A 57671-nucleotide genomic window follows, 5' to 3' on the forward strand; every position below is an offset into this window, starting at 1 on the left:
GGCGGTATTAGTTCTTTGAACACTCAGCAAACTGCTGTATCTCATCAAAGTTTGCACGAAATCAAAGCAACTGGCTTCTTTCCTACCACTCTTGAAAAATAGTAACTAATTACACAGGGCAGAACTCAATAAAGCAGATTGCTTTATTGAACACAGATAGAACACACATTAAACACATTACACATTAAGGAGAAAACATCATGTCTGACAACATTCAACCCGTAGAATTATCTGCTGAAGAATTGGACAACGTAGCTGGTGGTGCTTTTAGCTATGTCGATGCTGACAACTACAACGCAATTGATCAGCAAGCGGGTGCAACTGTTCTCGGCGCTAATGGTGGTATTAGTTCTTTGAACACTCAGCAAACTGCTGTATCTCATCAAAGTTTGCACGAAATCAAAGCAACTGGTGTCATTCCTCCCACTCTTGAAAGTTACTAACCAGAACTTAATAAAGCGTTCTGCTTGATAAACAATACACATCATAAATTAAGGACAAAACATCATGTCTGATAACATTAAGCCCGTAGAATTATCTTCTGAAGAACTAGATAACGTTGCTGGTGGTGCTTTTAGCTTTGTCGATGCTCACAACTTCAACTTTTCGGATAAGCAAAGTAGTGCAGTGATTATCGGTGCTGATGGCGGCATTGCATCCTTCAACAGTCAGGAAACTACTATATCTAAACAAGATTTGCACGAAATCAAATTCACTGGAGAAGAATTTCCTAGCGGAATTCCTAGTAATTTATTTCTAGGCTCATAATCAACACCATAAGGAGAAGGACAACGATCATGGAAAATGTGCAGCCTAATGAAATACTGGAACTATCCAATCAAGAACTTGATTATATTGCCGGTGGCGCAACTAGCGATGTCTTTGGAACAAACGCAAATGCCATAGATTCTCAGTTTGGTTTTGTGGAAATTCCTAAAGAAGGCGGCATTAAGAGCGTTACCTTTCAAGTGAGCGTTTTCTCTGAGCAAGACCTTAGAGAGTTTAAGGAAGCGGGTATTTCTAGCCCTGAAGCTTGAGCTGGATTTCTCAGTTTGACGAATTTCGGGAGCAGGAGGGGTTGTTAACCATGAGCCTAGCAGCCAATCGGTTAACTCCCTCCGCCTTATTTAACTTTAACACGTGGGGTCAAGGAGCTTCTATGTCAGGTGACGAAATTACTCCGAATGATGAAGCGATCGAACTATCAGATGAAGAGTTAGACGATGTAGCTGGTGGTTTTAATTTGCAGTTTACATCTACACGATTTCACAGATCGACAAGGGGATTTAGCCAACAAATATCACGAGGACGAGGGTTTCACTCAAAACGGTCGGCTTTTCATGCAGAGACAACAGACTCTTCTGTGTTCCACCTCTCCATCACCGACGCGACAACAGAGGATCTAAAGGTTCTTGGTGAATTGTTTGGAGATATATCTGCGATCGAAGGTTCTACATAAACGGAGTTTCTCAAATCAATCAATTGCAGTTGAGCAAAACTTGTCCAACTGCTTTCTGAAATTATTCTTGTGTGATTAATAATTTCACTTTCATAAACTTAGGTCAATTTATTAATAAATGAAATGACAAGGAAAAAATGGCAATGGAAAACAAAAAGCAAAATGAATCACAAGAGCTATCGCCTCAAGAACTCGCAAATATTTCGGGTGGTATTGCCGTAGGTGAGCATTATCCAGGTGAGTATCCTACGGACGAGAAATATAACAATCTGTCTGAAGCGATCGCAAACAAGCTTGAGAATATAAAGCTTCCTTATTGGAATGACAATAAACCAATAAGCGTTGAGCCGAATGAAGGTCGCGGTGATTGATGCTAAAAACCTGTAGCAACTCATCAACCTAGTTAATCGCGCAATGGGGAGTTGAACAATTCAAAATTCAAAATTGCGGAAAGTCTAAGTTAAGGCTTTTCTATATCTGAACCATAAATTAAATTACGAATTACGAATTACCCCTCTCCATTTCTCTCCCGTCAGCAGAACACAAGGAAGTTAAATTATGACAGAAGTTCTACTTAAGGAACTGACAAATAGCGATATTGACTGGATCTTGGCAACGGGTCAAAGAGAAGAAATTACTGCTGGTACGACCCTCATCCGCCAGGGAACACCTGTTGATGCCCTCTACATTCTGCTTGATGGTGCATTAAGCGTTTCTGTCGCTCAGGCTGACGATAATCCTATTGGTCGGGCATTTGCCGCCCTTGAAGGTGGCGAACTATCAGGACGAGAGGTTGCACTGCTGGCAAATGGTGAAGTTGTAGGAGAAATGCCATTTTTAGCCTCCTACCAGTCTTCCACTACAGTCAAAGCTGCTAGAAAGTCCCTTGTGTTGATGATTCCTCAGCAGCAGTTGATTCAAAAATTGCAAGAAGATGTCACATTTGCTGCTCATTTTTATCGAGCGATCGCAGTTCTACTTGCTCACCGCTTAGAACAGATGATCGGTCAAATTGGCCAAAGCACAGTCGTGCTTTTTCAGCCCCAAATTCGAGAAATCTTATTTACATTTGCAGAATTAAATGATAGCGATATTGGTTGGATGATTGTTGCAGGCAATGCTATGAGACTTCCTGCGGGAACGGTGTTGTTTCAAGCCGGAAGACCCGTTGACGCTCTCTATATTTTATTAGATGGCAAGATGGTGGCTTCCATTGCTGAAGATACAAGCAATCCTCTCACCCGCGCCTTTTCAACTTTAGAACAGACAGATCATATTGAACGGGAGTTTGCTCAATTATCACGGGGTGACATAGTTGGCGAAACGCCCTTTGTCGAAGCCAGTCCACCCGCGATGACAATTCGGGCGGTTGAGGATGCGACTGTGTTATCGATTCCCAGATGGCGACTTTCTGCCAAATTGCTACACGATGTGGGTTTTGCTGCCCGATTTTATCGAGTCTTAGCGATTTTGTTAGCAGATAAACAGCAAGGAATTATCAATAGTCTGGGTTACGGCAGGATTAACTATAGCTCAGGTAAATCTTTAGATGAACGCTTGACTTATGAAGATGAACTGAGTTCGAGCTTTTTGGCTCAAGTGACATTGGCGGGGACTCGATTTGATTGGATGCTGAAGCAGATTCGCGGGAATTGAACTGGGGACTGGGGACTGGTGACTAGGGATTGGGGATTGGGTATTAGGAAAAATTTACTCTTTATCTCTATCTCTAATCTCTATCTCTGTTGTCTTTAGCTTTTAATTTTAAAGTATCCAATTCCCAATTCCCCATTCCCAATTCCCAATTCCCTAATATACAAATTTCTACAACTTGAATGGAGTCAGTATGGTAACGACCAACAAAAGCAATCTATTCCGCAAAGAAGCACTCGATCGTTTATCCTCCCCGGAGCGGCTCGATCAACTCATGCAGGTGGTTCAACCAAAGAAGTGGATTCCGTTAACTGCGATGGGATCTCTAATTGCTGTTGGACTTGTTTGGAGTGTTTTTGGTCGCATTCCCATTACTGTAGCTGGACAAGGCGTAGTGGTTTTTCCTAGCAAAGTTGTTGGATTCCAGTCTCCTAGTTCCGGCCAGATTCTCATGCTTTTTGTTCGTACAGGCGATGAGGTGAAGAAAGGACAGGTGCTAGCGACAATCGACCAAACTGAACTTCAAGATAAGTTGAAACTTGCACGAGTCAAGCTTGCTCAACTTCAGGAACAAGACCAAAATGCAAATACACTTCAACTTCAGCGAACGGTTTTAGATAAGGGTGCAATTGGGCAACAACGTCAAGCACTCCTGCAAACTCTCAAGACAACCCAATCACTAACGCCAATTCTCAGAAGTAAAGGTCTGGAGTCGATTCGGCAAGAGCGTCAGAACTTACAGGAACAGTTGCAGACAACGCGAGATTTGATGCCCACGTTCAAAGAACGATTTGACATTCGCCAAAAGTTACGCGAAGAAGGAGCCGTTTCGAGTGATACCGTTCTTCAGGCGCAACAGGAATTTCTCAACAGTAAAACCAAAATCAATGAAATCGAATCGCAACTCAAACAACTTAATGTAAAAGAAGCGGATGCAGAACGAGAATTCTTAGCAAATATCAACTCAACTAAAGAACTGCAAGCACAGTTAGCAGTATTAGATAGTAAGTTTGCTGGGCAAGCAGAACAAGATTTAGCTATTTCTACTAATCGCAGAAAAGAAATTCAAGACACCCAGCGAGCGATCGCAGAATTAAAATTAGAAATCAAAGCAAACAGCCAGGTAACTAGCAATTTCAATGGACGAATTCTCGAACTTTCTGCTGTTCCTGGACAAACCCTGGAAAAGGGCGCTCGCATTGGCACAATCGAAGCTAGAGACTCTGGGAATAAGTTAGTTGGGGTGGCATTCTTCCCAGTCAGCGAAGGCAAAAAGATTCAAAAAGGTATGGAGTTGCAAGTCACTCCTTCGACCGTTAAACGAGAACGCTTTGGTGGTATTATCGGGAAAGTCACAAGTATTTCTGCATTTCCGGTTAGTAAGGAAAGCGCATCAAGTGTTGTCGGTGGTCTTGAAGTTTTACAAGGGTTAACCACAGAAGGCGCACAAATCCAAGTTTTTGCGGAACTTGAGCCAGATCCTTCGACTAAAAGCCGTTTTCGGTGGTCATCCTCTAAAGGGCCAAATAGCCAAATTACACCGGGAACCACGACCTCAGTGCGCGTGAAAGTGGATGAACAATCCCCGATTTCCTTTGTGTTTCCGATTCTGCGATCGTGGAGTGGAATGTATTGATTATGCGGCAAATTCAATCACAAATTGGGCTTAAATTTAAAAAATTTCAACGACTCATCAGCCGTCCCGATCGCCGTCGTCGGACTCCCACCCTCTTACAAATGGAGGCAGTGGAATGCGGTGCAGCCGCACTGGGAATTATTTTAGGATACTACGATCGCATTGTGCCGCTTGCAGAACTGCGTCAAGCTTGTGGTGTTTCACGGGATGGCAGTAAAGCATCTAATATTCTCAATGCGGCTCGCAGCTACGGATTGCAGGCAAAAGGCTTTAAGGTCGATTTGGCTGGGTTACGCAAACTGCAATGTCCTTATATTGTCTTTTGGAATTTCAACCATTTTCTAATCGTCGAAGGATTTGCCAAAGACAAAGTTTATCTTAACGATCCTGCCACCGGGCCCCGCACAGTTTCACTCCCAGAATTTGATCAGTCTTTTACCGGGGTAGTACTAGTTGGTGAACCGAGTGCAGAGTTCCAGCCAGGAGGACGGAAACCGAGCCTGACATTATCTTTATGGGATCGATTGCAGAGTTCTCTGGGAGCGTTGATTTATTGTGTGATCGCCGGCTTGCTGTTAGTGATTCCTGGATTAGCCATCCCTGCGTTCTCCCAAGCCTTTGTTGATAATGTCTTGATTGAAGGCAGAAGTGATTGGTTGCGGCCATTAATTTTAGGGATGATCCTCACAGCCATATTAAATGGTTTTCTCACATTGCTTCAGCTGCAATTTCTGCGACGCATGAAAATTAAGCTGGCTGTGGGGATGTCTAGCCGATTTTTGTGGCATATTCTACGGCTACCAGTGAGTTTTTACGATCAGCGATTTGCTGGAGAAATTAGCAGCCGTGTTCGCCTCAACGATAGCTTGGCAAATCTGCTTTCAGGAAGATTAGCGACGACAGTAATCTCAGCCTTCACCGTTGTCTTTTATGCCGCAGTCATGTTGCAATATGATGTCGTTCTCACTGCGATCGGCATTGCCTTTGTAATCGTGAATGTCAGCGTGTGGCGATGGGTTTCACGGCAGCGCGTCGATGCCAACTTGCGATTAATGCAAGAACAAGGCAAAGTCAATGGGGTAGCGATTTCTGGACTGCAAAGTATGGAAACGCTCAAAGCATCGGGGCTAGAGTCAGAATTCTTTTCGCGCTGGGCAGGTTATTACGCTAAAGCAATTAATGCCCGCCAAGAAATGGATACGACTAATCAAAACCTGGGTGTGTTGCCGTCATTTCTCACCTCCATTACATCCATGCTTTTGCTAGCGGTGGGAGGGCTACGGGTAATGGATGGCGTACTCAGTATTGGGATGCTCATTGCCTTTCAAGCCTTGATGCAAAGATTTCTAGAGCCTGTAAATAATCTGGTGAGTTTAGCGGGTGAACTCCAGGAAATGGAAGGCAATTTAGGTCGGTTAGATGATGTGTTACGCAATCCGATTGACCCTGCTGTAGAGCGAGACTTTAGTATATCGCCAACTCAACTACCTGCCGCAAACGTTCGGCTTCAGGGTTATGTTGAACTTCGTAACATCACCTTTGGCTATAACCGCTCTGCACCTCCCTTAATCGAAAATTTCAGTCTTTCACTTAAACCCGGTCAACGAGTTGCTTTAGTGGGTGGTAGTGGTTCGGGTAAGTCAACCGTTGCCAAGCTGGTGTGTGGATTATACGAACAGTGGGCGGGAGAGATTTTATTTGATGGTAAACCCAGAAAACATATTCCGCGATCGATTCTCACTAATTCAATTGCCCTAGTTGAGCAAGATATTTCGCTATTTGCGGGCACTGTGCGCGACAATCTTACGCTTTGGGATTCGACTGTGCCTTTTAGTAACTTGGTTCGTGCTTGTAAAGATGCTGCTATTCAGGATGTAGTGCTTTCCATGCCTGGAGGCTACAACGCTGACCTCGCAGAAGGGGCATCTAATTTGAGTGGTGGGCAGCGACAAAGATTAGAAATTGCCCGCACTTTAGTGAATAATCCGGCAATTTTGGTGATGGATGAAGCGACCAGTGCGCTCGATTCCGAGGCAGAAAAAACGATCGATCAGAGACTCCGGGAGCGTGGCTGTACTTGTGTAATTGTGGCGCATCGGTTAAGCACAATTCGCGATTGTGACGAAATTATTGTCTTCGATCGCGGCAAGGTGGTGCAACGCGGTAGCCATGAGGAATTGCAGAAAGTTGAAGGTAAGTATTTGCAGTTGATTCGCAGTGAAGGGGAAGCGGCTCAGGAGGAGTGATTGCAATTAAAAATTAAAAATTAAAAATTAAAAATTGCGGAAAGCTCAGAGTTAAATCTGTTGTTTTCATTTTAGAGAGTTGGTGTTGATTAATATTTGTCTGAAATTTTTAGCCTATCTCGGATGAGGCAAGAGGTAAGTATACACGTTAAATGCCAAAAATTATTAGATTTTATATTAATTTTATGGAGCAGGAATATATATGTTAGATCAAATTCGCAGCGCTACCCTGCCGGGAGAGTACTATCACTTCAAAGGCAATGAGCCAATTATTCTCAATGACCCGAAGACGATTTGGATCGTAAAATCGGGTTCATTGGCGGTGTTTGCGATTCCGGTGAAAGAGGGAATTGCTGAGGGAAGTCGCCGCTATTTATTTACCACCCGAACTAAACAGGCAATGTTTGGCATCATTAGTGATTCTCAGCCGATACCCTATCAACTTCTGGCGGTGTCGATTGAAGAAACGGAACTTATGAAAGTTTCAAGGAAAGATTTTCGGGAATTTATTGCCGATCGCAATGGCGAAGCCGTAACTTTAATAGAGGGATGGATTGAGCAACTAGGATTGGCGCTGTCTTCTATTACTCCACCTGGACTGCCGTTTCAAGAAGAAGGGGTTCGCTATTTCTCACTCAGCAATGGTCAGATTTTCCAACCACAGCGAGAGCTGGTATCCTGGGTACAAATTCAGCGTGGTTACGCAGTTTGGATGGGGTTTGAGCAACTGTTAGTTATGCCTCAATCAGGATTGTTGCCCTTGAGTGCAGATATGTGGTTTCAAGCTGAAGATACAACCGAGCTAGAAATTCTAACTACGTCTGAGATTGAGGATGGGAATACTCTGTTGAGGGGGATTTTCCAAATTCAAGTCTACTTTCTTCAGAGCCTTTTTCTTCTGGAACAGGAGGAAAAAGCGGTAGAATTAAACCGATTTCAAGAACGACAACACCTCAACGATCGCGTGATGAAGGAGACGCTGGGCGAGTTGTCCTCGTTGCTGCAATCTCCGCAAATTGGCGCTTCTGCTCAAATTGAAGCCAATGATTTTGACCAAGCTTTGCTCATCGCTGCGGGTGCTGTGGGGCGGACTTTGGGTGTGACGATTCGACCGCCAGCCAAGTCTGAAGACCTAAAACGAGTTCAAGATCCGCTACAAGCGATCGCTCGGGCTTCTCGTTTGCGAACCCGAACGATCAGTTTGCAAGGTCAATGGTGGAAGAAGGATTGCGGTGCGATGTTGGCTTACACGCTAGAAGATAACAATCCTGTGGCGCTGTTGCCTGTGTCTGATACGCGCTATGAAATTTTTGATCCAATTAAGCGATCGCGCACTCCGGTTAATGCTAAAACTGCGATTAAACTGGCGCTAACGGGATATACCTTCTATCGCCCATTACCTGATAAAGTTCTCACCACCATCGATTTACTGAAATTTGCTCTCCAAGGACACTACAAGGAATTGTTGATTGTCTTGGCTGCGGGTATGGCGACAAGTTTATTAGGAATGATCGTCCCCCAAGCTATGGCCATCTTGATTGATAGTGCCATTCCTGATGCCAATCGCGGCTTATTAGTGCAAATTGCCTTAGCGCTGCTAGCAACTGCATTTGGTAGCACCTTGTTTCAACTTGCTCAAGGCTTTGCAATCATGCGCGTGGAAACCTTTGCCGATGCTTCCACCCAAGCAGCAGTCTGGGATCGGTTATTGAATCTAAAAGCATCATTCTTCCGTCAGTACTCAACTGGAGACTTGAATTCACGGGTCAGCGCCATTAGCCAAATCCGCCAAAAGCTTAGTAGCACGGTTCTTAGAAGTATTTTCACCAGTTTGTTTGCGTTTTTGAATTTAGGACTGCTTTTTTACTACAACGGTTCACTAGCGTTAATTGCCACTCTTGTTGCTTTTGTCAACATTACTATTACTCTAGTTTCGGGAATTTACACTCTGCGGAAGGTTCGTCCCTTACTAGAGTTACAAGGGCAACTCTCAGGGGTAATGGTGCAGTTAATCAACGGCGTTAGCAAATTGCGAGTTGCAGGAGCAGAAGCCCGCGCCTTTGCTTTTTGGGGAAAACAGTATAGTCAGCAAATCAAATGGATGCTGAGTACCCAAGGCATTGAAGATGCTCTGGCTGTGATTAATAAAATATTGCCTGTATTGACTACAGCAATCCTTTTCTGGTTCGCCAGCAGTTTACTTCAGCAAGCCAATTCCCCAGAAGGTGGTTTATCTACAGGTGTATTTTTAGCATTTAATGCGGCATTTGGCACATTTATCGGTGGAGCTACCAGTCTCAGCGGCACGATTATAGATGTCTTACAAGTGGTTCCTTTGTGGGAACGAGCGCAGCCGATTCTGGAATCCAAACCGGAAGTTGACTCGGAAAAAACCGATCCAGGTCGGCTTTCTGGACGATTGGTTGTGGATCATGTGATTTTCCGGTATCGAGATGACGGGCCTTTGACATTGGATGATGTTAGCATTCATGCGGAAGCTGGGGAATTTATCGCTTTTGTCGGAGCTTCGGGGAGTGGAAAATCAACCCTGTTCCGATTATTACTGGGGTTTGATGTCCCGGAATCTGGCACGATTTATTACGACGGACAAGATTTAACCGGGTTAGATATTCATGCAGTGCGTCGGCAACTAGGAGTTGTGATGCAAAATAGCCGATTGACATCTGCATCGATCTTTGAGAATATCGCCAGTGGAGCGATGATCTCGATGGATGAAGCTTGGGAAGCCGCACGGATGGCTGGCTTTGCTGAAGATGTCGAATCGATGCCAATGGGAATGCACACGGTAATTAGTGAAGGAGGAACTAATATTTCTGGAGGGCAACGCCAGCGATTATTGATTGCCCGATCGCTAGTATTAAAACCCAAAATCTTGTTATTTGATGAAGCCACCAGTGCCTTAGATAACCGCACCCAAGCGATCGTCAGTCAAAGTTTAGAGCGTTTGAAGGTGACACGAATTGCGATCGCTCATCGTCTGAGTACCATTCGCAACGCCGATCGCATCTATGTGTTCGAGAATGGTCGTGTAGTCCAAGAAGGCAGTTTTGATCAACTCGCCAATCAACCAGGATTGTTTGCCCAACTGATGGCGCGACAAAAGCTTTAAAATCACAAATGAAGGAGATGTATACTATGTCACCTACTTTTTGTAAAATTATTCAGATAAATTGCAGCCTCGTTGTTTCGCTACTGATGTTGAATGGGTGGGGTGTTTCGATCGCCGGAACTATGGAGCCTGCCCAACGCATAGCGGATGTAGCTCCGATCCCTGATAGTATAAAAGTCCCAAATGGTGAGCAACTTCTTCTAAAAGCATTTGCCAAGGGTTCACAAATCTATATCTGCAAACCGAAATCAGAATCCCCTGAGCAGTATGAGTGGACGCTTAAGGCTCCCGATGCCGTGTTGCTGAATGAGCAAGGGCAAGATTTGGGCAAGCATTATGCAGGCCCGACTTGGGAAGCCAAAGACGGTAGCAAAGTTGTGGGGAAATTGAAATCTAAGGTAAATGCACCACAAGACGATGCCATTCCCTGGCTATTATTAGAGGCGCAATCTCATGAAGGAAATGGTATCTTCCGCCAAGTAAATTGGATTCAACGGATCAATACAGTTGGTGGAAAAGCCCCTGTTCAAGGGTGTGATAAATCATCCGAAAATCGAGAAATTAGTGTGAATTACACGGCTGATTATCTATTTTATAAGATTAAGCAATAAATATTAATAAACAAGAGAAAAATCCCCTTGTTGAGATGTTTTATATAAGAATTTTGGACTAGCCCTTTCAAGGTGACTCGTAAAATCTCTTTTTTCCTGTGCCTCTGCGGTTTAAAAGTATTTTTTCTAACCACAGAGACGCAGAGAACACAGAGTCAAGAGATTGAAGAGGAATTTTTTGACCAAAATTTTTACCCACTTTCAAAGGGCTATTCCTAGAATTGTTTTATCGCCCTCTGGTTTATTCTGGTAGTTTCCCGGCTAGTTTCTTTTCTTGATTGAGAACAGAATTTGCATAGATTGCCAGTTGCGATCGATTTTTGAGATTGAGGCGGTTTAAAATACTCGTTACATGAGTTTTTACCGTTCCTTCGGTAATATAAAGTTGTTGGGCAATTTCGCGGTTCGTTGCACCAACACCAATCAAACATAAAACCTCTTGTTCTCGTGCGGTAATTTCCGATGGCTTTGATGAAGCGGAATTTTGGTTAGCTGAAGCTGCTTCCGTAACCAATAATTTATCAAATAACCCCGGCCCAAATTGAGTATAGCCAGAATGCCCAAAGCGAATTGCATCTGCTAGCTCACTTGAAGGCATATCTTTTAGCAAATATCCTTTTGCGCCTGCACGCATTGCCCCTGTTAGATAAGAATCATCATCAAATGTACTCAAGACGAGAACTTTGATATTAGGAAAGTTTTGCATAATCAGTTTTGTTGCAGTTCGTCCATCCATTTCGGGCATCCGAATATCCATTAGCACCACATCGGGCTGAAGTTCTGCAACAAGCTCTAGAGCAACTTTACCATTCTCAGCATCACCGACCACTTCCAAATCAGGTTCCTGTTCTAGCATTGCTTTCAGTCCCTGACGAATGAGGCTCTGATCGTCAACGATTAACAGGCGAATAGGAGAGGATTTATCATTTTTCATGGTAATTATCTCTTTCTGGTTTTGATGAACGATCAATAGATATCTCCAAAAATTAATGAAGGATTACCTGAAACCCTTGTAGAAACGTTACAACATTTAACAATTTGGCATTGGGCATGGGCAATGCGTTTGCTCTCAGCAGGCAGCAAACTTATCACCCATGACAGCAACGCTGCAAAACAACTGCTCACATCCAACGCGCGACGCAACTCACCTTTTTTGGCTTTTGCTTCCTGATACCATTCTTTTAATCGTTGACGGACTGTATTTGCCTTTTCTGAGTTCAACTTAGCAATGAATTTTGACACTTTGCTCAAGCTACTTGATTTCGTCATCACCATGCCAAAACTCCATGTTGCCAGTCCTACCACTTGCGGTATCGACAGATTTAGCATTTTCTCTGACACTATTCTTGTCCACTGTTTGAGGTACTCATTTTTTAGCATTTGAGCCTCTGTTTCACTCTTTGAGTCTGCTTTTATTTTCTGACTTTGTGAATGAATACTCACACTCTTGTAAAAAACCTACACTTGTCAGCCCTAACCCCCCTTAAAAAGGCTACGGTGTACACACAAGTCAGATCAAGTTTTAGTTTTATCCCAATACGCTTGGGATAAACCAGAAAGCCCTCATGTAGAGACGCTATAAATCGCCGTCCTGAGAGAGAATGTACTCCTCAATTATTCCTTGACAGACTACTATTTCCTACTTATGTGTACACCGTAGCTTAAAAGGGGAGAAACAGAATCAAAGTCCCCCTTTTTAAGAGGGATTTAGGGGATCTAAAACTATTTGATACCGACAAGAAGACTTTTCAAACATCCTCTAAGAAACTTTGATATCTTGCAGTTTTGCCACCATTTCTGCACGCGCCGAAACCTTCAATTTACGAAACATCCTCTTCAAAGCTTGTTTGACAGAATTTTGCGTAATCCAAAGTTTTTCCCCAATTTCTGAGTTTGTTAACCCCTGCGCTACTAACTCGGCAATTTCTAACTCACGCGCTGTTAGAGGACTTACTAAAAGGGAATTGGATATTTGTGGTTTTGTCGTCCGTAGAGTCGCCATTTTTGCTGATAAATGGATGCATAATGCACTCAGATCAGCCAGATCGTTGCCATTAAAAGCAGGATTTCCCTTATCACGAGCCAAGTTAAGTGTTCCTACAAGACGACCATCGCAAACAATTGGCCCAGTCATTACGTGTTCGTGATCGGAACGCGAGCAAAAATGCTTCCAGTCTCCTGGTGATAATAATAACTGCTCATGGGCGGGAGCGTGACGCTCAACCACGTAGCGCCCGACTGGATTGCTTTCTAAGCATACTGCTGGAATACCCTGAACATCGATTTGGGCTGTTGGCCGATCATCTAGGAGATAAATACCCCAATTTTGCACACCAAAATGCTCACCAATTTTATCCGTGAGAGCTAGCCTTAATTCTTGCTCATTTCGGACATTGGCGATCGCATGAAATATGGCGTGGAGAGAATTAACCATAAGCATAAGTGTACCCAGTTGGGGACTATCCAAGCCTCAACAATTACTTCTATGCTAATACCAACGAAACTAAAACGCTAATTTACAGTAGCGACTAGGAGAAGCACATGACAGTTACACAACTCTCTGCTCAGGAACTTTTCCGGGCTGCTTATGAGAACCGCTATACTTGGGACAAGAATTTCCCCGGTTATACCGCAAATATTACCTATAAGCAAGATGATAAAGTATTTACAGGCAAGGTTATCATCACTGCCAATCTCAAAGCCGAAGTTTTGGGTGTAGATGACGAACCAGCCCAGAAAGCAATTCATGGTCAAGCGTGGGAGATAGCAATTCACCGCGTCCGCCGCAGCTTTGAAGACACTCACAGCGCCAATACCTTTAGCTATGGCAAAACTGACGAAACTGGTGCGGTTGAGCTTTTAATGGGTGGTAAGGCTGAGGGCGATAAATACAAAGTCCGCAATAATGAAGTGTGTCATGTTCACCGTCTCATCCACGGTACTTTCGTGACAATTGACACCTTCAGCAGCCACGACACCGGAGAAGGCTACTTGTCCCACCGCTATGACTCTGTTTACCATGACCCCAAAACTGGGGAACAAAAGGGCGGTAGAAGCGAATTTGTCGATGAATATGAAAAAGTTGGTGATTATTTTATCCTAAATCGTCGGGAGATTCGTACCGAGACAGCAGGAGAAACATCTATTCAGGAATTTATCTTCTCTGACATCAAATTGTTAGAACCTGTGGCTGCTTAATCTCTATTTTGTAGTTAAAAAATTAGCGATCGCTTCTTCTTAGTTTAAGGATGCGATCGCTTTTTTTTACATTCTGATTGATGAATATGAGGTTTTAAAAAGAGAGCTTGATATGAAGAATATCGATAGCTGAGTTAACATTGGGCTAAAGGGCGATCCGCTTTACTTAATAAACCTGTAGTGTTTAGAGGTTTTTTTGGTAATATTCCTCTATCGTACCTACAGCTTTTAATAATGGCGAATCTAACGGCTCAATCCAATCAGCCACTTCACGGGCCAGCCCAAGGGTTGAGATTCCTCCTGATGCTTCAAGTTTACCAAGCAGCGTCTTACTTTTAATAGATTCTAGGGCACCGATCAGATTGTTTAAACGCTCTGAATGTTTAAATTCTGGTTGTTTATCTCTACGAATCTGTTCGGCAATCTCAAGAGCTTTATCGAGCAATTTGATGAATTCTTCTGTCTTGTTTTCCATGATTTTTACGGACAACTAAAATCTTTTTCGATGATATTTTGTCCCTCAGACCACTTAATGTTTGGATCTCTTGTATCTTTAATAAAAGTCTGTTGACCACCGCCAGGATAGCATTGAGTGGGGGTTTGAGGGGCAACAATGCCTTGATAAACTGTCGTTCCTGCCGGCAAAGTAACTGGTTGAATCATAGTCGCTTTATTGCCCCATGATTGATTGAGAGCTAAATTCCTAATTACTTCTACATTTGTTTCGTATTTATCAGTTGTTAAATACCTACCATATCTATTCTCGCTGCTACTATAGTAACGATAAAAAGTCTTAGGCTCCTCTAGTTTGACTTCTTCACATTTAGAATTTAGGAAGGTAACGGCAATGTCAGATGGCAAAGGACATGAAGAACTAACTTCTTGGGCAAGGACTCGTGGTGAATTGAATACAGTCCGTGGGAATGAACTAACTGAAAAACTGAGAATGCTTAAACCAATACCTATGGAAACAGACTTAAATTTCATACAAACTCTTCCTCCCAAGGTTTTATTGAAATATATAAAAAATGGCAAATTAAGCTTTGTTTCAGTGTAGTGGGTTTGTTAGACCCCTAAAGATAACGATGCCTGCGGCTGTCTGCGCCAACGCTTTTGTGAGCAATGCAATGGTCTTAAATTCAGGTGTGGAATCGGAAAATGCCACGTCTTTTATATTCTCAGGCTTAAAGCAAGGATGCAAGGACAGTTAAGACAGTTAAGTAAACACTTCAAAATTTGAGACGATACCTATGGCAACCCCTTCAAGTGTACACATAGAATTCCTTGAATTACTTGTTGCACAGCTTCTTTACTCAAGCTGCCATCTACCCGCACAATTCTTGAAGGATAAGATGCTGCTAACTCTGCGTATCCTTGCTGAACGCGTCGATGAAAAGCGATTGTTTCTTGTTCAATGCGGTCTAATCCGGCTCCATCTCCCCGTTTGCGGGCTAGTCCAACTTCGACATCGATATCTAGCCAAATAGTTAAGTCACTCTCTAGGCCAGCAGTGGCAATATAGTTAAGCTGATTGATTAAACTCATATTCAAACCGCGACCATATCCTTGGTAGGCAATGGTAGAGTCAGTGTAGCGATCGCATAAAATATATTTCCCTGCTGCGAGATTTGGTTTAAGTTCTTGTTCCACGTGTTGCGATCGGTCAGCAGCATACAATAAAAGTTCTGTCACTTCTGCAACTGGTTTATCCTCTGCCTTCTCTAGTAGTAAGCGGCGAAGATGTAAGCCTAACTCTGTTCCCCCTGGTTCACGAGTTACCACCACAGAAACACCCAAACTTTCCAACCACTGAGAACAAAGCTGCATTTGGCTGGTTTTGCCGCAGCCTTCCACCCCTTCAAATACAATTAATTTGCCACCCATGCTTTTTAAAGTTCGCTGCAATAAACTTGTTCGCTGACGTTTGATCAAGAATAGCGTGAAGTGTTACAGGCGGGTGAGACGCTTACCCCACAATTCACCAGTCTCTAAATACACAAAAACAAGTTTTTGGCAATTTGGCAGATCAACTATTTTTGATACTGATATTTTTGGGATTGTGCAACGAATGTAACAGAAGTTGCCATAACCAGGTGGTCGAGATTTTTAAGTTACTTCTGTAATTCCTTAAAGACATCAATTACAGCTAGTTATTTCAACTGGTATGTCAAAGTGTCGGTGCATAATTAATTCGTACAGGAAATCAAGTATGTCAGGCGTAATTAAACGTCGTCAATTTATTCGAGCAACACTGGCAGCAACTGCAAGCATAGGCGTGTCTAAAATTGCTTCTGCAACCTATCGTGGTGAAGAATGTGTAGAAGCGCTAGTGATTGGTAGTGGTTTTGGTGGAGCAGTTGCAGCATTGCGCCTTGGGGAAGCTGGAATTAAAACCATAGTATTGGAGCGAGGACGACGATGGCCAATCACCGCCGCAGGTAATACTTTCTCCACATATCAGAATCCAGATGGTCGGTCTACTTGGTTAAGTCCGAAAACAGTTATATTCAACCAAGTTCCAATTGATATTTATACTGGTGTCCTCGATGTTAAGGTAGGCGATGGCATTATTGCTTATCGTGGAGCAGGGGTGGGAGGCGGTTCGCTAGTTTACAATGCTGTCAGTTATCAGCCAACTAAAGAACTTTTTTATCAAGTTTTTCCACGCAGCATCAAATATGAGGAACTGGATAAAGTTTACTATCCAAAGGTGCGTTCCATCCTCAAACCATCTCCCATACCGGATGATATTCTAAAAACCGACTACTATTTAGCCAGCCGTATTTTATTAGAGCAAGCAGCCAAAGCTGGTTTAAAAGCCCGCAAACTTGATGTCGCTGTTGATTGGGATATCGTTCGCCAAGAAATTGCGGCTAAGAAGGTTCCTTCGGCGATCGCAGGTCAAGTTTCCTACGGTCTTAATAGTGGTGCCAAAAATAGCTTAGATCGGAATTATCTGAGCAGGGCAGAAGCTACTAAAAAGGTGGAAATCCGACCCCTACACGTAGTCAACACGATCGAAGAATACCATGCTGGGCGTTACCGTGTTACCTGCAATCAAATCGATGAGCGGGGAGTTGTGCTGGCTAAAAAATCCTTTATCTGTCGTTATCTGTTTTTAGCAGCCGGCTCCATTGGCACTACTGAATTGCTTTTACGTGCCAAGCACAATGGGACATTGAGCCGCCTGAACAATCAAGTCGGAAAATTGTGGGGAACTAACGGTGATGCGGTGAGTGCGATCGTTACCTCTGGTCAAACTAATGCCACACTGGGCGGGCCAGCATCGGTAGTAATTGAAGACTTGGACAATCCCATCGCTCCATTAGTCATCGAGCAACTTCCTTTTCCGATAGTTCCACAAGGTGTGTTAGCTCGTCTAAGCCTCGCAATCACTAAGCCAGAGGGCTATCTGACTTACAATACTTCTACGCAATCAGCTAATCTGTTCTGGCCGAAAGACTCAGCCAATAATCAGAAAATTACCCAAGCTAATCAGTATACTTACCAAAGGCTAAATCAAGCTAATGGTACTACTTTTGGCGCACCGCTTGACTTTAGCGCGACAGCGCATCCTCTTGGTGGTGCAACTATGGGTGCTGTATGCAACACTTATGGTAAAGTCCACGGCTATTCTAATTTATTTGTTGTTGATGGTTCTCTGATTCCTGGTTCAACTGCCTGCACTAATCCATCGCTAACCATCGCGGCTTTAGCGGAGCGGTGCATGGATCGCTTTCTCAATAAGAAGCTTCCTGAAAGCATGGAGTGGGAATAAAGATAGGTTACTCTAAGCTAGACCTGGAACATCAAATTATGGTGTAAAGAAATGCTGGTGTTGTGAATATGTTATGATTTCGAGCAAAAAGTCTTTGTTCACAACATTTAGAAGATGGGAACTCTAGCTAATAAGTTTAATTACAGTATCCCACCCAACACAGCCAATGATGTCCCATCCTGCTCATCCCACTTTGGGCCAATCTTCTTACCCTGGCTTGACTAGAAGCTTAAGTGCTGTTGAAAGTTGGGGCTTCGGTTTAACAGCTCATATTTCCTGGACAGCATTGGTTCCAGCAATTCATGCTGCTCTCGGCCCCCAAGCTATTTTTGTCTGGATACCTGCGGTGATTTTCGGAATGCTGCTCAACTACCAGGTAAAACGCTTGGGTATGCATTTTATAAATGTGGCTGGAGGAACGCCTAACTATGCTACTAAGTTGCTGCAAAACTATCCAGGAATAGCTTGCTATGCAGCAATTGGATACCTCCTCAACTGGGTTTCCTATCTGTCAGTTAATACCATCGTCCTCAAAGATTTGATTAAGGTAAATTTGGAGGCGCTGGGTATTGCCTGTCCAGAAATACTTTTAGATATTGGCTTTACACTGTTGCCGTTTATAGTCGCGTTTAGTGGGACTCGTGCCCTAAGTATTTTACATTTATTTTTTGTAATTCCGGCCTTTGGATTGCTAATTATCTTCTGTGTACAGGGTCTTGGCTGGTTAGCTTTCTCTGGTGATAGTCCTGGCTTTTTTCCTAGCAATTGGTCATCTCTGGGTTTTGTCGATTGGGCAAAGTGGTTCTTTTTCGTCACTTATGCCACCTACAGTTGTGAAACGGCTTCTTCTTTTGTCGCCGATAGCCGCCAACCCACCCAGACGCTACGCTTTCTAGATGTTGCAGCATGGATGATGCCACCAATCTTTTTGGGGGGATCTTGGGTAATAATGCGGTTAGCAACCAATCCAAGCCTCAAAGACAATGCTTTTATGAATCTTGTGGCGGCTTCCCAACCTTTCTGGGGAAAATCAGCAGCTATAAGTGTTTCCTTTTTGCTAGTAGCTGCTTGTCTTTTAGGTTCGGCAACGGTTGTTTCTAATTGTCCTCGGATTTTGTATCAGTTGGCTTTAGACAAACACATCTCACCTGTATTTTCCGTTGTTTCACGTCGGGGTGTGTTTGCGCCAGCACTAACATTAACACTGGTGTTGTGCCTGATTTATTTGATTTGGGGAGATGTCGCGCGAATCGTAGCCGTTGGTAATGTTGGCTGGTTTGTCTCCTTTATGTTATTGCATTTGGGGCTTTGGCTGCGGCGCGATCGCTCGGAAGTTTTTTTCCCTCGCATATCTCTGGTGATTCTGCTGTTAGAAGTTGTGGTGCTAGTGGTGGGCGGACTTGCCTGGGGTTGGCTCAACTTGCTAATTGGGCTATTATTTCCCATTGGGGTTATGGGAATAGATGCAGTTATTCGCCGGGTGAAATTCCCTCCATTTCATCCCAGTTGGTGGATGCGGCGATATCGCACACGCTCTCAGGTGATTATTAAGGACTCGGTAGTTCTCCAGGTGATCATCCTGATTTTTTTACTATGCAGCGCAGTGGCTGTTGGCTGGTTGTTTGGTGAAAAACTTAATAAAGCGACAAGTGCGGGGGGTGAAAACCTATTTGTGGTGCTGCTGATGACGGTGGCATTTGTGGGAGTAGCGATCGCTTGTTGGACAAGTTTACCGCAAGTGGTTGCGATCGCAGAAGCCCGTGAAGCTGCCGAACACCTATTTACTGTTGCCCAAGATGGTATTTTAGTTGTGGACGATCGAGGTATTATCCAGCAGGCGAATCCAGCCACTGAATCTTTCTTTGGTGTCAACCCATCTGAGTTAGAGGGAAATCACCTCAACAAATGGCTAACTGCATTAGTCTACTATCCAGACGAATGGACAAAACGCAGCGAACAAACCTTACTCCGCAATGGCAAAAACAAAATCCTAGAAGTTTCCATCTCAGACAGGCCGCATCAGGATTTTCAAGAGTATGTCGTCATTCTCCACGACATTACCCAGCGCAAACAAGCAGAGCAAATATTGCGATATTCAGAAGCACAATTACGCCAAGAGGCAAATCATTTAGCATCTCAACTCGTGCATAGTGAAAAAATGTCCAGTTTGGGGCAGTTGGTAGCAGGTGTAGCGCATGAAATCAACAACCCAATCAATTTTATTTATGGCAATGTCAGCTATGCCAATCAATATATCCAAGATTTATTGAGACTACTGCAATTATATCAGCAAAACTATCCTAATCCAGTAACGGAAATTCAAAAAGAAACAGAAGCCATCGACCTAGATTTCTTGATGGCAGACTTGCCAAAGTTGTTAACTTCTATGACCGTTGGTGCCCAAAGAATCACAGAAATTGTCCTATCTCTGCGAAACTTTTCTCGGTTAAATGAAACAGAGATGAAAGCTGTGAATATTCATGAGGGTATAGATAATACATTGCTCATTCTCGAACATCGACTTAATGCTAAATCTAACTCTCTAAAAATTGACATTATCAAAGAATATGGTGATCTGCCATTAGTAGAGTGTTATGCTGGACAACTGAATCAGGTATTTATGAATATTATAGCAAATGCGATCGATGCTTTAGAAGAAGCAGTAGAGAATGGTGAGTGGGGAGTAAATAAAGCAGCACTATCTACACCCCAAATTAAAATTCATACTCAACTCACTAATGAAAATCAGGTAGTTATTAGCATTGCTGATAATGGTACAGGCATTCCAGAAAACATCCAAAAACACTTATTTGAACCATTCTTTACCACTAAACCAGTTGGCAAAGGCACAGGATTAGGCTTATCTATTAGTTACCAGATTATCACCCAAAAACATCTGGGACAATTACAATGTACTTCTACTCCTGGACAGGGTACAGAATTTGTAGTTGTAATTCCGCTAAATCAGCAAGCTACCTAATTGTCAACATAAATAGAAATTAGTTCGACACCCATCGGATCATCTAAGTTAGGAATTAGACTATCATTTTGAAAAAAGGGTGATAGATAATTATGGTGTGTTCAAACTGTCAACAGGTTATACAACAGCTAAATATTAATATTGACCTTTTCTTTCAGAAATTAGAGACAGCTTCAAACAAAAGACAAATCAGTGAACTTGACAAGGAAATCATTTGTCAATCTCTATTGGGACATTCTCGACAAGATATAGCTAAAATCTTCAATTTATCTGACCAACAAATTAGAGACAGACTGAGTAATAATATTTATCCCAGAATAGCAGAACTAATGCAAATTGACCAAGAGCAGATAGCTGGTAAGTGGGTTAAGCTTCTTAATTTATTACTTCATCCCAATAACGGATATAAATTGCAGACTGCTCCTCAATTAAACAATGATAACTTTCAAGGTAGTTTTGGCAGACAAATTTTTCTTTCTCCCCCAAATCAAGATATTGTTGAGTTACAGATTCAAGGTAATAAATTTTATCAACAAGGACTTTATTATCAAGCATTAAAGTGCCTCATTTGGGCTTGGAAAAAAGAAAAAGAAGTTTATGGTCAAGGTAATCCAGAAGTCCTGATTTATATCAATAACTGTTTAATCGAATACAAGCAATCTTTTTTACAAGAGAAAAAAATTAATATTTATACTTTGGCTGTAGTTGTGCCATTTTATCATAATCAAGGTCATGTTGCGGCTGAAATTTTACGAGGAATCGCTCAAATTCAACTCCAAGTAAATCTTCAAAGCTTTGAGAGAATTTCGCTAGAAAAGGATATAGATTTAGATGAAATAAAACCAGAAAAATTTTTTACTCTAAATAATACAGATAATTGGATAGCTTTGAGGATTTTAATTGTCAATGATCCTAATAATTTATATGCGCCATATAGCCAAACAGCAGAGAATTTAGCAAATTTAGCGCCACAATTAAACTTAATTTCTATCATTGGTCACTATTCAAGTGAAATGACTAAAAAGGCACTACAGTTATATTCTCAAAATGGACTAATTTTAGTAAATTCTAGTAGTACCTCTAATGAACTTTCTCATTTATCTGGAGGTGAAAGTTTATCCTTTTTTAGACTGACTACTCAAGATAGCATAAATGCCACACAATTAGCCCATTATTTGACAGAAATATTATCTGGTAAAACTCATCAAAAAGTAGCTATTATCTATAACAAAAATAGTAGCTATAGCACTTCATACAGAAATACTATTAAGAAATCTCTAGAGCAATATAGTGAACAACTTACTTTCTTAAAAGAATGCAGTTATATCAGCGAAAACTATTATCAGATTCAAGCTTATCTAGAAGATATTAAACAGAATGATGTTGATATTATTATCATAATCCCTGATGGAGGAATTGAACCTAATTCTCTTGATAATGCTGGATTGATTAGTAGATTAAAAATCAATAACTGTTTAATAGCTGGTTCAGCAACTTTTTACCATGAAAATGTTCTTCATTGGATTCATGAGCAAAGTCAGTATAATTTGGTGAATCAAAATGAGTGTCAAACAATAGCTTGTGTTCCTTGGCATTGGCAAAGTGAGACAAATGGGTGCAATAGCAAAAATCAACTAGGGCAAAAATTTTGTCAATTAGGCACTCAATTATGGGGAGAAGAAAACTTAACATGGCGTAGTGCAACAGCTTTCGATTCAGTATTAATCATTCTGAGAATGTTAGAGCAATTTCATATTATAGATAGCCAATCTTTATTGATACAGATGAACAAATATTTCAAAGAAGACAAAAAACAAGTGAAAGGAGTTACAGGAATTATCCAATTTGAAAAAAATGGCGATCGCATCAATCCTCCAGCAGAAATAGTAGCTGTAAAATGGAATAAAAAACAGCATAAATGGCAGTGGACAATCTAAGATTCTACATCTGTAGAAAAATATTCCACACCTGAAGTAGAAAGACTTTATAACCTATTGTTATGCTTCCTGTATAGCGTTGAGTAAACATAATTATGTTAAAGGTTTTTGCCGATCGCGGTGGTACATTCACAGATATTGTTGCCGTTACTAATAATCAGGCAATTATAGACAGACTATCAAGGTATCCTGAACGTTTTTTAATTGTTTCCCTACCTAAAGGCCAATGGATTATAGTTTATAAACTTCTTTCAGAAAATCCCGAACAATATCAAGATGCAGCCATCCAAGGTATACGGGATATTATGGGTATTTCCAGCAACGAACCCATTCCTACTGAAGCGATAGAAGTGGTAAAAATGGGGACAACAGTAGCAACAAATGCACTTTTAGAACGGAAAGGAGACAGAGTTGTTCTTCTCATTACCAAAGGGTTTAAAGATGCACTGCGTATTGCCTACCAAAACCGTCCTAACATCTTTGCTCGTCATATCGTTTTACCAACCATGCTTTATGAGCAGGTGATTGAGATTAACGAACGTTATGATGCTCATGGAAATGAATTAATCTCGATAAATATTGAACAAGCCAAAAACGAATTACAAGTAGTTTACAACACAGGAATTCAGAGTTGTGCTATTGTTTTTATGCACAGCGATCGCTATCCTGAACACGAACAACAAATCGCCCAAATCGCGCAAGAAATCGGCTTTACACAAATATCTGTATCTCATCAAGTTAGTCCGTTAATGAAATTAGTCAGCCGAGGAGATACAACAGTAGTCGATGCTTATTTAACTCCGATTCTACGTCGCTATGTCAACCAGATAGCGAGTCAGTTACCTGGAGTAAAATTGATGTTTATGAAATCTGACGGCGGTTTAGTTGCAGCCGAACAATTTCAAGGCAAAGATAGTATTTTGAGTGGCCCGGCTGGTGGTATTGTCGGTGCAGTACAAAGTAGTAAAAGAGCAGGTTTTGAGTTAGTTATTACCTTTGACATGGGAGGGACAAGTACAGATGTCGCCCACTTTAAAGGAGAGTATGAACGACAACTAGATTCAGAAATTGCTGGGGCGCGGATGCGAGTTCCCGTATTAGCAATTAATACCATTGCGGCTGGAGGCGGTTCAATTCTCTATTTTGATGGTTCTAGTTATCGTGTCGGCCCTCAATCTGCTGGTTCAAATCCAGGCCCTGCTTGTTACCGACGCGGCGGGCCATTAACGGTTACTGATGCTAATGTGATGTTAGGCAAAATCCACCCACAATATTTTCCCTCGGTTTTTGGAATTGATGGGAATTTACCTTTAGATAAAGATACTGTCATTCAGCAATTTACCCAATTAGCCCAAAATATTCAAAGCGCGACATTAAATCATTGTACTCCCGAACAGGTAGCGGCTGGATTTATTGCGATCGCAGTAGAAAATATGGCAAACGCAATTAAAAAAATCAGTCTACAACGAGGTTATGATGTCACCCAATATGTGCTTTGTTGTTTTGGCGGCGCAGGCGGGCAAGTTGCTTGTTTAATTGCCGATACCTTGGGAATGAAAAAGATATTTCTTCACCCTTATGCTGGTGTTCTCTCCGCCTATGGAATGGGATTAGCAGATGTCAGAGCGATTAGAGAAGGAGGAGTAGAACAGCCTTTAACTCAAACATTAATTCCTAAATTACACCAGTTAATGCAATATTTAGAAACTCAAGCTAACAATGAAATAAATGAAGCTAATGTTCAAACAGAAATCGTCCGAAAAGTTAACTTAAAATATGAAGGAACTAATTCTACTTTAAGCGTTAACTTTGCCGATGATGTGGTATTGATGCGGCAAAAATTTGAGAATGAACATAAATCACGTTATGGTTTCATTCAATTAGAGAAAACTTTAATTGTTGAATCCGTCTCAGTAGAAGTAATTCAGAAAATGGATACTCCTGAAGAATCCTTAATTACTCGTACACGTTCTCTATTTGAAGCCCCCGAAGCAGTTGAGATAGTAAGGATGTTTACTGCTGATAAATGGCATGATACGCCTGTTTACCGACGAGAAGATTTACAACCAGAAGATAGTATTAATGGGCCTGCGATTATCGTAGAAAAAATTAGCACAATTGTAGTGGAACCTAATTGGCAAGCAATATTAACTGAATATAATCATCTAATTTTACAGCGCCTATAAACTGCTTATACAGCAAGTATTTGTGGTGTCCAGGTTAAAAAACAGCGATTACTTTTCTGCTCCGTAACTTTTGCACCTAGCCTATCATAAAAACTAAGTCCGCGATTGTTGCGAACATCAGCATTCCAAGCAAGATGGGTACAGTCATTGTCCTTTGCAACTTGAGCTAAATAACTCATTAACGCGGCTCCTGCTCCCTGACTTCTCATATCTTCGTCCACATACAAATCATCAAGCCAGATACTCGGTTGCCCTACAAAAGATGAGTATCTGAATCCATATAAAGCAAACCCAACCACACGCTCTGAGGTTTCTGCAAATAAAATGTAAGAGAAAGGTACTGTTCCAAAAATTGTTTTACGTATTTTCTCCTCAGTCACTTGAAGTACACCAGAGTAAGCACCAATGTTTCTATCAAACTCAGACTTTTTTTGGATAAAGGAAAAAATTAGTAATACGTCATCAGGTGTAGCAGGATGAATCTTCATTAAACTACTTTAATCACTTTAGTAGATAATCTTAGTAAATAATAGGAGTCAAATATGTACACAACAACTAAACCCGATCCCATCCGTTTAGAAATATTCAAGAATCTCTATCAATTTATCGCCGAACAAATGGGGATTGTTTTACAAAACACAGCAACATCTGTAAATATCAAAGAAAGGCTAGATTTTTCCTGTGCTATTTTTGACTCATCGGGATTATTAGTGGCAAATGCCCCCCATATTCCTGTACATTTAGGTTCTATGAGTGAAAGTGTCCGAAGTTTAATTAACGATAAAGGCGGCACCCTAAAACCAGGAAATGTCTATCTATCTAATAACCCCTATAACGGCGGAACCCACCTTCCTGATGTCACTGCAATTACTCCTGTTTTTCTAGAGAATTGTGAAAATACTTCATTCGCCACTCCCCTATTTTTTGTTGCTTCTCGTGGGCATCAAGCAGATATCGGTGGAATTACCCCCGGTTCAATGCCTCCTCACAGCACCACAGTAGAAGAAGAAGGAATTCTTTTTGATAATTTTCTGTTGGTTGAAGATGGCAGTTTCCGAGAAGCCGCAGTAAGACAGCATCTTTCAAATCATATTTATCCTGCTCGTAACCCTGACCAAAATATTGCTGATTTTAAGGCACAAATTGCTGCAAATGAACGAGGAGGACAAGAACTTTATAAAATGGTTTTACAATATGGAATTGAAACTGTTCAAGCTTATATGAAGTTTGTGCAAGCTAATGCTGAAGAATCAGTCAGAAAGGCTATCAACCTTCTCAAAGATGGCTCATTTAGTTATGAGATGGATAATGGGGCAACAATTAAAGTAAAAGTGACAATTCATCAAGAAAGCCGTAGTGCTACTATTGATTTTACTGGAACTTCTGAGCAACTAAATAGTAATTTCAATGCTCCGAAAGCTGTAACTCAAGCAGCAGTGTTGTATGTCTTTCGGACTCTGGTTGATGATAATATTCCTCTGAATGCCGGGTGTCTTAACCCTCTAGAAATTATTATCCCAGTCGGCTGTATGCTGAATCCAACCTATCCAGCAGCAGTGGTAGCGGGTAATGTAGAAACTTCTCAAACAATTGTTGATGCTTTATATGGCGCTTTGGGTGTGATGGCTGCTTCTCAAGGAACGATGAATAATTTTACTTTTGGTAATGAGCAATATCAATATTATGAAACTATTTGCGGCGGCTCTGGAGCAGGAATTGATTTTGATGGAACTGATGGGGTTCATTCTCACATGACTAACTCTCGCTTGACCGATCCAGAAGTTTTAGAAACCCGCTATCCTGTTCTTTTAGAAAGCTTTAGCCTCCGTCCTGATAGCGGTGGTAAAGGAAAATATTCAGGTGGTAATGGAGTTGTCCGCCACATCCGTTTTTTAGAACCCATGACAGCTAATATTCTTTCTGGACATCGAGTTATTCCTCCTTTTGGATTAAATGGTGGACAAGCCGGAATTGTTGGACGCAACTGGATACAACGTCAAAATGGAATTGAAGAAAATTTAGACAGTACAGCAACAGTAGAGATGAAACCTGGAGATGTTTTTGTGATAGAAACTCCTGGGGGAGGCGGCTTTGGTAAAGTCTCCTAGTAGTCTGTCCCATTAATTTTGAGGGATAAGAGAACGAACCGCAAAGGACGCAAAGGACGCAAAGGACGCAAAGTATAAGATTGATTGGCAAAAGATTTTATCTGTAATAACATTTATCAATCCAAATTCGCATTTCTTCTTCAGAACCAAAACAGGCAGAGCGTCCTGTCATCGGATCGTAGGCGTGCCAAGAAGAAATATGACCACGCCAGTCTGATTCGTGCCACACTTGGAGGTCAGATCCACTAGCCATCCAAATGACAAAATGTTGCCAATATTTTTGTAAATTTAACAAAACATTAAATTTATTCATAGTGAAAGCACCTAATAAACAGTGAACTATTACTTTTACTTTCACGTAATACTTTTCAACTGAGAAGGTACAGTTTTGGACAATTTGATCTAGTACAGTTAAGGCGCATTACAACTGGTATAGTAAAAAAAACCTCAACTGTACTAGGTAAAGTTGGTAAAAATAGTTTATATTGCCAGTATTGATGATTATTTAGTCATTGACGAGTGCGCCAAAATGAACATTTTATTAGAACGGCAATCATCTAAACCGATTTATTTACAGATACACAATCGCATCAGTCATCTGATTAAATCTGGCGCACTCAAAAGTGGCGATCGCCTCCCTTCTATTCGCTCTCTGGCAGAAAGTTTACAAGTTAATAAACTCACGGTTATTGAAGCATATAACGTTTTAGAAGCAGATGGGATTGTTTCTGCTCGTCAAGGTTCAGGATATTTTGTCAGTAGCATTCCTCTTAAAAGCACTAACCTAGAATCTAAATTTGCTCCAGCCCAAAATGTCATAATTACAAAACCAGGAAAGTGTTCTTTTTATGATATGTACACTCCACTGGTGCAAGCACAAACACAGCCAGGAATAATTAATTTTGGCTACGGTTATCCTCGTCCACCAAAAGATATTAACCTCATTGCCAGACGAGCATTAAGACAAGACGATGCTGAGATTTTCTTTCCCCATGAGATGCCTCAAGGACAACTAACTCTGTGCAAACAAATTGCTCAGATGTTAGTACATCAAGGATTAGAGGTTTTTCCAGAAGATTTAATTATTACTAATGGCTCTCAGCAAGGGTTGTCATTAGCGATGAATTATTATGTACAACCTGGTGATTGGGTGATTGTGGAAGCTCCCACTTATTATGGTGCAATTTCTATCTTAGAAAACTTAGGAGCCAAGATTATTGGTATTCCCATGACTGCGGAGGGAATGAATTTAGATTTATTAGAGCAATATCTCCGCAGCCACCGCCCGAAATTAATTTATACAATTAGTACTTTTCACAATCCAACAGGATTGACGACAACACAAAATCATCGTCAACAATTACTAGCATTAGCAGAAAAATATGAGTGCCATATTTTGGAAGATAATGCTTATGAAGGAATAAATTTTGATGCTGTGCCAGCACCTATTAAAGCTTTAGATAAAAATAATTTGGTCACTTATTTAAGCACCTTTTCTAAAACTTTAATGCCTGGTTTACGAGTGGGCTATATGGTAGTTACAGGTAAGCATTATCAAGCAATTATTGAGCGGAAGTTGCTCCATGACTTGCACACATCCAGTATTTCGCAAACAATAGTTAGCGAATATCTCGCTTCAGGACATTACCGCCGTCACCTCAGCCGACTTCGCACAGATAATCTGCAAAGTCGTAATATAATGCTGCAAGCTTTAGAGCGTTATTTCCCTGAAGAAATCCGGTGGACAGTTCCCACGGGAGGATTATTTCTCTGGGTACAGTTACCAGATGATATTCCGATTGGGACAATTCGTAACGAAGCTTTTGCAGAAAATGTCTACCTGGCGTGCGGTTCGGCATTTTTCCCCGATAAACAGGGTTATCCGGCGATGCGTCTAACTTTTTGTCTCTCGCCAGAGGAAATTGAACAAGGTATTTCGATTGTGGGTAAGTTGCTGAAAAAGTATATTTCTAGAGGATGCGTAGATACAGAGCAGCTTGTTGTCAAACACCGTATATCTAATTATCAACCTCTTGTTTACAGTTCATAGGTTACGCATGGATAATTCTTGTCTATTCTGGAGCAGCATTCAATACGGTTCGGTTAAAGGGGAAAGGGGAAAGGGACTCATGTTTTGAATACATCCTTTCCTCTTTAACCCTTAACCTTTACCCAGACCACAAGAAAAGTAAAAAATGCTTATCCGAACTGTATTGGAGCAGCATCAATTAACTTCGGCAACAGATGAATAAATGCCTGAAGACGTACTTTCCGTAATTTAAGCGATCGCTATCAGCATAATTCCTTTCATCCCTTCGCCATTGAAGCCGGAAACGCTTATTTGTTAAGATTTCCAGTGCGACAACATTAAAACAGGGCAACTTATCATCACCATGCCAACATCTACAATTGACGATAAAGACGCAGCAGCAATCCAAGCCGCCAGAGTTGGGGTTGCAATATGCGATCGCACCGCCTGGGGACGGATCAAAGTATCTGGCGACGATCGCCTCAATTTCTTACACAACCAAAGTACTAACAATTTCCAAATACTCAAGCCAGGACAAGGTTGTGATACGGTTTTCGTCACTTCTACAGCGAGAACAATTGATTTAGCAACCGCCTACGTTAGAGAAGATGCGGTAATCCTGCTAGTTTCACCTAACCGCCGCCAATATCTCATGGAATGGCTGGATAAATATATTTTCTATGCCGACAAGGTGGAATTATCTGATATCACAGAATACACCAACACCTTTAGCCTCATTGGCCCAGGAAGCGACGCTGTTTTAGAAAAATTGGGTATTGGCGAACTCATTGGGCAACCTTACGGTAATCACCAAGTATACACGATCGCTCCGGCTGAGGGAGTACGGATTGCTGTGGGTAGTGGGTTAGCGGCTCCCGGATACACCTTAACTTTCCCTTATACTGACAAAGTAACGGTATGGAACAAATTGTTAGAAGCTGGGGCGGTAGAGATGAGCGATCGCGCCTGGGATGCTTTGCGAATCTTACAAGGCCGCCCCGCCCCAGATGCTGAACTCACAGATGATTACAATCCTCTGGAAGTTGGTTTGTGGCAAACAATTTCTTTTACTAAAGGTTGCTATATTGGGCAAGAAACCATTGCTCGGTTAAATACATATAAAGGTGTAAAACAACACCTTTTGGGTATCCGCCTCAGTGCCCCTGCGTCAGTTGGAAGTGCGATCGCAGTGGGAGACGAAAAGGTCGGCAAACTTACCAGTTACACAGAAACGGCTGATGGTTATTTTGGACTAGGTTATATTCGCACCAAAGCTGGTGGCGTAGGCTTAAAAGTTAAAGTGGGAGAAACTGAGGGTGAAGTCATAGAAATCCCCTTTGTTTCTCACGAGTACCCATAAGTAATTCAAGTCAAAATATCTTCTTCTTTATTTCTAGCGCCGTAACAAAATTCATCTACCCAAGAAGCTAAACTACGGGCATTAGTGGTTGGTAAATTCACTTTGCTTTTAACATTTTGTGGTTGAATATTCGCTTGTTTGCCGTTACTTTTAACCTCAGTAGTAATTGCTAGCGATCGCACTGGTTTACCATTACTGTTAATCTCAGTGGTAATTGCCAGCAATGCCCCTACAGGGATTCGGACAGATGGCGCGTTGCTTTTAACCTCAGTAGCTAATGCTACGGATGGCATAGTTTTGGCTTTGCTGTTAACCTCACTGGTCATTCCTGAAGGGAGGCGTTCAAGGGGTGATGTCTGACGAGAAGTTGCAAAGTCGCTACGTAGTGGTTGATATTCGCTTAGGAAACCAGAATTTGGCATTTTAACCGGAGTATCTGGAGCGATTTTAGTAGCAAATGCAACAGCTAACTCAGGTTTGCGTGTGCGAACTACCTCAGCAGTAGCCGTAAAGGATGGCACAAGTGCATCAGTCCGTGACAAGTTGGAGTCTAGAGTCTTGGCAAGAGAACTAGGCACAATTTTGCTGGCAGTTACAGCCGATGACAGATGTTTATCCTCAAAATGCTTCTCATCTGGCGACTCGCTTTCAACTTGGCTTGTAGTCAGAGAATGCTCTGATTTTATTAAACGTAACTCTTCATCAGGATTAAAGTTAAGACCTAAAGCGGCAACTATTTTATCTGGATCGTTATTCAGATCCAGCATAAAAGCAAGTATTTCATCAAACTGGGGTTCTAAAACAGACAGTGTTGCCAAAATAAAACCGGACAAAGGACGGCGCAGACCATCGTAAGTGCCCCAAATTCGCATTTTGACTAGCCAGGTAATATTTTGCTCGTAGTAAATCAGCCAGTTTTGTTTTAAGGATTGACGCAGCTGTTGGATATTCATTGGATGCCTCGCTTCAGTCAACAAGATTACAGACCCTGATATTGAAAATTTAGCTTTCTTTCTGGGGATGAAACCGATAATAGAGCATCTGTTTGACTCTTTGACCACCTAGCAAATGATTTTCTATCAGTAGAGATACTTCATGGGGTTTAACGCCGCTATACCAGACCATATCGGGTAATACTAGCACCATTGGCCCATTGCCACATTGCCCCAAACAGCTGCTAGCCGTTATCGTTACATCAGGAATCGGCAAAGCTGTAAAAGCTGCAAAAACCTTGGCTGCACCTTGCTTTTTGCAGGTGCGATTTTGACAAACCCGCACACATTTAGAAGAAGAGGGTTGGTCTATTGTCGGGAAGTTTGATGGTTGAGTTGTCATTTGTCCTTTGTCCTACCCTACGGGAAGCCGCTGGCGCGTCTATGTCATTAGTCATTCGTCCTTTGTCAGTTGTCCTTTGCTAATGACCAATAACTAATGACCAATGACCAATGACCAATGACTAATGACCAATGACTAATGACTAATGACTAATCTATTGAAAGTCCTTTTGAAGCTAGCCATTCAGGGTTGAATATCCGCGACTGATACCGGGAACCACTATCACACAAGATGGTGACAATGGTATGTCCTGGCCCCAACTGCTTCGCTAGAGCAACAGCTGCGCCAACATTAATCCCCGTTGAGCCGCCCATTAACAGCCCATCTTTCCTCAGCAGTTGGTAAACTACTCGTAAAGCTTCTTTGTCATCAATTTGGATGGCATCATCAGCAGGTGCGCCTTCCATATTGGCTGTGACACGACCATTTCCGATACCTTCGGTGATGGAATTTCCTTCTATATTGATTTCGCCGGTTTTGATATAGCTATAAAGTGCGCTACCCAGTGGATCGGCAACAACGCATTTAACTGCTGGATTTTTTTCTTTTAAGTACAATGCTACACCAGCATAAGTACCGCCAGTACCAGTTGAAGCTGTCCATGCATCTATTTTACCATCTGTCTGTTTCCAAATTTCCGGCCCTGTGGTTTCGTAGTGGGCGTGGCGATTGGCTAGGTTATCAAACTGATTCGCCCAAATAGCATTTTCCAACTCAGCAGCGACTCTGCCAGATAGCTTGACGTAGTTATTTGGGTCTTTGTAGGGTACGGCAGGAACGCGACGGACTTCTGCGCCTAATGCGATCAGTGCGTCTATTTTTTCTTGTGATTGGGTATCGGGAATAATAATTAGGCATTTGTAGCCTTTGGCGTTGCAAATATGCGCCAGTCCAATGCCAGTATTACCAGCAGTTCCTTCTACAACTGTGCCACCAGGTTTGAGTAAACCTTTTTTTTCTGCATCTTCGATGATGTAAAGTGCGGCGCGGTCTTTGACGGAACCGCCAGGATTGAGAAATTCAGCTTTTGCAAGGATTTCACACCCTGTTTCTTCACTGAAGCTGTTTAAGCGAATCAGGGGTGTGTTGCCAACAGCGCCGACGAAGCCATTTTTAATATCCATTTTGACTATACCTGTGTGAGTATCTATAAAAATTTTGGCTTATAGCGATCGCATTTCCCCACTCGGCAATCCAATAATAATCATAGTTACCTAAGCGATCGCATCTGGCAGTGTGATATTTAGGGATTGCATAAACTGATTATATTGTCAGCAATTAATTTAAGATTAACGCGATCGCATTTATCCACTGAGCAACCCAACAAAAATCATACTGTGCAACAATAGCTGTAGCTTAGTCGGAGTAAAAACTATGGACTGGCAACAGTACATTCATTCAGATCCTAAAATTCTGCTGGGTAAACCGACTGTCAAAGGAACTCGTTTATCTGTAGAGTTCTTATTGGGTTTGTTTGCTGCGGGATGGACAAAACAACAAGTGCTAGAAACTATCCGACTCTTAGCTTAGAGGCATTAAGAGCGGTATTTGTTTTTACAGCAGAGTGATTCGAGAAACGCTGTTGCCTGTACGCGGCTCACAGTGGGAAAATCTTCTAGAAAGTCGTCAAGGCGTTCGCGAAGCGTATGCGAAGCACTCTCGCCTGCTTTGAGATAATCAATCAATGTTTGTACTGGTACGCGAGTTCCATAGAAAACGGGTGTACCAGAAAGAATTTCAGGAGAACTCTGTATTAGTTGAGGTTCCATATCGCATCTGGCAGTGTGATATTTAAGGATTTCATTAAGCTGGTTATATTGCCAGCAACTAATTTAAGATTAACGCGATCGCATTTTGTCTCTGAGCAATCCAACAATAATCATAGTTGTTTACCGCCATACCTGAGCCAGCATCAGATCAAAATGAAAGTCATACGTCAACACTGGTAGCTTCATTTCTTCTGACAAAACTGCAGTGACAGCATCGCAGACGGTAATCCGTTGATCTGGAAAACTTGCAGCTTTTTCAACTGCTGCCATATATTGTTCCTGTGAAGGATTGACGAAATGAACTGCTCCTATACATTGTCTAGCAAAGCTAATCGCTTGTTCAGTTCCGAGACGATATAGCAAAAGATTATATGTTTCCAGGTAAACAGGAAAGGGAACTAGGATTATTAAATTTTCTGTATTTATACGTTGTAGTTCGGCTTGGGAGCGCTCATGATATTGGTCGTCTATATCTACAGCAGCATATAAAGGCCCAGTGTCAGCAATTACGGCTCTCAAGGTGTGTTTGGTGGCAATGACTGCAAAAACGCTTGTTCAGCTAGAATTTTATCGTGATTTACTGACGTATCTTTAAATCCGCTTCCCTTGGGTGCAGGAGTAAGGCGTAAACCTTGCTTTTGTGGAGGTAAATAACCACGTTGGCTGAGGAATTCTTCGAGGGCATTTTCTACGATAGCGTTAGCAGGTAAAGAAACTTCTTGATCGCCGATGTAAGCACTGAGAGCATTAGCGATCGCATCTGGCAGTATGATATTTAGGGATTGCATAAACTGGTTATATTTTTAGCGATTAATTTAAGATTAACGCGATCGCATTTCCCCTTATTTATCCATTGAAACTTGACTGCGGTCAAACAACCACCCATTGCCGACTATCTCCTCTAGGCGTTGATTGAGTCGGGGGAGGAAATATTCATGATCATTGAGCCGTTGCTGGACATACCAAGCTTCAAAAGCTTCCTGCGTTTCAATTCCTTGGGCATTTGCCGCCCCTGATATAATCTTGGAACTAAGCTTTTGCAGTTCCTCTAACTGCGGATGACCTTCACCTCGGTAGTTGCAAAATAATATTGAAGTTGCTCCTAGCAAAGCTTCTAGTTCATCACCTTGAGGCACTCTATTACATAAAGCATTAATTAACTGAATGGTATCTACTAAAGGAGCTTGAATCCTCAGCGTTAGCCAGATTGCTTGAGCTAAATAAACCAAACCGTTGCTTTCAGCCGTTACGCCTAAATTACTCAGAACTGTTACCAAATCACCATAAGCGCGTATTTGTGCAAGTGTAGAAGCAACTTGCTCCCAGAGTGCGATCGCTCTAGTAATGTCCCTTTGGTCGGCGAATTGCAGTGCCATGTTGTTGAGGGTAATGGCTTTACCTTTGATATCGCCTATCTGCTCCTTTATTTCCAAGGATTGCTCCCAAAGTGTGATCGCCTTTGCGATGTCCCCTTGTTGGGCGATTACTCCTGCCATGTTGCTGAGGGTAGTGGCTTTACCTTGGACATCGCCTATCTGCTGTTGTATTTCCAAGGATTGCTCCCAAAGTGCGATCGCTTTTGCGATGTCCCCTTGTTGGGCAATTACTCCTGCCATGTTGTTGAGGCTATTGGCTTGGTTTCTGACATCGCCAATCTGCTCAAGTATTTCCAAGGATTGCTGCCAAAGTGTGATCGCTTCTGGGATGTATTGGTGGGCGATTACTCCTGCCATATTGCCCAGGGTAATGGCTTTACCTTGGACATCGCCTATCTGCTGTTGTATTTCCAAGGATTGCTTGTAGAGTGCGATCGCTTTTGGAATGTCCCCTTGTTGGGCGATTACCAGTGCCATGTTGCTCAGGCTATTGGCTTGGTTTCCGACATCGCCAATCTGCTCAAGTATTTCCAAGGATTGTTGCCAGAGTGCGATCGCTTTTGGAATGTCCCCTTGGTGGGCGATTACTCCTGCCATGTTGCCCAGGGTAATGCCTTTACCTTGGACATCGCCAATCTGCTCATATATTTCCAAGGATTGCTGCCAAAATGCGATCGCTTTTGGAATATCCCCTTGGTGGGCGATTACACTAGCCATATTTGTAAGAGTAGCGGCTTTACCCTGAACATAGCCAATCTGCTCAGATATTTCCAAGGATTGCTGCCAAAATGCGATCGCTCTTGTGATGTCTCCTTGTTGGGCGATTACCTGAGCCATATCGTTGAGGGTAATGCCTTTACCTTGAACATCCCCAATCTGCTCAGATATTTCCAAGGATTGCTCCCAAAGTGCGATCGCTGTTGCGATGTCCCCTTGTTGGGCAATTATGTGAGCTATATCGTTGAGGGTAGTGGCTTTTGCTTGCAATTCTTCTTCAGGGCAAAGGTCTAAGGCTTGCAGATAATGGTTAACAGCTTCTTGCACAAAACCTAAAACTACTTCTACACGGGCGATGCTTCCCAAGATGCGATAGTCTTGAAAAACTGCCAGAATTTGTTGACATAACTCCAAAGCTTCCACAAAGCGAGAATTATTCACCCAACTAATTGCAATCCAATTCCCAATGCTGACAGTAATTTCCTTTTCTCTTGCCAGTAATCCCAACCGCACAATTTCCAGAAATTCTGCTTCTGTTTTTAGTTCATTCTCCTCCCACCAAGCTTGATGAATTTTCTTCACCGCTTGCTGTCGGGTTGCTTGCCACTCTTCTCCACTCAACACTGGTTCTAGCAATGGTTCTAAGATTGTCGTCACCCGGTAACTCGCTGGCTGGTTGGCGTGAGTGGTAGCAGACTCAACTAAGCTAAGGCTGACGAGTTTGGTTAATTTTTGAACAAGCCAAGCATGAGATCCCCCCGGCTGCGCCGACCCCCTTAAAAAGGGGGTTGAGGAGGGAATATTGCCCCCCTTTTTAAGGGGGGTTGGGGGGATCTCAGAAGATGTGGGGGAAGCAATAAAAACTTCAAAAATCTCCTCTGGCACGGGCAGATGAAACACACTCAACCGTGCAAGAAACTTTTGTTCTTCCAATTCCAAAGCATCCAGCAGAGTTTGTGCCAAAATATCTTCACGGAATTTCTGCTCAGTCGCCTCCAGCCGATTCAGTAATTCATCCGCCGCTATTCCTGGTTGCTGAATCACCTCTAACAACCACTTCAACAAGCGGGGATTACCATCAGCAATGTGAATAATTCGCTGAGTTCTTAACTGTTGCCTAACTTCTTTATCTAAAGGAAAGCAGATTTTATCAATATCACTACTGCTCATCCCTGCCAAAGATTCTAAGTGCAGGCGGTGGGGTGGCAAGGTGTCTTCTTTCAAATAACGACAGGTGACAATCAGCCGACTTTCTGCCCCATTTTCCTCCAATGCCGCACAAATCGCCCCTAAAATCTCGTAAGCCTCTGCCGTCATCCGCAGTGAGCCATCTTTAACAGGGATATTTTGCTCAAAGTCATCCAGCACCAGCAGTAAAGGTTGGTTGTGTTCTTTTTCTATTGCTTCAAAAAAGTTTTGCAACCGTCCTTTGAGAGACACCTTTGGTTCATTCAAAAGTGCGGGCACATCTGCAAATCGCTCAAACTTATTAGAAAGCTTAGTCAGCAAACCTATCTCATCCAAAGGCCCAATCAACACGACTCGCGCAAAGTTAGAACGCTGCATCTGCACTCGCGTACATAACCGTGCCGCCAAGGTACTTTTGCCCAGTCCACCCATCCCCGCAATAAACACACCGATTTGCTCGCTGCTTTCCTGCAAAGCCTTGAGACACCGTTGCAAAGGTCGTCTGCGTCCGACAAACTCAAACTGACTGGCAACTTTAACTTGATTATTCTCATCCAAAAATTCTTGCTCTGACGGTGTAAACTTCAGCTTTTCACGATTTCTTGTTCTTAAAGGTGTTACCAGTTCTGCAATAGGGCGCGTATCCCGATACATCCGCAACAGATGCCAGTCGGTGCATTCTTTCTCAATCATTTCCTGCTGCGCCGCCTTGACTGCTTCTTCAACAGTTGCCCCTGTCGCCAAAGCTTGATAAAGTGCCTGTGCCGCTACAATACCCGTGCGGTCATACACCGGACGCGCCCAGCCTAAAACTATACCTGCCCCCGCCTTCACCAATGCCTGCGCCATTGAGGGTACTGTCCCTTTGTTAGAAACCTGTCCCGTATGACAACCAGAGAGAAAAGTTACACGCGGCCAGCGTCCCCGAAAGGCTTTTGCTAAATCATTGACGGTAGTAAGTTGCATATTCCCCACTTCATCTTCAGTGATGAAACAGGGGGTATTGTCTGCAAGCGTTGCACCCTTTGGCAGCAAATAATCGTAGCCTTTTTGTGTATAAATTATCCCGTGTCCCGTGAGGTGAAAGACATCAAAATAGTCTTCTGGATAGGATTTCACCAAGTTAGCTAACTCTACAACCGAGCCGCTTTCCTCGACAATCAAATCTATGGTCTGATTCTGATCTTTGATTGCTTGCAAAATGTTCGCTTCTTCCCGCTCAAACCCTAGTGGTGGAACTCTCGGATCTTCAGGAGAAGTTGCCATGAACAACAACCGCAAGGGGCGATTTTGCACGCCAATCACTTGGGTTTGACGCTGCTGCACAGAACGCACTGGTAAAACGGAAAGATTCTGGTGTTCTATTAAAAACCCTGCACCATCATGTAGCAATTCCCAAGGCAAATGTGCCAATCCCAACGCCACACGTTCTGTTTCCGGGTTCAACCCCTGCGCTTCGCTAGTTTGAATCAAATCTAGATTAATCGTTTGCTCATCCGCCTCATCCAGCGCCTTTCTCACCCATCCTTCTTTACCATCCAGCCATTGATAAAGTTGCCGTCCCAACTGGGTGAGATAAGGTAGATGATCTCTTTGTTGAGCATAGTAATTTTGCTCACACAAATCAATTAGCGCTACCAACTCTGCTTTATCCAGGCGACGTGAGCCATAATCACAGCGCAGTTCAAAAGTTTGCTGTTGACTGAGGGCGAAGGTAAAGTTTAGGGGCATGGCTAACAGCAAGAGTTTACAGAGTAACCTTCACCGTATTATCACCTTTTTCCTGAAATTATCGCCGATAAGCTAGTTGGTACTAGTCGCGTGACTGGCGAAGATACTGCATTGATGCGATCGCAGTTCAACTATAAAATCAGGATAGATGGGGGCAAATCTGTGGTGTTGTTAAGGATGTGGCTGTATTGATTGTTATATTCGTTCAGAACACAAGTCCATTCTGTCAGAACACAAGTTCATTCAGCCAGAACACAAGTCTATTCTGTCAGAAAACAAGTTCATTCTGTCAGAAAACAAGTTCATTCTGTCAGAACACAAGTCCATTCTGTCAGAACACAAGTCCATTCTGTCAGAACACAAGTCCATTCTGTCAAAACACAAGTCCATTCTGTCAGAACACAAGTCTATTCTCAATGATTTCTTGTCTAGCATCGTGCAATTACTGAGCTAGCAATCCAATCTTATTTAAAAAAATACCTCTTTTTGCAAGCTTTACTGAACCGCTACATTGTCCCATTGAGACACTCTAGAAAGATAAAGTTTAGTAAAAAGCATAGATTGATGCCACGCAAACAAAGAAGCTCTTCCGTGCTAGAAAAAACCGAAAAGCGAGTAATCGGATTTAAATCGATTGATTCCAGCCTTGACTTTGGTGATTCTATCAGTTTAAACAATTTAATCCAGTTAACCGGACAACTCCGCAGCCAGATCGACCAGTATAATATGATGCTAACTGCCCTTGATTCGGCAAAGGCAAAAATAGAAACCCTTGAAAAGAGCATTTGCGAAACCTCAGAACGCTTAGTTAGTGGTGTGGTGTCAAAGTATGGCAAAGATAGCCGGGAATACGAAATGACAGGCGGGGTACGCAAAAGCGATCGCATTCGTAAAGCCACCATCACCCGGTTAAAATCGACCGCAGACTTAAAAGCAACTTCTAAACAGACGGCATAACCATGTATAGACGTAGCAATGCTACGTCTATACATGGGTTCTGGGTAACGCATATTTAATTTCTGGAGATGTCTAATACGATCATGCGATCGCACCTTAGTAGTTAGGCACTTCGCCTTGATTCTGGAAAGCAGGTGCATTTTGTGGTAACTAACTCTATAAATTTAATAGGTAATGAAAATTTAAATAGTAATTTTACTGGGGTTTTTAAATATTTAGGTGAGTTACGATACAGCATTATTAGCGAGTAAATGCTGACATCTTTTCTTGGTTTTAGACGGAGCGGATATTGATGACATCTGAGAGCGATCGCCAAAAAGAACTTGAACACCGGGAACGTTTATTACGGGAACGAGAAGTTGAATTGCGACTCCGGGAAATGGAAACTAACATCCATACTACCGATGCGGCTTTTCATCAAACTGTAAAGCATCAGCCAGAAAATACCCAGAAACCTTGGATGAAAAAAGTGATTCTGGGTGGAAAGCTTTTTGCTCTTGGTGTGGTAGCGCTAGTTGCAGTCAGAATAGCCTCAGTATTGGCTGGGTTTATTATTGTTGGGGCGTTGGGATGGATATCTTACAAATTATTTTTGGAATCTAAAAAAACCAATCTTTAATAAAGGTGTAATTTTTATGACAAATCAGGTAGCAACTGACAGATTTATCCAAGATTTAGAGCGGGTTGCTCAAGTGCGATCGGAGATGTCTGTATGTTTAAGTAAACTGGCTGAAACAATTAATCAAGCTGAGTTAGCTGGAGATTCTTCATCAGGAAAGCTCAGTTTAGAACGAGATATTGAAGATATTACAGTAGCTAGTAAAAACCTTCGTCAAGGTGTATTTCGCCTTTTAGTATTAGGCGATATGAAGCGGGGAAAAAGTACTTTTCTTAACGCCTTAATTGGTGAAAACTTATTACCAAGCGATGTTAACCCTTGTACAGCAGTGTTAACAGTTTTACGTTATGGGCCAGAAAAAAAAGTTACCATTCATTTTAATGATGGAAAAAGTCCGCAACAGCTAGACTTTCAGAACTTTAAATATAAATATACCATTGACCCGGCTGAAGCTAAAAAACTAGAGCAGGAGAAAAAACAAGCCTTTCCTGATGTCGATTATGCAGTAGTTGAGTATCCCTTAACGCTACTAGAAAAGGGAATTGAAATTGTCGATAGCCCAGGATTGAATGATACAGAAGCGCGAAACGAATTATCTTTGGGTTATGTAAATAACTGCCATGCAATTTTGTTTGTGATGAGAGCTTCTCAACCTTGTACCTTGGGTGAGCGTCGCTACCTAGAAAATTATATCAAAGGTCGGGGATTGACAGTTTTCTTTTTAGTTAACGCTTGGGATCAGGTGCGGGAATCATTGATTGATCCTGATGATGTTGAAGAATTACAAGCATCGGAGAATAGATTGCGGCAAGTATTTAACGCGAATTTAGCAGAATATTGTACTGTAGAAGGTCAGAATATTTATGACGAACGAGTGTTTGAGCTTTCGTCAATTCAAGCGCTCAGACGACGGTTGAAGAACCCTCAAGCTGATTTAGATGGGACTGGCTTTCCGAAGTTTATGGAAGCGCTTAATACTTTTCTTACCAGAGAACGTGCGATCGCAGAACTCCGTCAGGTCAGAACCTTAGCTAGACAAGCTTGCAATCATACCCGCGAAGCAGTTGCTAGACGCATACCATTACTTGACCAAGATGTAAATGAATTAAAAAAACGGATTGATTCAGTAGAACCTGAGTTTAACAAACTTACAGGTATCCGAGATGAATTCCAAAAAGAAATTATCAATACCAGAGACACTCAAGCAAGAACGATTTCTGAATCTTTCCGCAGTTACGTTTTAAACTTAGGTAATACCTTTGAAAACGACTTCTTACGCTATCAGCCAGAATTAAATCTGTTTGATTTTCTCAGTAGTGGGAAACGAGAAGCATTTAACACTGCACTGCAAAAAGCCTTTGAGCAATATATTACCGACAAATCTGCGGCTTGGACATTAACTGCTGAAAAAGATATTAACACAGCTTTTAAAGAACTTTCTCGCAGTGCATCACAATATGGTGCATCTTACAATCAAATCACAGACCAAATTACGGAAAAGCTCACCGGAAAAGATGTAAAGGTACATACTACTACTGCTGCTGAAGAAGATAACTCTCCCGGCTGGGCAAAATGGGCAATGGGATTGTTATCACTGTCTAAAGGAAATCTTGCTGGTTTCGCACTAGCTGGGGCCGGATTTGATTGGAAAAATATCTTGTTAAACTACTTCACTGTAATTGGTATTGGCGGGATAATTACAGCAGTGACGGGTATTTTGCTTGGCCCAATCGGGTTTGCATTGCTAGGCTTAGGAGTAGGCTTTTTGCAAGCAGATCAAGCACGTAGGGAGTTAGTTAAAACGGCGAAGAAAGAATTAGTTAAACATCTACCTCAAGTAGCACACGAGCAATCTCAGGTTGTATACAGTGCTGTAAAAGAGTGTTTTGATTCTTACGAAAGAGAAGTGAGTAAGCGGATCAACGATGATATTGTCTCTCGCAAATCTGAATTAGATAATTTAGTCAAACAGAAACAAACCCGCGAAATCAATCGTGAGAGTGAGTTCAATCGTTTAAAAAACTTACAGGAAGATGTAATAGCTCAGTTGCAAAAAATAGAGGCAGCGTATAGCAATTTATTAGCTTACTATAGCTAATAATAGTTTATTACTCTCATTCTTAGATAGAAGCTAGAAATGTTTATAGGGAGGCTCTGAACTATGCCTCCCATAACTATAAGTCAATCCGATTCATTTAAATGTTTCTTTTCTTCGCGTTCTTTGCGTCCTTTGCGGTTCGTTAAAATAATTGACTTTGGCAATTAGGAACGAACTGCAAAGGCTGCAAAGGACACAAAGAAAGAAAGAAATAAAGAAAGAAAGAAAAAAAGAAAGAAAGAAACTTTGGCACAACCTAACAAAAAATAATGGTGTCATAAGTTTAGTCTTAATAAGTTTGCCTATAAACCAATACGGTTCAGTTAAGCATTTTTTTCTTCTCTCTGTTCCCTCTGTGCCTCTGCGGTTCGTTAAAAATTTCACCTTGATAAAGAGTTTTAGCCTTAACTGAACCGTATTAGCCTATAAACGATAAATTGCTCACTACGAACTAAAATTTTATTATATGTTTAATTATGCCTAGCATAAACATAATAATGTGAGATGTTAGCCTCAACGATATGGATGACTAGCCAGAAGCTGAAAACGAGAACTATGCAACAACAGTATGAAGGTTATAAGGATTTAGCAGATTCTCTCAAATCTGCATCTGGTTTACTTAATTTAGAACGCAAATCACAATTGCATCAAGATATAATTACCATTTGCAATCATCTAGTTAATCCTAGTTTTCGCATTGCGGTATTTGGCCCTTTTAATCATGGCAAGTCTACCTTACTGAATGCCATGCTAGGGAATCGCACCTTACCAATTGATTTAATCCCCACTACAGGCGCATCGATTACTGTCAAGTATGGCTCCGATGTGCGAACTCGCATCATGTTGCTAGATGGCACAGAAATCTATCGCAGTGGTACAGAAATTTTACAGCAATTTGCAGTTCTTGATGGCAATAGGCAGATGCGGAAAGATGTAGCATCTGTGGAAGTTTTTTGCCCGCATCTCTTCTTGGAAACGGGAGTAGAATTTCTTGATTTACCGGGAACTAATGATAGAGATGAACAAGATAATTTAGTCAGAGAACAACTTTTAGGTGCAGATTTAGTTATTCAATTATTAGATGCACGTAAGTTAATGACTTTAGGTGAACGAGAAAATTTGCGAGATTGGCTATTAGATCGCGGTATTAAAACAGTTATATTTGTTGCTAATTTTCTGAACTTACTCGAACCCGACGAGCAAAAACAAGTCCAAAATCGCCTGCTGTTTGTTGCAGAAAGCTTTCGAGCCGAATTACCTCCAGGTTTTAGTAATTTATATCGCGTTGATGCTTTACCTGCTTTAAGAGCAAGATTAAAAGGCGATGTTGCGGCTGCCAATAGTAGCGGGTTAGCGGCTTTTGAAACAGCTTTGCAAAATATTGTGGGGATTTTGCAACCAGATCGTGGTAGCGTGCGTTTGCCAAGAGTGCAAGCGATCGCTTCTCAAATCCAACTATCATTAAAAGCTAAAATTGACCCAATTGCTATTGAAATAAAATCTTTTGATGATAAACAAAATAGTAAAATTGAAATTAAACAAAAAGCAGCTAACTTAATTTATAAAGGTTTCGCTACCAGCATCGAAGAATTACGCGATTGGCTAGAATTACCCAAGCTACTCACAAAGTATCAAGCTGATGCGGCAGTTGCATTGGCGGAAAATAAGTTTAAAGATTGGCAAACAAATATTCTTAAAAAAGACCTGAATCAATTACAATTAGCTGCTGTGAAATGGCTTTATCAAGCTTACGAGTTTTTCCAAGAAGAACGACCACAAGATTTAATAATTCCCTTTCCTAGCGAACCACAAGTAATACTACCCCCAAAGCCAAACAATAATGATGATTTGAGTGAACCTGGTTCCATCGCTGTTGGTGGTGGTATTGGTTGGTTGTTAGGTGGCCCAGTTGGCGCTGCTGTTGTTGGAAGTATTTCTTATTTATTAAACAAGAATATCCAAAAACAAGACGAACAATTAGCAAAAGAATCTTATCATCAGGAAGTTGCTAAACTTTGTATAACTGCAATTGAAGATTATTTTTCTAGTTTTAGCAGCCAAGGTTTATCCATTTTGGCTGAATATGAACGGCAAGCGGAAAAAGTAATTTGCTTTCAATTCAGCCAAGAACCAGGAGAAATTACGAATAAACGTGAAAATTTGCAGCAATTACAAAATGGTTTTAATCGGTTGCTACTAGAGTTAGAGAAAGTCAAAATACTATCAAATCATCAACCTTATAAAGAAATACCAAAATACACAACTACCAATAGAAAATATTCACCACAGCCAGAAAGAGTTAAACTTTCCCCTGAGAAAGATCCTGTTATTAAGCAACAACAGGAAAAGACTGCTAAAAATAGTGGCACAAGGGTAGAATTTGTTTCTCCACCACCATCGCCAAAAGCTTCTCCGTCTCCGCGTCCAGAAGAAGTGGAGGCGAAATTTCGTGATTGGGAACTCAATGAGGAAATAGCGCGGATGAAAGCAGAGATGCAATCGCCTGGTTCTCAAACTAGCAAACAGCAAAATTCAACTCAAAGCAATAAAGCACCCAACCAACCCAAAACCCAAACGGAAAAAGATAAGATTACTCGCGCCTACGACATTTTAGGATTGCAAACAAATGCTTCTCAGGCTGAGGTAAAGCAGGCTTATCGAACTTTAGTAAAAAAATGGCATCCAGATTTGTTTGTGAATCAGCCACAACTGCTCAAACAAGCACAAGAAAAAATGCACTTAGTTAATGATGCTTACACAATTTTGAGTGATAAATAAACAACAAGATACTGGACTTATTTAATAAGTTAGATTTCATCCTAATTTCATTTCTGGCTGCCAAGCTAAATAAGTAAATATAGAATTAGGAAACTATGAGGTGAGACTTATGCAACTGCTATCTTTGAGGAATGGCCTTTTGGCGTTAACTTTTACTGCGATCGCTTCAGCCAGTGCGTTAATGACAGGTTGTACTAGTACTGCTTCTCAGAACCAAAGCCAAGCAACAAAGGCAACCACTACCAATGCTAATGACAAGCAGATGATGAATCACGGTGGTGGCATGATGAATCACAGCATGGGAATGGATTTAGGTCCAGCCGATGCTAATTTTGATTTACGATTTATCGACGCTATGATACCCCACCATCAAGGGGCGGTGGAAATGGCTAAAGAAGCGCAGGTGAAATCAAAACGTCCTGAAATCAAAAAGCTAGCAGACAATATCATCAAATCGCAAAACCAAGAAATCACTCAGATGAAGCAGTGGCGACAAGCTTGGTATCCCAAGGCGGGAGATAAACCAATGGCTTACAATAGTCAAATGGGCCACATGATGGAAATGTCATCTGACCAAATGAAAACTATGATGATGAGTCAAGATTTAGGTGCAGCCGATGCTGAGTTTGATTTGCGCTTTATCAATGCGATGATTCCTCACCACGAAGGGGCTGTAATAATGGCGCAAGATGCCTTAAGTAAGTCTAAGCGCCCTGAAATCAAGAAATTAGCCCAAGAAATTGTTAAAGCCCAAGAGATAGAAATTAAAGAAATGCAACAGTGGCGAAAAGCTTGGTACAACAAGTAGTTCGTAATTCGTAATTCGTAATATGGTTTTTGCGGAAATTCTATAAGTATCTGTGTAAATCTGCAAGTAACCAATATGTATTTGCGGTTGGGAATTTCAGGTAAGTGTTTGGTTATTTCAGGAGCGATGTATACAATCTGACTTTTCACGGTATCTGGAAAAACTCTCTCCTTTTAGGCTACGGTGTACACACAAATCATCTGATCCCCCTAAATCCCCCTTAAAAAGGGGGACTTGAAGAAATTTCCCCCCTTTTTAAGGGGGGTTAGGGGGGATCGAAACACTGTTAGACAACTTTATAAGACTTGTGTGTACACCGTAGCCTTTTAGGAGAGAGACTTTGAATTTTTCCCCTTCCCGCGTCGGGAAGGGCGAAGAATTAGCAGGAGATAGCGAAAAACTTCTTTATCTTCAACAAAATCTCTCTGAGCATGAATTAATTTCTTTATAAACTACTAATTTAGTATGATTTAACCCCTTGAACTCTCATTCTTTCGTTTTTGCTCGTCCAGCGATCGCCTTCTAACAATTCTCCCTCAAACTCTCTCACTGCAAGCATTTCCCATTTCTGGATAAGTCTAATGTTCAAATGACTAGCAACCTACTTTCTTTTTCATCCATTAAAACTACAATCTCAGGAGTTTCACAATTATGCATTAGTGTCAACAAATATCTGATAAAAAATATAGAAACGTAGCATTGCTATGCTTCTACAAAGGTTATAGATAAGGCATATTTAATTTATGGAGATGTCTAATACAACTCTTGTGTTTGTAAAAGCTAGATAGATGAAGTAGCCGTAGCGATCGCACATGAAGATTAAATGACTCTTAAATGGTGTACGATGGTACTCTTGCATCTTGCTTGAAGTGATATCTTCCTGAGAACAGCTTTGTTGTTATCAGCTAGATTAATGAGTCGAATTAATGGATTTGTAGGGCGACGTGACTTCTTAAAATTTGCCAGCGTGGTAGGTATTGCGGCTACTGCTTTTGGTGATAGCTTTTGGAATAGAGAGCAAACTGCTATTGCTGATATTCACCCAGTTAGCTCTAATCCAGTGAGTCCTAATGAAGCTATCAAACGCTTACTAGATGGGAATCAAAGATTTATCAATCAAAAACGCCAATATCCCGATCAATCATTAGAACACCTGCGATTAGTCGCTAAAGCTCAATATCCTTTTGCCGCCATATTGGGCTGTGCAGATTCCAGAGTCCCTGCGGAAATCGTTTTCGATCAAGGTCTTGGAGATTTATTTGTCGTGCGAGTTGCTGGTAATGTGGTCAGTGACACAGTTATAGGTAGTCTAGAATACTCTACAACAGTATTGGGCTCGCAGTTAATTGTGGTTTTAGGTCATAAAAGATGCGGTGCAGTGGCAGAAGCAATCAAAAACGAACCACTTCCTGGAAGAATTGGTTTGATTATTGAGGGCATCAAACCATCTATTGAAAGGGTAAAGTTAAGAACGGGTGATAATATGCAAAATGCAGTTATTGCCAACATTAAATATCAGACTGAAAAATTGCAGGAAAGCTCAACAATTTTAGCTAAATTGCTCAGTGAGGGTAAACTAAAAATTGTTGGTGCTTGTTACGATATTGACACTGGTAAAGTCAATATAATTACTTGAATACATAATACCTTTTAGGCGTACTATTCTGAGCTTAATAATGTTATAAAAAATTATTTATCAAATATTTTTATGCGTAGGCATTACCGTGCCAAAAGGGGGAAATTGGAGGTTAAATTTTAGAAATAATGAAATTATAACTGCTGACGAGGAGCAGAATAAACCTATAACCAAAACTGTCGATAGTCTTCGATATACTGCCGTATAGTCAGAGGTGAACGATTGAGCAATTGCTCAGTATCAGATGTGATGTTGCCTGCCAATCCTAACCGAGCTGTAGTGTAGATTAATACCATTACTAAAATAAAGTCTATTGACAACCCCGATGAGCGCATTTGTCGAATAAACTTTAGCAGAGAAGGATTATAGCGTATCGGTTTACCTAAAATCGATGTGAAAATATCTGCTACTTCATAATAGCTTAAGGCTTCTGCACCCGTAAGCGGATATGCTTTTCCCTGATGCCCATCTTCGAGTAAAGTACGAACTGCAACGGCAGCAATATCCCGCACATCAATGAAACTTGTTTTCCCGTTACCAGCCGGAAGAAGCAATTCACCACGAACTTTGATGTCTTCTCTGTGTGTGGTATTAAGATTTTGCATAAAAAAGCTGCACCGTAAAAAGGTGGCTTTAATACCCAATTGGTTTATATAGCGTTCAATTTGGGAGTGTGGCACAAAAGGGTTGCGTTCGGCTCCGAGTATTGAAAGAAATACGATATGCTCAACGCCTGCAAGTTTTGCAGCATTTAGGGCTGGGGCAATTTGAAGACGAATATTAGCAAGGGCAGGCGGACGCACTAAAAAAAGTTTACTGACTTGAAAAAAAGCACAATCAAAGGTGTCAGGATTGGTAAAGTCGAAGGGGATGGTTTGGATATTGTTGCCTAAGAGGTGTTTAGCGCTGTTTGGATTTCTAACTGCGGCACAGACATTACAATCGTGGGATTGCAGTAAGCGAAGAACTTCTTGTCCGACGTTTCCAGTTGCACCTGTCACTAAAATTTTCAGCATAATCAGCTATTACTGTTACTTATTAAGAACACCGCTATAATTAATATTTTTTGAAAGAAAGCCGTTTATGCTTATCCGAAAAGTATTGAATGAGTACTTGCTAATAATAATTATTGTAGAGGGTGGGGAGTCAGGAATGCAAATAGCAGCTCTGACTCCCGTGTTTTATTCACACTTAAGAAAGAAGCCACAAATTATTTTTTATTAGATAATATTTTTATTTACTGTACCTAGAGAAAGAGCTAAAAGTGTGAAAATGGCAAATTTAATTGAATTTACATTGTTTGCTCCTCGCAACAAAGGAGCTGCTTTAATTGGGTCTTTTTTGGATTGGAAAGAAATTCCAATGTCAAAAAGTGAAGATGGTTATTTTCGCACTAAAATCCAACTGGAAGATGGCGTTTATCAATATAAATTTTGCATTCAAACCAAAACTCTAAATTTTGCACCTGATGAATGGATCGATGTCATTGATCCTAAAGCAACAGAAGTTAATGAAACCGAAAAATACGGCATAGTCCGTATTCAAGATGGGCAACGCGTTGTTGATACTTACCTTTGGCAAAACGATGAAATGCCGTTACCTGATAACCGGGAATTAGTCATATATGAAATGCACGTTGCTGATTTTACTGGTGATGAAGTTGATTCTCACGAGCGAGGCAAATATCTAGGGATAATTGCTAAGTTAGATTACCTTTGCGAATTGGGAATTAATGCAATTGAATTAATGCCAGTTAATGAGTACCCTGGTGATTATAACTGGGGCTATAAAGTTCGTCACTTCTTTGCTACAGAATCTAGTTATGGTTCAACAGAAGATTTAAAGCGATTGATTGACGAGTGTCATGGTAGAGGTATTCGCGTCTTTATGGATGGAATTTATAACCACACAGATGAAGAATGCCCCTTAATACTAATTGACCGCAATTACTGGTACTACGAACACAAACATTATCCTGAAGACCCAGATAATTACTGGGGGCCGGAATTTAACTATGATAATTACGACAAAAACTTAAATATTCAGCCTGCATGGGAATACATCGGCGATGTGATAAAGTTTTGGATTCAGGAGTATCACATTGATGGAATTCGCTTTGATGCAGTGCGGCAATTGGCTAACTTTGAATTTCTCAACTGGCTGACTAAGCAAGCAAAAAGCTATGCTGCACCTAAGCAGTTTTACAACATTGCTGAACACATTCCCGATACAAAGACTGTAGTCAAGCCGGATGGGCCATTAGATGCTTGTTGGCATGAGAGCTTTCGCTACTTTTTAGTTCCATATATTTGTGGAAAATCATTTGAATTAGAACAACTCAAGCAGATTTTAGACCCCAAACAGCAGGGTTATGCGATCGCTACCAATGTGATAAATTATTTGGCAACCCACGATCGCGAACGTCTATTACGAGAATTAGGCAATTGTGGCATCTTTGACGCTGCGGCATTCGAACGAGCCAAGTTAGCAGCTGTTTTGTTAATGACGGCGATGGGTGTACCAATGCTGTGGATGGGAGAAGAGTTTGGCGAATACCAGCAAAAAAGTGAAGATGTGACTAAGCCGCAGAAGATTACTTGGTCTTTGTTGTTAGACGACCAAAATTATGATTTATTTGAGTATTATCAAAAGCTGATTGCTCTACGCCAGCAAACTCCAGCTTTGCAAAGTGACAATGTTAAGTTTTTCTACGAGAATGCAGATGATAAAGTGCTGGCTTACAGCCGTTGGGATGAGCAAAATTCTCATGTCGTCGTTGTGGTAAATTTCTCCAATCGGAGTCTAAATCAATATAAAATTTCCAATTTTCCAACTACTGAAAATTGGTGGGATTGGGTTAGTAATCGGGAAGTGAAATCTGGAGAAGATGGTTTAGTCACTGACTTGCCAAGCTATACAGCTAAGATATTTATTTTGCAAACATGAGCAATCATAGGTGGCAATACTGCTCGGTTAAAGGGAAAAGGAGTGGAAGGCTCGTTTTTTCCCTTTCCCCCAAAACCCGGCAAGTATTGCCATAGATAGGGTAGATAAGAGAAACTTTGCCATTGAGCGATCGCTGGCTGCTAAACATGGCTGAAATACCTAAATTGCATGTAGTAGAGTTTTCAGACTTTTTCTTCCGTCATATTCAGGTTAAATCAAGCGAGAATCGGTAAGGTGATAACAAATTCAGTTCCTTTACCTGGTGTAGAATTCACATCCAAACTCCCGTCATGTTTTTCTACCACAATAGACTTAGCGATCGCTAATCCTAAACCTGTTCCTTTACCTACCTCTTTGGTAGTAAATAAATGATCGAAAATCTTTTGTTTGACTACTTCATTAATCCCTTTACCATTATCAGCAATTGATATTTTTACATATTTATCTGCCTTTAATGTTGTAATTGTAATCCGGTTAAAATTAGCTTGAATCTCAGCAAAGGTCTGTCCAAGATTTGCTTCTTCAAACGCATCAATTGCATTAGCTATAATATTCATAAATACCTGATTTAATTGCCCTGGAAAACAATTAACTAAGGGTAAGTCTCCATAGTTAGTAATTACTTCAATGGCGGGATGTTCTTCATTTGCTTTTAAGCGATGTTTGAGGATTAATATTGTACTATTAATTCCTTCATGTATATTAAATGGCACTTTATAATCTTTGTCAGCACGGGAAAAAGTACGGAGACTAGTACTAATATTTGTCAATCTGTCGCAAGCTACCGCCATTGCATCTATCATTTTGGGTAAGTCTTCCAAGACATAATCCAAGTCAATTTCTTCGGCATGGTCTTTGATTTCATCACTCTTGTTGGTCAAGGTATTTTGATATAGATTTAAGTGTTTAACAATATCATTCAGAGTAGGTTTAGCTTGTTGAAGAGTAGCAAAAATAAAGCCTAATGGATTATTCATTTCATGTCCTACTCCAGCAACTAAATTACCTAGCGCAGACATTTTTTCACTTTGGACAATTTGCAGTTGTGCTTGTTGCAAATCTTGTAATGCAATTCCTGCTTGTTGATAAAGTCGAGCATTTTCTAGGGATATTGCTGCTTGAGAAGACAATAAGTGAATGACTCTGAGACGAGCGCTAGAAAATACTCCTTGAGTCAGTTTATTTTCTAGGTAGAGAATTCCCACTAAATGCCCTTGATTAATAATCGGAGTACAAAATATACTTTTGGGTTGATGTTGCAGTACATATTCTCCAATTAAACCAGGGATATTTGTTTTACAATTGTCAATCACAACTGTTTGGTGGGTATTTTTGACATAATAGATAATATTTAAAGGAATATCTCGACAATTATCTAGTGATTGAGGTTCGAGTATAGTTTGCATTTCTTTATGCTCAATAAAAGTAATTGCTCGAACTTGCCAAGTGTCTTCTTTGGGAAGCAGCAGTACAGCTTTTTTCGCGCCAGAGTTTTCTATGATAATGCGAGTGAGGCTGGCAATAAGTTGCTCTAATTCCAGAGAACTGGAAATAGCAATAGCTGCTTTGAGGACAGAGGTAAAATCCAGATCATCAGAAATAGCAGTACTGCCAGTACTATTTGTGCAACTAGATGAGGAAGTCCCACGCAAGCTAATAGTTTCTAGGGGGTTGAGGGTAAATCGTTGCTGTTCTAAGATGGGTTTGAGAAGTTGAGGATAGCGTTTTTCTAAGTTCGAGATTTTGGCTTTTGCACCCCAACGACTATAGCAATAGTAGGCTTCATGTATATAATCTGAGGCAGCTTTTTCTTTGCCCCAATTAAGGAAAAATTTAGCTGCAAGTTCGTTGGCGAGGGCTTCTTCATAGCCATAACCTTGACGTTGAGCTTGAGCAATGGCTTGTTCGTAAAAATCGAGTGCTTCTGCTTTTTGTCCCTTTAAGCGTGCTTTTTCTGCAAGTATTAGCAGACACTTGTGGAGAATATTTTCTGGACAGGCTTTTGCCCAACTGTTTAAGCGTTCCTCTAGGGGAATTAGCGCTTGCCAATGGAACTGACGCTCTTGCTCGTCGCTAGCAATTTCAGCTAGAGACAGATGCATTAATGCTACATAAAACACGCTAGAAGGGACTTTGGCATGACTGGAAATGGTGTTTTCAATTATGCTCAGTTGGGGAATTAAATCTGGGTATGCGGCTTTGTGGTCAAATAAATAAGCATGACGGATTTTGACAGAATATAACCAAGCCAGATGATAAGGGGTATTGCTATATTTTTGTAAATACTCAGCTTCACTGAAACTATCGTCATCAAAGCTGAAGGGGTTTTTTGTTAAACCAAGAAGATTGCGAATTGGTTGAATAACTCCGACGATTAAAGCATCTAGGTTCTCTAAACTTTTGATACGACGGAGAAAATCTGCATGGGCTTGAGCGATCGCATATAGTTCATCTAAATTTTTACCATAAGTGAGGCGATCGGAACCACTTTGCATGATCATAAAGCCAACGGTCAGCCAGTTCCCTGCTTCCATACCATACTTGTAGGCGTTGTCATAGTATGTATCAGCTTCTCTAATTGGATGACTCCAGCTATGGATATCCGCAGCAAAGAGAAAATTAGTCATTCCCCGGACATCTGCATTATCAAACTGTTCGCAAAGCTGCACTGCCATTTCTCCAAACTGATAAGCTGTTCCCAAGTCCTTGAGGATGGCATTGGCAATTAAGGCATAGCCGGCATAGCTAAAGGGAGACATATCGCTGTTACCATACTGCAAAGATAAAGTGGTCATCTTGGCGAGTACCAGCAATCCTAAAGTCGATTGACCATTAAGCCATGCAGCATAGAAGAGAATTTGTAAAATTCGCAACATTTCTGCAATACTGGCATCTGACATTTTGGGAAGATTGAGAATGGATTCAACAGTCTGCTGCTCTAAAAATTTATTAACTATGGCAATTTCTTTGTCCAGACTTGCTTGAATCAACTCTTGTTCTGTAGGCATTTCCCAGTCAAGTAGTTGTAAACTTTGGCCTTGCATCGCGATCGCTTCCGCATTGCGTCCTTGAAGCTGATATTGAGTCATCTGCACGCGATAAATCACTGCTTTGTCCAGGGGTGTTTGAGCATGGCTCAGTGCTTCCCCATAAAGGGCTTCGGCTTGGTCAAAATTACTGCACAGATAAGTTGCTTCTGAACCCTCACGATGCAAGCTGTACATTAATTCATAGTCAGTCTGCCAAGCGGTTACGGGTAATAAATCAATCCCAGTAGTACAATAGCTCTGAGATGCTTGATAAGCAGCCGACAGTTTTGCCTTTTGTCCTGCTTGCAGGTTTAAGCGAGCCAGTTGTTTTTTCTGCTCATGGGTAGCAATGCTCGAAAGAGAATCATCTTCAGCGATCGCACCTTGTCCCAAATTCAGTTGGTTTACTAGGTCAAAAATCCGTTCTTGTTGCTCCTGCTCGGATAACCCTTGCAATAACAATTGACCAATCATCAAATGTGTTTTTTGTTTTTGATCTGACGGAATTAAAGAATAAGCTGCTTGTTGGATGCGATCGTGGAGAAATTTATATCCAATAATTTCGGAATTTTCTTGAGTAACAGCTTGATTTTCTGAGCCTACAAAAAACTTGTAAACCTCACTTTGAGGTAAAATCAAGCCTTCCTGTAAGGCATTCCACAAACAAACAGCCGTTTCTATTTTTGATTGTTTAGAAACAATCGCTAATGTTTCTAAATCAAACTGATTGCCGATACAGGCAGCTAATTTTAAAATACCTTGAGTTGATTCTGGCAACTTTTGTAATTGCAATGCCATGAATTCAACGATATCATTTGTGAGCGATCGCTGATTTATTTGCGTGATATCACATTGCCAACATCCCAACTCTAAGTTAAATTCAATTACTCCATCTTGATGTAATGCTTTAAGAAACTGTGTAGCAAAAAATGGATTACCTTGAGTTTTTTGAGCTACTAAGCGAGAAAGAGCCCATGCCAAATTTTCTGAGCATTGAAGAGTGTCAGCAACTAATTGATTTACCTGCCCTTGACTCAGTGGTGCTAAAGTAATCGTATTAATCGTGGCTGCTGTTTTTTGGATATCATTCAAAGTCAACATTAACTGGTGTGCTGGGTTGACTTCGTTATCACGATAGGCACCAATTAATAAAAAATGTTTTGTATCAGCCATTAATAACTGCATTAACATCAGTGATGCCGAATCAGCCCATTGCAAATCATCTAAAAACATCACTAATGGATGTGCATCACTCGTAAAGACTTTGGTGAATTTCTGGAATAATAAATTAAATCGATTTTGGGCCGCAGTTCCTGATAATTCTGTAGTAGGTGGTTGTTGACCAATAATTCTTGATAATTCAGGGATAACTTCAATAATTACCTGTCCGTTCTCACCAACCGCGTCTAAAATCTTAGTTTTCCATTGCTGAATTTGAATATCGCTTTCTGTTAACAATTGTGCCATTAAATCTTGGAAAGCCTGCACAAAAGCACTGAAGGGAATGTTGCGATTAAATTGGTCATATTTACCTTTAATAAAATAACCGCGTTGACGAACAATCGGTTTATGAACTTCATTAACAACCGCAGTTTTACCAATCCCAGAAAAACCCGCTACTAGCATCATTTCAGTTGCACCCATGCTGACGCGCTCAAATGCTTGGAGTAGGGTTTCTACTTCAGTTTCTCTTCCATAGAGTTTGTCAGGAATAATGAAGCGATCGCACACATCTCTTTGAGCAATTGGAAAACTCTCAATTCTGCCAATTTCGTTTAGCTGATGTAAACAAATTTCTAAATCGAATTTCAGCCCTAATGCGCTTTGATAACGGTCTTCGGCATTTTTTGCCATTAATTTGGTCACGATGTCACAAAGAACTTGGGGAATTTCTTCGCTATTTCCTAAAAGCGGAGGTTGTTTCGCAATATGACAATGCACTAACTCCATCACATCGTTTGATTCAAAGGGTAACTTTCTTGTAAGTAATTCATAAAAAGTAATACCTAAAGAATAAAAGTCAGCCCGGTAGTCAATTCCCCGATTCATCCTGCCTGTTTGTTCTGGGGAAATATAAGCCAGCGTACCTTCTAATACATTAGGGCTGATGAGCGTTTGGGTTTCCCGTGGTAATAAAGAGGCAATACTAAAGTCAATTAGCTTTATTTGCTTAGTTTCAGGGTTAATTAATATATTGGCGGGTTTTATATCTTTATGAATAATTCGATGACGGGAAAGTATATCTAAGGCATCACACAAAGATATTGCGATTTGTAAAAATTCATTTAGAGATGCAACATTATGATTATTGGCGAAATAATCCTTAAGGGAAATTCCCCCAAAGTCTTCCATCACCAATATATAAACATTCTGGTATGGTTCCAAAGTATAGGTTTGGATGATTTCTGGATAGTTGAGATTTTTGGTAATGGTGTACTGGTTACGAAATTGTACGAGTTCGCTAAATGTAGGATAAAGATTTTTTAGCAGTTTAATCACTACTGGTTGTTGGTCAGTTTCCCGATATCCCTGATAAACTAGGGTTCTAGAGCCGTTATAAAGTTCTTTGCTAACTTGATAACCGAGAATATTGACTTGGCTGCTAAACATACTGGGCTCATCCTTTGAGATTTTTATGGCTCCTCTAATATCAATCATTTAAACTCTGACTGCATTGGTAGAATTAATGACATTTACTTCAAGGAATAATAAAGAAATCTCTCGGATGTTTTAATTAGGGCGTGTTTTAAAAGTCGATAAAACTGTTGAAAATTCTAAAGATTAATCAATTTAGCATTTACCTATAATTCTTGTACCGCAGCATCAAGGCGAATTGACAGAGCGGTAATGGAAGTCACAGTGAAACACTTTTCATTTTAGGAAAGAGAAATAGAAGTGAAGTTTTCCAGATGCCGTGAGAAGTCAGGTTCTAAATTGAGATCAACAGCTTTCTGTAAATCCGCGATCGCACCCTATTTATCTCCCAATGTATAACGGGCAACCCCTCGACCAGTGTAAGCGGGAGCCAAGTTAGGATTAATCCGCTTCTTGTCTCCCAACTCAAAGCGAGCAATTCCTCGACTGGCGCAAGGTGGCGCAAGGTTGGGGGGATCGATAACGTTTTGCTACCGACGAAAGGACTTTTAAAACATCCTCTAAGGCTTGCTTCCCATAAAGTTGAATACTGAGTCTATTAATAAGCTAATCGTCATTTAAATTGCATCATTTTCATGGTAATAAAAGCTGCAAACCCTCTCCCTTGCTCCCTGCCCCCCTGCGATCTCAATGGGCAAATTAAATGCTTAACAGCTTACCTGCCTTAATAGTTAATAATATTTTAAACTAGGTATTACTTAATTTTCATATTTATATAACTATAATACACATGGTATAAATATTTATATATATAATGAAAAATCCATTTACCAAAACAGCAGAATTGCTTCGCCAAAATTTGCAAAAGTATTTGCGATCGCTTAACAATTGGTTTTTCGATACACCAGAAAGGGCACTCTTAGAAGCTCAACAAGCCGCTCAGAGAATTAAAAACATCGAAATAGAACATTTTGAAGGTAAAAAAATATCTCCAGAATCAGGAAAATATACTGAAACCGCGATGTCTTATTGGCAAGTCTACCTTGATAAAAACCTAACTATTATCAAGTTCAGGCTGGCAGAATTCCAACTTAGTCGGGGAATTGTCAATATCTCTAATTCTGTTTTATTAGAAAACCTGAAGGTGATTGATGAAGTTGTAGAGAAATATGCTATCAAAGATGAGCTGATTAGTAACAGTGAGTTATTGTCAAATTATGAACCACTAAAAGTTAATCAGAGTCAAATCAATAAGCAACCAGAATTATCTAATATTAAACGTCTGTCTCCAAATCAAAAAGCTAGAGCTTTGCCTGGGTCTATTGGCAGAACTATTAATAAAATTAAAGGAGATTTTTCACCACAGGGAGAAGAAGAATTTGTCAGAAATTACCGAATTTCTAAAAATAGAACAAGAATTGGTCTAAGATTTATACTCACTTTAATTATTGTTCCACTTTTGACTCAGATTTTATCTAAACAATTTTTAGTAATTCCTATATTAGAAAGTACTAGGAGCGAAAACACATCTCAAATTTTCATCAATTCTGACATGGAAAAAGAAGCTCTCCATGAATTATCTAATTTTCAAAAGAACTTGAAATTTGAATCTTTATTAAATAATGCACCAGCCATTTCTTCTGAGGTAATTCAAGAAAAAATAAAGGATAAAGCAATTGAGATAGCTAGGGAATTTAATCTAAAAACTAATAGTGCTGTTAGTAATGTTTTTGCTGATTTGATATCATTGGTTTCTTTTAGTATAATTATCGTTTATA

The 57671-nt window shown here is 41.0% G+C and carries 44 protein-coding genes (1 of these 44 running past the window's edge); 27 read left to right on the plus strand and 17 right to left on the minus strand.

The genetic code is table 11. The features are described 5' to 3' along the window. Positions 1-200 precede the first annotated feature (200 nt). From G1O98_RS06545 to G1O98_RS06590, 10 genes are all read left to right on the plus strand, one after another. On the plus strand, positions 201-443 hold the full coding sequence (locus G1O98_RS06545; RefSeq protein WP_163927819.1) for a CTB family bacteriocin: 243 nt from the start codon (positions 201-203) through the stop codon (positions 441-443). 64 nt (positions 444-507) lie between these two features. Then, positions 508-768, plus strand: coding sequence for a CTB family bacteriocin (locus G1O98_RS06550; RefSeq protein ID WP_163927821.1), 261 nt, complete (start codon positions 508-510; stop codon positions 766-768). 29 nt (positions 769-797) lie between these two features. Then, positions 798-1037 (plus strand): hypothetical protein, encoded by a 240-nt coding sequence (locus G1O98_RS06555; protein WP_163927823.1) that lies wholly within the window; start codon positions 798-800, stop codon positions 1035-1037. Between the two features lie 50 nt (positions 1038-1087). Then, on the plus strand, positions 1088-1459 hold the full coding sequence (locus tag G1O98_RS06560; protein ID WP_163927825.1) for a CTB family bacteriocin: 372 nt from the start codon (positions 1088-1090) through the stop codon (positions 1457-1459). A gap of 137 nt (positions 1460-1596) precedes the next feature. Beyond that, on the plus strand, positions 1597-1830 hold the full coding sequence (locus G1O98_RS06565) for a hypothetical protein (protein WP_163927827.1): 234 nt from the start codon (positions 1597-1599) through the stop codon (positions 1828-1830). 187 nt (positions 1831-2017) lie between these two features. Beyond that, positions 2018-3115, plus strand: coding sequence for a cyclic nucleotide-binding domain-containing protein (locus tag G1O98_RS06570; RefSeq protein WP_163927830.1), 1098 nt, complete (start codon positions 2018-2020; stop codon positions 3113-3115). 190 nt (positions 3116-3305) lie between these two features. Next, on the plus strand, positions 3306-4748 hold the full coding sequence (locus G1O98_RS06575; protein WP_163927832.1) for an NHLP bacteriocin system secretion protein: 1443 nt from the start codon (positions 3306-3308) through the stop codon (positions 4746-4748). A gap of 2 nt (positions 4749-4750) precedes the next feature. Next, on the plus strand, positions 4751-6994 hold the full coding sequence (locus G1O98_RS06580; protein WP_163927834.1) for an NHLP family bacteriocin export ABC transporter peptidase/permease/ATPase subunit: 2244 nt from the start codon (positions 4751-4753) through the stop codon (positions 6992-6994). Positions 6995-7196: 202 nt separating this feature from the next. Next, on the plus strand, positions 7197-10124 hold the full coding sequence (locus G1O98_RS06585; protein ID WP_163927836.1) for an NHLP bacteriocin export ABC transporter permease/ATPase subunit: 2928 nt from the start codon (positions 7197-7199) through the stop codon (positions 10122-10124). A 26-nt stretch (positions 10125-10150) separates the two neighbouring features. After that, the gene (locus tag G1O98_RS06590) at positions 10151-10735 is read left to right on the plus strand and encodes a DUF3455 domain-containing protein (RefSeq protein ID WP_163927838.1); all 585 of its coding nucleotides are present in this window, start codon (positions 10151-10153) and stop codon (positions 10733-10735) included. Between the two features lie 241 nt (positions 10736-10976). On the opposite strand, the gene G1O98_RS06595 is transcribed toward G1O98_RS06590, so the two are convergent. The 3 genes from G1O98_RS06595 to G1O98_RS06605 form a co-directional block, all read right to left on the minus strand. Further along, positions 10977-11669: a response regulator transcription factor gene (locus G1O98_RS06595; RefSeq protein ID WP_163927840.1), complete on the minus strand. Its 693-nt coding sequence runs from the start codon at positions 11667-11669 to the stop codon at positions 10977-10979. Between the two features lie 32 nt (positions 11670-11701). Then, on the minus strand, positions 11702-12115 hold the full coding sequence (locus G1O98_RS06600) for a hypothetical protein (protein WP_175586564.1): 414 nt from the start codon (positions 12113-12115) through the stop codon (positions 11702-11704). A gap of 379 nt (positions 12116-12494) precedes the next feature. Continuing rightward, positions 12495-13169 (minus strand): LuxR C-terminal-related transcriptional regulator, encoded by a 675-nt coding sequence (locus G1O98_RS06605; protein ID WP_114085737.1) that lies wholly within the window; start codon positions 13167-13169, stop codon positions 12495-12497. A 107-nt stretch (positions 13170-13276) separates the two neighbouring features. Here G1O98_RS06605 and G1O98_RS06610 point away from each other — a divergent pair, with 107 nt between their 5' ends. Continuing rightward, the gene (locus G1O98_RS06610) at positions 13277-13933 is read left to right on the plus strand and encodes a DUF3386 domain-containing protein (protein WP_163927842.1); all 657 of its coding nucleotides are present in this window, start codon (positions 13277-13279) and stop codon (positions 13931-13933) included. Between the two features lie 184 nt (positions 13934-14117). Here G1O98_RS06610 and G1O98_RS06615 read toward each other — a convergent pair whose 3' ends face one another. The 3 genes from G1O98_RS06615 to tmk form a co-directional block, all read right to left on the minus strand. After that, positions 14118-14408, minus strand: a complete 291-nt coding sequence (locus G1O98_RS06615; RefSeq protein WP_163927844.1) for a hypothetical protein — start codon at positions 14406-14408, stop codon at positions 14118-14120. A 5-nt stretch (positions 14409-14413) separates the two neighbouring features. Beyond that, positions 14414-14920: a hypothetical protein gene (locus tag G1O98_RS06620; protein ID WP_163927846.1), complete on the minus strand. Its 507-nt coding sequence runs from the start codon at positions 14918-14920 to the stop codon at positions 14414-14416. Between the two features lie 261 nt (positions 14921-15181). Next, a complete protein-coding gene (gene tmk / locus G1O98_RS06625) occupies positions 15182-15817 on the minus strand; it encodes a dTMP kinase (RefSeq protein WP_163927848.1) in 636 nt (211 codons plus the stop codon). Between the two features lie 325 nt (positions 15818-16142). Here tmk and G1O98_RS06630 point away from each other — a divergent pair, with 325 nt between their 5' ends. The 4 genes from G1O98_RS06630 to G1O98_RS06645 all read left to right on the plus strand — a co-directional run bounded on the left by G1O98_RS06630 (position 16143) and on the right by G1O98_RS06645 (position 24814). Continuing rightward, positions 16143-17711 carry a GMC oxidoreductase gene (locus tag G1O98_RS06630; protein WP_163927850.1) on the plus strand — a complete coding sequence of 523 codons (1569 nt, stop codon included), beginning with the start codon at positions 16143-16145 and terminating at the stop codon, positions 17709-17711. A gap of 166 nt (positions 17712-17877) precedes the next feature. Then, positions 17878-20691 (plus strand): ATP-binding protein, encoded by a 2814-nt coding sequence (locus G1O98_RS06635; protein WP_163927852.1) that lies wholly within the window; start codon positions 17878-17880, stop codon positions 20689-20691. Between the two features lie 92 nt (positions 20692-20783). Continuing rightward, positions 20784-22628, plus strand: a complete 1845-nt coding sequence (locus G1O98_RS06640; RefSeq protein ID WP_163927854.1) for an ABC transporter substrate-binding protein — start codon at positions 20784-20786, stop codon at positions 22626-22628. A gap of 95 nt (positions 22629-22723) precedes the next feature. Further along, positions 22724-24814 carry a hydantoinase/oxoprolinase family protein gene (locus tag G1O98_RS06645; protein ID WP_163927856.1) on the plus strand — a complete coding sequence of 697 codons (2091 nt, stop codon included), beginning with the start codon at positions 22724-22726 and terminating at the stop codon, positions 24812-24814. Positions 24815-24819: 5 nt separating this feature from the next. Here the strand turns inward: G1O98_RS06645 and G1O98_RS06650 are convergent, their stop codons facing one another. Further along, the gene (locus G1O98_RS06650) at positions 24820-25302 is read right to left on the minus strand and encodes a GNAT family N-acetyltransferase (RefSeq protein ID WP_163927859.1); all 483 of its coding nucleotides are present in this window, start codon (positions 25300-25302) and stop codon (positions 24820-24822) included. A 54-nt stretch (positions 25303-25356) separates the two neighbouring features. Between G1O98_RS06650 and G1O98_RS06655 the strand changes: the two genes are divergently transcribed. Then, the gene (locus G1O98_RS06655; protein ID WP_163927860.1) at positions 25357-26922 is read left to right on the plus strand and encodes a hydantoinase B/oxoprolinase family protein; all 1566 of its coding nucleotides are present in this window, start codon (positions 25357-25359) and stop codon (positions 26920-26922) included. Between the two features lie 97 nt (positions 26923-27019). Here G1O98_RS06655 and G1O98_RS06660 read toward each other — a convergent pair whose 3' ends face one another. Further along, positions 27020-27235: a hypothetical protein gene (locus G1O98_RS06660; protein WP_163927862.1), complete on the minus strand. Its 216-nt coding sequence runs from the start codon at positions 27233-27235 to the stop codon at positions 27020-27022. A gap of 153 nt (positions 27236-27388) precedes the next feature. Here G1O98_RS06660 and G1O98_RS06665 point away from each other — a divergent pair, with 153 nt between their 5' ends. Further along, positions 27389-28972, plus strand: coding sequence for a PLP-dependent aminotransferase family protein (locus G1O98_RS06665; protein ID WP_345940532.1), 1584 nt, complete (start codon positions 27389-27391; stop codon positions 28970-28972). Positions 28973-29315: 343 nt separating this feature from the next. Next, positions 29316-30311 (plus strand): folate-binding protein YgfZ, encoded by a 996-nt coding sequence (locus G1O98_RS06670; protein WP_163927866.1) that lies wholly within the window; start codon positions 29316-29318, stop codon positions 30309-30311. Positions 30312-30316: 5 nt separating this feature from the next. Here the strand turns inward: G1O98_RS06670 and G1O98_RS06675 are convergent, their stop codons facing one another. The 3 genes from G1O98_RS06675 to G1O98_RS06685 form a co-directional block, all read right to left on the minus strand. Then, positions 30317-31264 carry a DUF5331 domain-containing protein gene (locus tag G1O98_RS06675; protein WP_163927868.1) on the minus strand — a complete coding sequence of 316 codons (948 nt, stop codon included), beginning with the start codon at positions 31262-31264 and terminating at the stop codon, positions 30317-30319. 49 nt (positions 31265-31313) lie between these two features. After that, positions 31314-31646 carry a (2Fe-2S) ferredoxin domain-containing protein gene (locus tag G1O98_RS06680; protein WP_163927870.1) on the minus strand — a complete coding sequence of 111 codons (333 nt, stop codon included), beginning with the start codon at positions 31644-31646 and terminating at the stop codon, positions 31314-31316. Between the two features lie 149 nt (positions 31647-31795). Then, positions 31796-32770, minus strand: coding sequence for a cysteine synthase A (locus tag G1O98_RS06685; RefSeq protein ID WP_163927872.1), 975 nt, complete (start codon positions 32768-32770; stop codon positions 31796-31798). 250 nt (positions 32771-33020) lie between these two features. Here G1O98_RS06685 and G1O98_RS06690 point away from each other — a divergent pair, with 250 nt between their 5' ends. After that, positions 33021-33176: a DUF433 domain-containing protein gene (locus G1O98_RS06690; RefSeq protein WP_243458370.1), complete on the plus strand. Its 156-nt coding sequence runs from the start codon at positions 33021-33023 to the stop codon at positions 33174-33176. Positions 33177-33181: 5 nt separating this feature from the next. On the opposite strand, the gene G1O98_RS06695 is transcribed toward G1O98_RS06690, so the two are convergent. The 4 genes from G1O98_RS06695 to G1O98_RS06710 all read right to left on the minus strand — a co-directional run bounded on the left by G1O98_RS06695 (position 33182) and on the right by G1O98_RS06710 (position 38427). After that, positions 33182-33415 carry a DUF433 domain-containing protein gene (locus G1O98_RS06695; protein WP_163927874.1) on the minus strand — a complete coding sequence of 78 codons (234 nt, stop codon included), beginning with the start codon at positions 33413-33415 and terminating at the stop codon, positions 33182-33184. Between the two features lie 120 nt (positions 33416-33535). Further along, positions 33536-33934, minus strand: a complete 399-nt coding sequence (locus tag G1O98_RS06700) for a type II toxin-antitoxin system VapC family toxin (protein ID WP_163927876.1) — start codon at positions 33932-33934, stop codon at positions 33536-33538. After that, positions 33931-34203: a hypothetical protein gene (locus G1O98_RS06705; RefSeq protein WP_163927878.1), complete on the minus strand. Its 273-nt coding sequence runs from the start codon at positions 34201-34203 to the stop codon at positions 33931-33933. The genes G1O98_RS06700 and G1O98_RS06705 overlap by 4 nt, the downstream gene beginning before the upstream one ends. Before the next feature lie 54 nt (positions 34204-34257). Beyond that, positions 34258-38427 carry a tetratricopeptide repeat protein gene (locus G1O98_RS06710; RefSeq protein ID WP_163927880.1) on the minus strand — a complete coding sequence of 1390 codons (4170 nt, stop codon included), beginning with the start codon at positions 38425-38427 and terminating at the stop codon, positions 34258-34260. A 564-nt stretch (positions 38428-38991) separates the two neighbouring features. Between G1O98_RS06710 and G1O98_RS06715 the strand changes: the two genes are divergently transcribed. From G1O98_RS06715 to G1O98_RS06740, 6 genes are all read left to right on the plus strand, one after another. Further along, positions 38992-39384 carry a hypothetical protein gene (locus tag G1O98_RS06715; RefSeq protein ID WP_114085712.1) on the plus strand — a complete coding sequence of 131 codons (393 nt, stop codon included), beginning with the start codon at positions 38992-38994 and terminating at the stop codon, positions 39382-39384. A gap of 292 nt (positions 39385-39676) precedes the next feature. Continuing rightward, on the plus strand, positions 39677-40003 hold the full coding sequence (locus G1O98_RS06720) for a DUF3040 domain-containing protein (RefSeq protein ID WP_163927883.1): 327 nt from the start codon (positions 39677-39679) through the stop codon (positions 40001-40003). 16 nt (positions 40004-40019) lie between these two features. Next, positions 40020-42101, plus strand: coding sequence for a dynamin family protein (locus G1O98_RS06725; RefSeq protein WP_163927885.1), 2082 nt, complete (start codon positions 40020-40022; stop codon positions 42099-42101). 555 nt (positions 42102-42656) lie between these two features. After that, the gene (locus G1O98_RS06730; protein WP_163927887.1) at positions 42657-44879 is read left to right on the plus strand and encodes a dynamin family protein; all 2223 of its coding nucleotides are present in this window, start codon (positions 42657-42659) and stop codon (positions 44877-44879) included. Between the two features lie 109 nt (positions 44880-44988). Next, positions 44989-45687: a DUF305 domain-containing protein gene (locus tag G1O98_RS06735; protein WP_175586565.1), complete on the plus strand. Its 699-nt coding sequence runs from the start codon at positions 44989-44991 to the stop codon at positions 45685-45687. A gap of 913 nt (positions 45688-46600) precedes the next feature. Further along, positions 46601-47323, plus strand: coding sequence for a carbonic anhydrase (locus G1O98_RS06740; RefSeq protein WP_163927891.1), 723 nt, complete (start codon positions 46601-46603; stop codon positions 47321-47323). Between the two features lie 164 nt (positions 47324-47487). Here G1O98_RS06740 and G1O98_RS06745 read toward each other — a convergent pair whose 3' ends face one another. Then, positions 47488-48339 carry an SDR family oxidoreductase gene (locus G1O98_RS06745; RefSeq protein ID WP_163927893.1) on the minus strand — a complete coding sequence of 284 codons (852 nt, stop codon included), beginning with the start codon at positions 48337-48339 and terminating at the stop codon, positions 47488-47490. Positions 48340-48595: 256 nt separating this feature from the next. On the opposite strand from G1O98_RS06745, the gene G1O98_RS06750 reads away from it, so the two are divergent. Further along, the gene (locus G1O98_RS06750) at positions 48596-50269 is read left to right on the plus strand and encodes an alpha-amylase family glycosyl hydrolase (protein WP_163927894.1); all 1674 of its coding nucleotides are present in this window, start codon (positions 48596-48598) and stop codon (positions 50267-50269) included. Between the two features lie 215 nt (positions 50270-50484). Here G1O98_RS06750 and G1O98_RS06755 read toward each other — a convergent pair whose 3' ends face one another. Then, positions 50485-55908, minus strand: a complete 5424-nt coding sequence (locus G1O98_RS06755; protein ID WP_163927897.1) for an ATP-binding sensor histidine kinase — start codon at positions 55906-55908, stop codon at positions 50485-50487. A gap of 799 nt (positions 55909-56707) precedes the next feature. Here G1O98_RS06755 and G1O98_RS06760 point away from each other — a divergent pair. Then, positions 56708-57671, plus strand: the 5' portion of a protein-coding gene (locus G1O98_RS06760; protein ID WP_163927899.1) for a proton extrusion protein PcxA. 311 nt of this gene lie beyond the right edge of the window; the window shows 964 of its 1275 coding nt (coding positions 1-964); its start codon is at positions 56708-56710; its stop codon lies off the right edge, out of view.

This window comes from Nostoc sp. UIC 10630 (assembly GCF_010747425.1).
GTDB lineage: Bacteria > Cyanobacteriota > Cyanobacteriia > Cyanobacteriales > Nostocaceae > Nostoc.

Excerpts from the sequence above, each read along its gene's own strand:
- G1O98_RS06545 (WP_163927819.1), top strand. The coding sequence starts at position 201 with ATGTCTGACAACATTCAACCCGTAGAATTATCTGCTGAAGAATTGGAC.
- G1O98_RS06550 (WP_163927821.1), top strand. The coding sequence starts at position 508 with ATGTCTGATAACATTAAGCCCGTAGAATTATCTTCTGAAGAACTAGAT.
- G1O98_RS06555 (WP_163927823.1), top strand. The coding sequence starts at position 798 with ATGGAAAATGTGCAGCCTAATGAAATACTGGAACTATCCAATCAAGAA.
- G1O98_RS06560 (WP_163927825.1), top strand. The coding sequence starts at position 1,088 with ATGAGCCTAGCAGCCAATCGGTTAACTCCCTCCGCCTTATTTAACTTT.
- G1O98_RS06565 (WP_163927827.1), top strand. The coding sequence starts at position 1,597 with ATGGCAATGGAAAACAAAAAGCAAAATGAATCACAAGAGCTATCGCCT.
- G1O98_RS06570 (WP_163927830.1), top strand. The coding sequence starts at position 2,018 with ATGACAGAAGTTCTACTTAAGGAACTGACAAATAGCGATATTGACTGG.
- G1O98_RS06575 (WP_163927832.1), top strand. The coding sequence starts at position 3,306 with ATGGTAACGACCAACAAAAGCAATCTATTCCGCAAAGAAGCACTCGAT.
- G1O98_RS06580 (WP_163927834.1), top strand. The coding sequence starts at position 4,751 with ATGCGGCAAATTCAATCACAAATTGGGCTTAAATTTAAAAAATTTCAA.
- G1O98_RS06585 (WP_163927836.1), top strand. The coding sequence starts at position 7,197 with ATGTTAGATCAAATTCGCAGCGCTACCCTGCCGGGAGAGTACTATCAC.
- G1O98_RS06590 (WP_163927838.1), top strand. The coding sequence starts at position 10,151 with ATGTCACCTACTTTTTGTAAAATTATTCAGATAAATTGCAGCCTCGTT.
- G1O98_RS06595 (WP_163927840.1), bottom strand. The coding sequence starts at position 11,669 with ATGAAAAATGATAAATCCTCTCCTATTCGCCTGTTAATCGTTGACGAT.
- G1O98_RS06600 (WP_175586564.1), bottom strand. The coding sequence starts at position 12,115 with ATGCTAAAAAATGAGTACCTCAAACAGTGGACAAGAATAGTGTCAGAG.
- G1O98_RS06605 (WP_114085737.1), bottom strand. The coding sequence starts at position 13,169 with ATGGTTAATTCTCTCCACGCCATATTTCATGCGATCGCCAATGTCCGA.
- G1O98_RS06610 (WP_163927842.1), top strand. The coding sequence starts at position 13,277 with ATGACAGTTACACAACTCTCTGCTCAGGAACTTTTCCGGGCTGCTTAT.
- G1O98_RS06615 (WP_163927844.1), bottom strand. The coding sequence starts at position 14,408 with ATGGAAAACAAGACAGAAGAATTCATCAAATTGCTCGATAAAGCTCTT.
- G1O98_RS06620 (WP_163927846.1), bottom strand. The coding sequence starts at position 14,920 with ATGAAATTTAAGTCTGTTTCCATAGGTATTGGTTTAAGCATTCTCAGT.
- tmk (WP_163927848.1), bottom strand. The coding sequence starts at position 15,817 with ATGGGTGGCAAATTAATTGTATTTGAAGGGGTGGAAGGCTGCGGCAAA.
- G1O98_RS06630 (WP_163927850.1), top strand. The coding sequence starts at position 16,143 with ATGTCAGGCGTAATTAAACGTCGTCAATTTATTCGAGCAACACTGGCA.
- G1O98_RS06635 (WP_163927852.1), top strand. The coding sequence starts at position 17,878 with ATGATGTCCCATCCTGCTCATCCCACTTTGGGCCAATCTTCTTACCCT.
- G1O98_RS06640 (WP_163927854.1), top strand. The coding sequence starts at position 20,784 with ATGGTGTGTTCAAACTGTCAACAGGTTATACAACAGCTAAATATTAAT.
- G1O98_RS06645 (WP_163927856.1), top strand. The coding sequence starts at position 22,724 with ATGTTAAAGGTTTTTGCCGATCGCGGTGGTACATTCACAGATATTGTT.
- G1O98_RS06650 (WP_163927859.1), bottom strand. The coding sequence starts at position 25,302 with ATGAAGATTCATCCTGCTACACCTGATGACGTATTACTAATTTTTTCC.
- G1O98_RS06655 (WP_163927860.1), top strand. The coding sequence starts at position 25,357 with ATGTACACAACAACTAAACCCGATCCCATCCGTTTAGAAATATTCAAG.
- G1O98_RS06660 (WP_163927862.1), bottom strand. The coding sequence starts at position 27,235 with ATGAATAAATTTAATGTTTTGTTAAATTTACAAAAATATTGGCAACAT.
- G1O98_RS06670 (WP_163927866.1), top strand. The coding sequence starts at position 29,316 with ATGCCAACATCTACAATTGACGATAAAGACGCAGCAGCAATCCAAGCC.
- G1O98_RS06675 (WP_163927868.1), bottom strand. The coding sequence starts at position 31,264 with ATGAATATCCAACAGCTGCGTCAATCCTTAAAACAAAACTGGCTGATT.
- G1O98_RS06680 (WP_163927870.1), bottom strand. The coding sequence starts at position 31,646 with ATGACAACTCAACCATCAAACTTCCCGACAATAGACCAACCCTCTTCT.
- G1O98_RS06685 (WP_163927872.1), bottom strand. The coding sequence starts at position 32,770 with ATGGATATTAAAAATGGCTTCGTCGGCGCTGTTGGCAACACACCCCTG.
- G1O98_RS06690 (WP_243458370.1), top strand. The coding sequence starts at position 33,021 with ATGGACTGGCAACAGTACATTCATTCAGATCCTAAAATTCTGCTGGGT.
- G1O98_RS06695 (WP_163927874.1), bottom strand. The coding sequence starts at position 33,415 with ATGGAACCTCAACTAATACAGAGTTCTCCTGAAATTCTTTCTGGTACA.
- G1O98_RS06705 (WP_163927878.1), bottom strand. The coding sequence starts at position 34,203 with ATGCAATCCCTAAATATCATACTGCCAGATGCGATCGCTAATGCTCTC.
- G1O98_RS06710 (WP_163927880.1), bottom strand. The coding sequence starts at position 38,427 with ATGCCCCTAAACTTTACCTTCGCCCTCAGTCAACAGCAAACTTTTGAA.
- G1O98_RS06715 (WP_114085712.1), top strand. The coding sequence starts at position 38,992 with ATGCCACGCAAACAAAGAAGCTCTTCCGTGCTAGAAAAAACCGAAAAG.
- G1O98_RS06720 (WP_163927883.1), top strand. The coding sequence starts at position 39,677 with ATGACATCTGAGAGCGATCGCCAAAAAGAACTTGAACACCGGGAACGT.
- G1O98_RS06725 (WP_163927885.1), top strand. The coding sequence starts at position 40,020 with ATGACAAATCAGGTAGCAACTGACAGATTTATCCAAGATTTAGAGCGG.
- G1O98_RS06730 (WP_163927887.1), top strand. The coding sequence starts at position 42,657 with ATGCAACAACAGTATGAAGGTTATAAGGATTTAGCAGATTCTCTCAAA.
- G1O98_RS06735 (WP_175586565.1), top strand. The coding sequence starts at position 44,989 with ATGCAACTGCTATCTTTGAGGAATGGCCTTTTGGCGTTAACTTTTACT.
- G1O98_RS06740 (WP_163927891.1), top strand. The coding sequence starts at position 46,601 with ATGAGTCGAATTAATGGATTTGTAGGGCGACGTGACTTCTTAAAATTT.
- G1O98_RS06745 (WP_163927893.1), bottom strand. The coding sequence starts at position 48,339 with ATGCTGAAAATTTTAGTGACAGGTGCAACTGGAAACGTCGGACAAGAA.
- G1O98_RS06750 (WP_163927894.1), top strand. The coding sequence starts at position 48,596 with ATGGCAAATTTAATTGAATTTACATTGTTTGCTCCTCGCAACAAAGGA.
- G1O98_RS06755 (WP_163927897.1), bottom strand. The coding sequence starts at position 55,908 with ATGTTTAGCAGCCAAGTCAATATTCTCGGTTATCAAGTTAGCAAAGAA.